This window comes from Sinorhizobium arboris LMG 14919 (assembly GCF_000427465.1).
Taxonomy (GTDB): domain Bacteria; phylum Pseudomonadota; class Alphaproteobacteria; order Rhizobiales; family Rhizobiaceae; genus Sinorhizobium; species Sinorhizobium arboris.
Genome location: NZ_ATYB01000009.1, coordinates 398,590 through 454,907 on the forward strand (window position 1 = coordinate 398,590; position 56,318 = coordinate 454,907).

At 62.6% G+C, this 56,318-nt stretch carries 50 protein-coding genes and 3 pseudogenes (1 of these 53 running past the window's edge); 30 read left to right on the plus strand and 23 right to left on the minus strand.

Going from position 1 to position 56,318, the window contains the following annotated elements:
* Window positions 1–77: 77 nt before the first annotated feature.
* Together SINAR_RS0109680 and rhtA are read right to left on the minus strand one after the other, a co-directional pair.
* On the minus strand, window positions 78–1,046 hold the full coding sequence (locus SINAR_RS0109680; RefSeq protein ID WP_234710589.1) for a GNAT family N-acetyltransferase: 969 nt from the start codon (window positions 1,044–1,046) through the stop codon (window positions 78–80).
* Window positions 1,047–1,192: 146 nt separating this feature from the next.
* Window positions 1,193–3,433, minus strand: a complete 2,241-nt coding sequence (gene rhtA, locus SINAR_RS0109685) for a TonB-dependent siderophore receptor RhtA (protein ID WP_027998916.1) — start codon at window positions 3,431–3,433, stop codon at window positions 1,193–1,195.
* Window positions 3,434–3,598: 165 nt separating this feature from the next.
* On the opposite strand from rhtA, the gene rhrA reads away from it, so the two are divergent.
* Entirely contained in the window at window positions 3,599–4,543 is a 945-nt protein-coding gene (gene rhrA, locus SINAR_RS0109690) for a rhizobactin biosynthesis transcriptional regulator RhrA (protein ID WP_027998917.1), read from the plus strand.
* Window positions 4,544–4,616: 73 nt separating this feature from the next.
* Here rhrA and SINAR_RS0109695 read toward each other — a convergent pair.
* From SINAR_RS0109695 to SINAR_RS01000000133305, 3 genes and pseudogenes are all read right to left on the minus strand, one after another.
* Window positions 4,617–5,258: pseudogene (locus SINAR_RS0109695) on the minus strand (IucA/IucC family C-terminal-domain containing protein); the annotation flags it as partial.
* Window positions 5,259–5,272: 14 nt separating this feature from the next.
* Window positions 5,273–5,624 (minus strand): annotated as a pseudogene (locus tag SINAR_RS1000000135185) (aminotransferase class III-fold pyridoxal phosphate-dependent enzyme); the annotation flags it as partial.
* A gap of 154 nt (window positions 5,625–5,778) precedes the next feature.
* Window positions 5,779–7,071: a RhtX/FptX family siderophore transporter gene (locus SINAR_RS01000000133305; protein ID WP_050577482.1), complete on the minus strand. Its 1,293-nt coding sequence runs from the start codon at window positions 7,069–7,071 to the stop codon at window positions 5,779–5,781.
* A 484-nt stretch (window positions 7,072–7,555) separates the two neighbouring features.
* Here SINAR_RS01000000133305 and kdpF point away from each other — a divergent pair, with 484 nt between their 5' ends.
* From kdpF to SINAR_RS0109740, 6 genes are all read left to right on the plus strand, one after another.
* Window positions 7,556–7,642: a K(+)-transporting ATPase subunit F gene (gene kdpF, locus SINAR_RS1000000135190; protein WP_080636573.1), complete on the plus strand. Its 87-nt coding sequence runs from the start codon at window positions 7,556–7,558 to the stop codon at window positions 7,640–7,642.
* Window positions 7,643–7,752: 110 nt separating this feature from the next.
* A complete protein-coding gene (gene kdpA, locus SINAR_RS0109720) occupies window positions 7,753–9,462 on the plus strand; it encodes a potassium-transporting ATPase subunit KdpA (RefSeq protein WP_027998920.1) in 1,710 nt (569 codons plus the stop codon).
* A gap of 11 nt (window positions 9,463–9,473) precedes the next feature.
* Window positions 9,474–11,516, plus strand: coding sequence for a potassium-transporting ATPase subunit KdpB (gene kdpB / locus SINAR_RS0109725; protein WP_027998921.1), 2,043 nt, complete (start codon window positions 9,474–9,476; stop codon window positions 11,514–11,516).
* A 2-nt stretch (window positions 11,517–11,518) separates the two neighbouring features.
* Window positions 11,519–12,088: a potassium-transporting ATPase subunit KdpC gene (gene kdpC / locus SINAR_RS0109730; protein WP_027998922.1), complete on the plus strand. Its 570-nt coding sequence runs from the start codon at window positions 11,519–11,521 to the stop codon at window positions 12,086–12,088.
* Between the two features lie 18 nt (window positions 12,089–12,106).
* The gene (locus tag SINAR_RS0109735) at window positions 12,107–14,803 is read left to right on the plus strand and encodes a DUF4118 domain-containing protein (protein ID WP_027998923.1); all 2,697 of its coding nucleotides are present in this window, start codon (window positions 12,107–12,109) and stop codon (window positions 14,801–14,803) included.
* Window positions 14,800–15,492: a response regulator gene (locus SINAR_RS0109740; RefSeq protein ID WP_027998924.1), complete on the plus strand. Its 693-nt coding sequence runs from the start codon at window positions 14,800–14,802 to the stop codon at window positions 15,490–15,492. Before SINAR_RS0109735 ends, SINAR_RS0109740 begins: the two co-directional genes overlap by 4 nt.
* A 20-nt stretch (window positions 15,493–15,512) precedes the next feature.
* Here the strand turns inward: SINAR_RS0109740 and SINAR_RS0109745 are convergent, their stop codons facing one another.
* The 3 genes from SINAR_RS0109745 to SINAR_RS0109755 form a co-directional block, all read right to left on the minus strand.
* Window positions 15,513–16,184, minus strand: coding sequence for a potassium channel family protein (locus SINAR_RS0109745; RefSeq protein WP_027998925.1), 672 nt, complete (start codon window positions 16,182–16,184; stop codon window positions 15,513–15,515).
* The gene (locus SINAR_RS0109750) at window positions 16,177–17,508 is read right to left on the minus strand and encodes a TrkH family potassium uptake protein (RefSeq protein ID WP_209439301.1); all 1,332 of its coding nucleotides are present in this window, start codon (window positions 17,506–17,508) and stop codon (window positions 16,177–16,179) included. The genes SINAR_RS0109745 and SINAR_RS0109750 overlap by 8 nt, the downstream gene beginning before the upstream one ends.
* Before the next feature lie 247 nt (window positions 17,509–17,755).
* Window positions 17,756–18,196, minus strand: a complete 441-nt coding sequence (locus tag SINAR_RS0109755) for a potassium channel family protein (protein WP_027998927.1) — start codon at window positions 18,194–18,196, stop codon at window positions 17,756–17,758.
* 435 nt (window positions 18,197–18,631) lie between these two features.
* Here SINAR_RS0109755 and SINAR_RS0109760 point away from each other — a divergent pair, with 435 nt between their 5' ends.
* Window positions 18,632–19,099 carry a group III truncated hemoglobin gene (locus SINAR_RS0109760; protein ID WP_027998928.1) on the plus strand — a complete coding sequence of 156 codons (468 nt, stop codon included), beginning with the start codon at window positions 18,632–18,634 and terminating at the stop codon, window positions 19,097–19,099.
* A gap of 107 nt (window positions 19,100–19,206) precedes the next feature.
* A complete protein-coding gene (locus SINAR_RS0109765; RefSeq protein ID WP_027998929.1) occupies window positions 19,207–19,881 on the plus strand; it encodes a DUF2161 domain-containing phosphodiesterase in 675 nt (224 codons plus the stop codon).
* A 154-nt stretch (window positions 19,882–20,035) separates the two neighbouring features.
* Here the strand turns inward: SINAR_RS0109765 and SINAR_RS0109770 are convergent, their stop codons facing one another.
* A complete protein-coding gene (locus SINAR_RS0109770) occupies window positions 20,036–20,434 on the minus strand; it encodes a rhodanese-like domain-containing protein (protein WP_027998930.1) in 399 nt (132 codons plus the stop codon).
* Window positions 20,435–20,546: 112 nt separating this feature from the next.
* Between SINAR_RS0109770 and ftrA the strand changes: the two genes are divergently transcribed.
* On the plus strand, window positions 20,547–21,530 hold the full coding sequence (gene ftrA / locus SINAR_RS0109775) for a transcriptional regulator FtrA (RefSeq protein WP_027998931.1): 984 nt from the start codon (window positions 20,547–20,549) through the stop codon (window positions 21,528–21,530).
* A 167-nt stretch (window positions 21,531–21,697) separates the two neighbouring features.
* Here the strand turns inward: ftrA and SINAR_RS01000000133315 are convergent, their stop codons facing one another.
* Window positions 21,698–22,459, minus strand: a complete 762-nt coding sequence (locus SINAR_RS01000000133315; protein ID WP_033057226.1) for a Stf0 family sulfotransferase — start codon at window positions 22,457–22,459, stop codon at window positions 21,698–21,700.
* 115 nt (window positions 22,460–22,574) lie between these two features.
* Window positions 22,575–23,135: an Lrp/AsnC family transcriptional regulator gene (locus SINAR_RS0109785; protein WP_027998932.1), complete on the minus strand. Its 561-nt coding sequence runs from the start codon at window positions 23,133–23,135 to the stop codon at window positions 22,575–22,577.
* 48 nt (window positions 23,136–23,183) lie between these two features.
* Between SINAR_RS0109785 and SINAR_RS0109790 the strand changes: the two genes are divergently transcribed.
* Window positions 23,184–24,356, plus strand: coding sequence for an MFS transporter (locus SINAR_RS0109790; RefSeq protein ID WP_027998933.1), 1,173 nt, complete (start codon window positions 23,184–23,186; stop codon window positions 24,354–24,356).
* A 31-nt stretch (window positions 24,357–24,387) separates the two neighbouring features.
* On the opposite strand, the gene SINAR_RS0109795 is transcribed toward SINAR_RS0109790, so the two are convergent.
* The 3 genes and pseudogenes from SINAR_RS0109795 to SINAR_RS01000000133320 all read right to left on the minus strand — a co-directional run bounded on the left by SINAR_RS0109795 (window position 24,388) and on the right by SINAR_RS01000000133320 (window position 27,137).
* Entirely contained in the window at window positions 24,388–25,035 is a 648-nt protein-coding gene (locus SINAR_RS0109795; RefSeq protein ID WP_027998934.1) for a glutathione S-transferase family protein, read from the minus strand.
* A gap of 142 nt (window positions 25,036–25,177) precedes the next feature.
* Window positions 25,178–25,957, minus strand: a complete 780-nt coding sequence (locus tag SINAR_RS0109800; RefSeq protein WP_027998935.1) for an aminoglycoside nucleotidyltransferase ANT9 — start codon at window positions 25,955–25,957, stop codon at window positions 25,178–25,180.
* Between the two features lie 235 nt (window positions 25,958–26,192).
* Window positions 26,193–27,137 (minus strand): annotated as a pseudogene (locus SINAR_RS01000000133320) (threonine/serine dehydratase).
* A gap of 51 nt (window positions 27,138–27,188) precedes the next feature.
* Between SINAR_RS01000000133320 and SINAR_RS0109810 the strand changes: the two are divergent.
* Complete coding sequence (locus tag SINAR_RS0109810) at window positions 27,189–27,488, plus strand: ArsR/SmtB family transcription factor (RefSeq protein WP_027998936.1); 300 nt, start codon at window positions 27,189–27,191, stop codon at window positions 27,486–27,488.
* Window positions 27,489–27,656: 168 nt separating this feature from the next.
* Here SINAR_RS0109810 and SINAR_RS0109815 read toward each other — a convergent pair whose 3' ends face one another.
* Window positions 27,657–28,271, minus strand: coding sequence for a TetR/AcrR family transcriptional regulator (locus tag SINAR_RS0109815; RefSeq protein ID WP_027998937.1), 615 nt, complete (start codon window positions 28,269–28,271; stop codon window positions 27,657–27,659).
* 129 nt (window positions 28,272–28,400) lie between these two features.
* Between SINAR_RS0109815 and SINAR_RS0109820 the strand changes: the two genes are divergently transcribed.
* Together SINAR_RS0109820 and SINAR_RS0109825 are read left to right on the plus strand one after the other, a co-directional pair.
* Complete coding sequence (locus SINAR_RS0109820) at window positions 28,401–29,867, plus strand: MFS transporter (protein WP_027998938.1); 1,467 nt, start codon at window positions 28,401–28,403, stop codon at window positions 29,865–29,867.
* A gap of 187 nt (window positions 29,868–30,054) precedes the next feature.
* Window positions 30,055–31,335 carry a GGDEF domain-containing protein gene (locus tag SINAR_RS0109825; RefSeq protein ID WP_027998939.1) on the plus strand — a complete coding sequence of 427 codons (1,281 nt, stop codon included), beginning with the start codon at window positions 30,055–30,057 and terminating at the stop codon, window positions 31,333–31,335.
* A 198-nt stretch (window positions 31,336–31,533) separates the two neighbouring features.
* Here the strand turns inward: SINAR_RS0109825 and recX are convergent, their stop codons facing one another.
* Window positions 31,534–32,076, minus strand: a complete 543-nt coding sequence (gene recX / locus SINAR_RS0109830; RefSeq protein ID WP_027998940.1) for a recombination regulator RecX — start codon at window positions 32,074–32,076, stop codon at window positions 31,534–31,536.
* 159 nt (window positions 32,077–32,235) lie between these two features.
* Window positions 32,236–33,135, minus strand: a complete 900-nt coding sequence (locus SINAR_RS0109835; RefSeq protein WP_027998941.1) for a LysR family transcriptional regulator — start codon at window positions 33,133–33,135, stop codon at window positions 32,236–32,238.
* Window positions 33,136–33,236: 101 nt separating this feature from the next.
* Here SINAR_RS0109835 and SINAR_RS0109840 point away from each other — a divergent pair, with 101 nt between their 5' ends.
* Window positions 33,237–34,226, plus strand: a complete 990-nt coding sequence (locus SINAR_RS0109840; RefSeq protein WP_027998942.1) for a zinc-dependent alcohol dehydrogenase family protein — start codon at window positions 33,237–33,239, stop codon at window positions 34,224–34,226.
* A 24-nt stretch (window positions 34,227–34,250) separates the two neighbouring features.
* Here the strand turns inward: SINAR_RS0109840 and SINAR_RS0109845 are convergent, their stop codons facing one another.
* Together SINAR_RS0109845 and SINAR_RS0109850 are read right to left on the minus strand one after the other, a co-directional pair.
* Window positions 34,251–34,517 carry a DUF2277 domain-containing protein gene (locus tag SINAR_RS0109845; protein ID WP_027998943.1) on the minus strand — a complete coding sequence of 89 codons (267 nt, stop codon included), beginning with the start codon at window positions 34,515–34,517 and terminating at the stop codon, window positions 34,251–34,253.
* Between the two features lie 151 nt (window positions 34,518–34,668).
* On the minus strand, window positions 34,669–35,418 hold the full coding sequence (locus tag SINAR_RS0109850; protein WP_027998944.1) for a carbonic anhydrase: 750 nt from the start codon (window positions 35,416–35,418) through the stop codon (window positions 34,669–34,671).
* Between the two features lie 379 nt (window positions 35,419–35,797).
* Here SINAR_RS0109850 and SINAR_RS0109860 point away from each other — a divergent pair, with 379 nt between their 5' ends.
* Genes SINAR_RS0109860 through SINAR_RS0109890 form a run of 7 tightly spaced genes read left to right on the plus strand, consistent with a single transcriptional unit; the run spans window position 35,798 to window position 44,534 of the window.
* The gene (locus SINAR_RS0109860) at window positions 35,798–36,916 is read left to right on the plus strand and encodes a sugar ABC transporter substrate-binding protein (RefSeq protein WP_027998945.1); all 1,119 of its coding nucleotides are present in this window, start codon (window positions 35,798–35,800) and stop codon (window positions 36,914–36,916) included.
* 54 nt (window positions 36,917–36,970) lie between these two features.
* Window positions 36,971–38,524, plus strand: coding sequence for a sugar ABC transporter ATP-binding protein (locus SINAR_RS0109865; protein ID WP_027998946.1), 1,554 nt, complete (start codon window positions 36,971–36,973; stop codon window positions 38,522–38,524).
* A gap of 3 nt (window positions 38,525–38,527) precedes the next feature.
* Window positions 38,528–39,499 carry an ABC transporter permease gene (locus SINAR_RS0109870; RefSeq protein WP_027998947.1) on the plus strand — a complete coding sequence of 324 codons (972 nt, stop codon included), beginning with the start codon at window positions 38,528–38,530 and terminating at the stop codon, window positions 39,497–39,499.
* A 10-nt stretch (window positions 39,500–39,509) separates the two neighbouring features.
* Window positions 39,510–41,045: an FGGY-family carbohydrate kinase gene (locus SINAR_RS0109875; protein WP_027998948.1), complete on the plus strand. Its 1,536-nt coding sequence runs from the start codon at window positions 39,510–39,512 to the stop codon at window positions 41,043–41,045.
* Window positions 41,042–41,818 (plus strand): DeoR/GlpR family DNA-binding transcription regulator, encoded by a 777-nt coding sequence (locus SINAR_RS0109880; RefSeq protein WP_027998949.1) that lies wholly within the window; start codon window positions 41,042–41,044, stop codon window positions 41,816–41,818. Before SINAR_RS0109875 ends, SINAR_RS0109880 begins: the two co-directional genes overlap by 4 nt.
* Before the next feature lie 38 nt (window positions 41,819–41,856).
* Entirely contained in the window at window positions 41,857–43,545 is a 1,689-nt protein-coding gene (locus tag SINAR_RS01000000133325) for a glycerol-3-phosphate dehydrogenase/oxidase (protein ID WP_050577483.1), read from the plus strand.
* A complete protein-coding gene (locus SINAR_RS0109890; protein WP_027998950.1) occupies window positions 43,542–44,534 on the plus strand; it encodes a hypothetical protein in 993 nt (330 codons plus the stop codon). Before SINAR_RS01000000133325 ends, SINAR_RS0109890 begins: the two co-directional genes overlap by 4 nt.
* A 24-nt stretch (window positions 44,535–44,558) precedes the next feature.
* Here the strand turns inward: SINAR_RS0109890 and SINAR_RS0109895 are convergent, their stop codons facing one another.
* The 4 genes from SINAR_RS0109895 to SINAR_RS0109910 form a co-directional block, all read right to left on the minus strand.
* The gene (locus SINAR_RS0109895) at window positions 44,559–45,806 is read right to left on the minus strand and encodes an enolase C-terminal domain-like protein (protein WP_027998951.1); all 1,248 of its coding nucleotides are present in this window, start codon (window positions 45,804–45,806) and stop codon (window positions 44,559–44,561) included.
* Between the two features lie 101 nt (window positions 45,807–45,907).
* Window positions 45,908–47,104 carry an AGE family epimerase/isomerase gene (locus tag SINAR_RS0109900; RefSeq protein ID WP_027998952.1) on the minus strand — a complete coding sequence of 399 codons (1,197 nt, stop codon included), beginning with the start codon at window positions 47,102–47,104 and terminating at the stop codon, window positions 45,908–45,910.
* 13 nt (window positions 47,105–47,117) lie between these two features.
* On the minus strand, window positions 47,118–47,903 hold the full coding sequence (locus SINAR_RS0109905) for an SDR family NAD(P)-dependent oxidoreductase (protein ID WP_027998953.1): 786 nt from the start codon (window positions 47,901–47,903) through the stop codon (window positions 47,118–47,120).
* A gap of 29 nt (window positions 47,904–47,932) precedes the next feature.
* Entirely contained in the window at window positions 47,933–48,838 is a 906-nt protein-coding gene (locus SINAR_RS0109910) for an SMP-30/gluconolactonase/LRE family protein (protein ID WP_027998954.1), read from the minus strand.
* A gap of 248 nt (window positions 48,839–49,086) precedes the next feature.
* Here SINAR_RS0109910 and SINAR_RS0109920 point away from each other — a divergent pair, with 248 nt between their 5' ends.
* From SINAR_RS0109920 to SINAR_RS0109955, 8 genes are all read left to right on the plus strand, one after another.
* Complete coding sequence (locus SINAR_RS0109920; protein WP_027998955.1) at window positions 49,087–49,770, plus strand: GntR family transcriptional regulator; 684 nt, start codon at window positions 49,087–49,089, stop codon at window positions 49,768–49,770.
* Between the two features lie 290 nt (window positions 49,771–50,060).
* Window positions 50,061–50,753 carry a FadR/GntR family transcriptional regulator gene (locus tag SINAR_RS0109925; RefSeq protein ID WP_033057229.1) on the plus strand — a complete coding sequence of 231 codons (693 nt, stop codon included), beginning with the start codon at window positions 50,061–50,063 and terminating at the stop codon, window positions 50,751–50,753.
* Between the two features lie 2 nt (window positions 50,754–50,755).
* Entirely contained in the window at window positions 50,756–51,958 is a 1,203-nt protein-coding gene (locus SINAR_RS0109930) for a mandelate racemase/muconate lactonizing enzyme family protein (protein WP_027998957.1), read from the plus strand.
* 57 nt (window positions 51,959–52,015) lie between these two features.
* A complete protein-coding gene (locus SINAR_RS0109935; RefSeq protein WP_027998958.1) occupies window positions 52,016–52,708 on the plus strand; it encodes a GntR family transcriptional regulator in 693 nt (230 codons plus the stop codon).
* Between the two features lie 46 nt (window positions 52,709–52,754).
* Window positions 52,755–53,729: a sugar ABC transporter substrate-binding protein gene (locus tag SINAR_RS0109940; RefSeq protein ID WP_027998959.1), complete on the plus strand. Its 975-nt coding sequence runs from the start codon at window positions 52,755–52,757 to the stop codon at window positions 53,727–53,729.
* Between the two features lie 146 nt (window positions 53,730–53,875).
* A complete protein-coding gene (locus tag SINAR_RS0109945) occupies window positions 53,876–54,859 on the plus strand; it encodes an ABC transporter permease (RefSeq protein ID WP_027998960.1) in 984 nt (327 codons plus the stop codon).
* On the plus strand, window positions 54,856–55,587 hold the full coding sequence (locus tag SINAR_RS0109950; protein WP_027998961.1) for an ATP-binding cassette domain-containing protein: 732 nt from the start codon (window positions 54,856–54,858) through the stop codon (window positions 55,585–55,587). Before SINAR_RS0109945 ends, SINAR_RS0109950 begins: the two co-directional genes overlap by 4 nt.
* 7 nt (window positions 55,588–55,594) lie before the next feature.
* Window positions 55,595–56,318, plus strand: partial view of an SDR family oxidoreductase gene (locus SINAR_RS0109955; protein WP_027998962.1) — the 5' portion only. The gene runs 32 nt beyond the window's last position; the window shows 724 of its 756 coding nt (coding positions 1–724); it begins with the start codon at window positions 55,595–55,597; the stop codon falls past the right edge of the window.

Here is a 56,318-nt window from a genome sequence, read left to right on the forward strand (position 1 = left end):
CGGTCTGGTAGAGAGATTCCAGGAGGGCGTGGAGTCCTCTGCCAGGATTGTTGCCTGCAGTGGGCAGGGCCGGCCGTTCATGAGTTGCTCTTGTCGGAACCCGCGGCCGGATGCCACAGCCGATTCGGAAAGAAATGCTGCCTGGAGATCGACATGATTGCGGCCCTTTTTGTCGGAAGCTCCACGGTTCTTGTGTGAGAGAAGCCCGAGCGCTGCAGATTGCCGAGCTGGCGGTGGTGCGCCGCGTTCGGTTCCTGCACGATCCGTTCGGTCCGGGGATCGTCGAGAAACATCAGATGCAGAAGGGAGGGCAGCCAGGCTGTGAACCAGGGCTTTCCGCGACAGGACTCCTCTCCGACTATGACGTGGCAGCCGCGGTCGTAGTCGCCGGCGCCTGAAAAAGGTCCGATCACGTCCTCCTTCGCCCAGTAGATCTCGAAATAGGAGAAGGCCCGCCCATTGAAGCGGCCGATTAGCGGTATCGTATGCGGATCGGCGAACATGCGCTGCAAATAACGCCGATGGGCGGCTTCACTCCCCGCCTCGTTCCAGAATTCGTCGACCCGCGGGTCGTTCATCCAGCGATGAACGTCGGGGAGGTCGTCGAGTGTCGCAACGTGAAACGACAGCGTTCCCGAAAGCCACGGTATGAAACGGGCATAAACGCATCCGGCCGGCTTCGGCGGCCGTAGAGGATGCTCGGTCTTCCCATCGAAGATATCGCGCCGCGGAAATGCGATTGCGGGTGAGGCTTTCCAGATCTCCGGCAACTGCCAGAACATCTCGGCAAGGACCGATGGCTGCGCCAGAACCTCGGTGATATCGCCTATAAGGCCATGCCGCTGCAACTCCGGAAAAAGGGTATTCCAGCCCTCTCCTGCAAGTACGATCGACGCCAGGCCTGGTCGCGTCGCGAAAAGATATTCGAGGGCGGTGCAAGCAAGCCGGAAGGCTTCGGTGCCATCCGGCCGGAGATCGACAATGCGGAGTCCCGTATCGGCAAACTTGAAGTGCGCACGGCGTTCCCCGGTAATCGACACTGACATGGTCGAACCGGTCTCGTACAGGTCTACGGGTCCTCGAGGATGAAGCTGAAAGGAGCGAAAGACGCGGCCATCTTGAACGCCGGACCCACGGTACCCGCCGCCCCCTCCCGGGGTGGAACCCCACTGTCCTCGATGACCTCGGTCCATCAGAAGACCTTCGTCAGCGAGATTGCGAATGTGCGGCCGCGACCCTTGTAGTCGAACGCTGCTTCGTCGGCCAAAGCGCCGTAAAGAGCTTTGGCACGCGAGCCCCAGACTGTCGTGTACTCTGTGTCGAAGAGGTTGTGGATGCCGAAATTCAAAGTGGTGTCCGTGTTTTCGAAAGTATAGCCGCCGGTGAGGTCGAACAGGGTGTAGTCGTCTATGGAGTGGCCATCGGCGCCGGTGAGCTCGAAAATGCGCTGGCCGGAGAATTTCAGGCTGAGCGCATCATTGGTCCAGCCGACATAGCCGCCAAGCTTGGAGACGCTCGCGCTTCCAATGGAGTCCTTTTCCCAGCCATCGTCGCCCTTGACTTCGGTTCTCACCAAATGGCCCAGAACACCCACATCGAAGCCATGGTCGAGCTTCACGCCCGCCTTGCCTTCGATGCCGTAGACGCGTCTCTCCTGATCGACCACCTCGACCGCGACAGTCGTGCGATTGAGATTGATGGAACGGTCGGAAAGGGAGTAATAGGCCGCGGTCTCAAGATTGTAGGTGCCGTCATCGAGACGATAGCCGATTTCGAATGAGTTTGTCTTGATCGCCTCGAGCGCGGAATCGCCGACGTTGACGCTATTGAGAAGCGTGTAGTGTCCGCCGGAGAAGGAGTAGTTGCCAATCCCGTAGTACCTGGCCGGATCCGGCAGTTCGAAGCCCTGGCTGAAATTGGCATAGACCTGCTGCGTATTCGTCAGCTGATAGGTCGCCCCTGCACTGAACAAAGCAGCGTCGTAACTGACTTCGCCGCCAGGTATGGTGTCGGCAGAAGTTGCTCTGCCCTGCAGGATGGCGACCTGCTGCGCCGATCCGATGAAGTCGGATACCTCAGTGTTGACGAACTGATACCGCATCCCGCCGCTCAGAGTAAGCCTGTCGGTCGCCTCGTAGGCAGCCTCGGCAAAGCCGGCGATGGTTGAGACATCGATCGATGGATAAAGACCGGTCTTGCCGATCGTATCGAAATCGAGCCCTCCGGATTGCGCGGCTGTCAGCGTGTCGAAGATATTCTGACGCGACTTGAAGGAATCCCGATCGGCATCGACGCCATAGGTGATCTTCAGTGCGTCGGTGGGTTCCGCTACCAAGGCGGCCCTGACGCTGTAATAATCTGTATCCTGCGAACTGCCGTAAATGTAAAGACCGGTCTCAGTATTGCCCGAAGCTGGGAAGGGATGGAACTTTATTCGCTCAGTCCGGTAAGATCCTTGAAGCAATAGCTGCTGGCCGAAAACGTCATCATCGGTGTAGGTGATGTTGAACATCGAGCGGCGCGTTTGCGGATTGAAGTCGGAGTCGTATCCGGAACGGGTTTCGAACAGACTCGGATCGCGGAGCGCTGCAAAGAAGGGCCCATAATAAAGCCCGTAATCGGAGTCCTGCTTGCTGTCGAAATATTGCCCGGAGAATTCGAGGCGGCGGCCGTCGTCGATCTGGTAGCCGACAGACCCCATCAGGTCGATACGTTTGTTGAAGGCGGTGGACGTCTGCGTGACGTCTGGGATGACCATCGTGCCGCTACCGTCGTAAAAGGCGCCGGTCCTGTTGCCGGCGATCGAAAGGCGGGCATCCCAGTTTTCGCTGTTGTAGGTGACTGCGCCCGCCGCATTGCGGTCGAAGTCCTGGCTGCCGGCAAAGCCGCTGCCCATGCCGCCGGTCACTTCCGCATGCAGGCCCGGCTCCGCGTCCTTACCCTTCTTCGTGATGATGTTGATGATGCCGCCGGTTGCGTTTCCCCCGTAGATTGCAGTCGCCCCGGACAGAACCTCCACCCGTTCGATGTTGAACGGATCGATGGCATCGAATTGTCGGCTCACCGAGCGTGCCGAGTTCATAGAGACGCCGTCGATGAGGATGAGCGGTGGCCGGCCCCGAAGGTTCTGGCCGACGGATGTGCGCGCTCCGTCGCTTGCGGGATCGAAGCTCGGGATGGATTCCCCCAGGATCTGCTGCAGCGTCTTGCCCGACCGGGCCTCCGCCTGGATCTGATCCGAATCGACGATGTAAATGGTGCGGGCGATTTCCGAAATTTGCTGAGGCGATCGGCCGCCGGTGACGACGATCTCTTCCAGGCTCGTCGCAGCTTCCGACTGATTCGCGGCCTCCTGGGCCACAGCACCCGTGCCGAACGCCATTGCCGCGGCGAAAACGCAAATGCCTATGCCGCCATTCTCGTTGGTACCCATAACGCCCCCTGCGCCCAGAAAAATTGCCGCTGCCGGTGAGCGGGCAAGCTGTTAATACAAGACTATTTAAGTCATGTTTTATGAGCTAAAGGTGTTGGCCGCTTGGATAATGGCGAACCTCATTTGGACGGATGCGAACGTCAACAGGAAAGGCTGGCTTACGACATGGAGACAATCCGACCGCTGAAATTCGGGACGCTGTCCCTGCCTGATCGCGAAAGCAGACTCGTTTGCAGAAGCATTCTTGTGGACATGCTCGGAGAGGCGACCATAGTGGCGGACGAGGGCGATCTGACCGGTGTGACCGGCCTCTTCTGGAAATACGTTTCCCTGTCGCTTGCAACGGTCTATTTCCCCAGGACAATGCTTCGCCTCGACACCAGCGGGCTGGGGGATGCCGGTATCGTCATCCTGCGTGCGATGGACGGTCCGCTCGTCGTCCGTCACCGGCGGAAAAAAGTGGAGTCGGCACGCGCAGGCGTCATATTTCTTCCCGCGGATGCGTCATCCGAGATCACGCTCCCGGAAGGTGGGCGCTTCGACTGCGCCCATCTTCCGGCCTATGCGCTGGCCTCGAGGCGCGATCTTCTAAAGCCGATTATGATGCAACCGCTTGCGGCGGAATGCCTGCCTTTGCAGCTCCTGACGAACTATGCAGGCTATCTTCTGAGGCAGGAGTACCAGTGCGAGGAGCATGCGGGCATGATGGTCACGCATTTCTACGATCTTTTGCCGGTGCTTGCACAAGATGTCGGCAATGTAGGTCCGCGAGAAACGCCCCAGAGCCGAATGGCGTCCATCAAGATGCGCATAGAACAGAACCTTGCGAACGGTTCCTTCTCGATTACCGACGTGGCCGAGGCCGAGCGTATCACCCCGAGGGCAATCCAGAAATTCTTCAGCCGCGAGGGAACGACATTCTCGCGCTATGTGCTCGGACGGCGGCTCTCACTCGCCAAGGGGCTCATACTGACCGAAGGCGATGTCACCTCCATCAGCCAGATCGCCTACAATGTCGGGTTCAACGATCTTTCCTACTTCAATCGAACCTTCAGGAACCGCTACGGCGTGCGTCCCTCCGACTTGCGCCGGCTCGCGGCGGCCGCCTGACGAGCTGGCAGAAAATAGGGCGCTCCCGGTTGAGGGAGCCGCCGTTGTCTCGCTGCAGCCGCTTTGAAGCCGGTTACGCTGCGGTGCTGCACTTCTCGAAAGCAACCAGTGGATTGTCCACCATGCCCTGGAAGTCCGGCACCGGACGCTCGTCGTCGTCGGCATAGCCGTGCGTGAACAGCCGAACACGGTTCAGGCAAAGACGCGGATATTCATCGCCGAAGAGATCGAATGTCGCGAAGCGGGAGGCCATGTCGGGGAAGCGCTTCTGATAAGTGAGTATGCTGTTGCGTGCCAACCCCCAGAAGACCTCTTCGGAAAGGCCGGAACGCTGGTCGAGCAGGACCGACATATAGCGGAAGACGCATATGAAGAGCGTCGTCTGGATGAAATGGATCAGGAAGTCGGCAGGCAGGCACAGGAGAACCGCCCGGACCTCTTCCGGAAGGGTGGCGCTTTCGGGAAACTCCTGATCGCAGACGATGACGTCGTCGATGAAATCGCGCAGTGCCAGACGCTCCGGTCGGCCGTCCTTGAGAATGAGTGTCGCATTCTGCCCGTGCGCCGAAAAGGCAAGGCCGTGTTTTGCGAGCAGATGGCAGACCGGAGGGATAACAATGTCCAAGAACCGCGCCACCCATTCCGAGACCGACATGCCCGATTTCTCGGCAAGTGCCTGAACCACCGGCTTGCCGTCGGTTCCGGCATGGATCGGAATAGCCGAGGCCGCGTCGTCAGATCCAGTGTGTGGAGCGGCAGGCCCGACCCGAGGACCTGCTGCAGCGTCTCGATCACCTCCGGGTGGTTATGACCGAGTGCCAGCGTTCCAGCGCCTGCGAGGCAATCGAGATAGGTTCCGCCGTCGACGTCGGTCACAGTGCAGCCGAGGGCCGATTTCAACGCGACGGGAAAGCGGCGCGGATAGCTGCGGGCGTTCGATTCGCGTTTTTCCTGTCGGTCGAGATAAAAGGCGTTGTCGGCGCGTGCAGAAGCATCCATGAGATCAACTCCGTTCAAGATTTTTCGATGACGTCAGGGTGGCGAGCTCAGGCGCCTGCCCCAGAGCGTCCCAGTGTGTCATCGAAGCACCGAGATGCTCTAAGTCGTTGAAACAACACGCTTCCGGATGAAGAGCCGCTAGACCCTTTGCCTGGAAGTGCTCCGGGAACGGGATCAGGAAAAATGCGCGCGGTTTGCTGGCGCATCCCGATCCGATCCTCAGAAACGATCACGCTTTACGATTTCAGTTCGATCCGACTGAAATGATGGTGATCTGGAGGTGAGGGACGCGCTTTGATCCTTTCCAGCATCCAGACGGACAGTCCGATGCCGAGCACGGAAATGACCGTCGCCGAGGAGAAGAGCGCCGCATAGCCGAACCGGTCGGCAAGGTAGCCTGCGATCGAGGTCCCGATCAGATACACGACCAGCTCGGCGCAGCTCAGGATGGTGAAATCCGTCCCCGGCTGATCGTCGGATGAGGACGCCATAAAGAAGGAATAGATCGCGACCAATTCCATGTAGCGGATCAGGGTCTGGAAGGCGGAGGCGGACATGGCGACGGCTATACCGGGCCATATGCCGAAAGCATTGAGTGCGAAGGCAAGGAAGCAGAGACTGCGAAGCCCGCCGAGCAGGATGAGCGTCGCCGTCAAGCCCGCCTTGCGGATGATCAACGCGGCGATCAGTGCGCCGAGAAGCCCCGCCGTCGCGGCGGCCGCCCCGGACATGTAGCCGATCCACTCGGTCGGCACTTTGTTGTCGACGAGGTAAGGTCCTTCCATCCCGCGCACAAGGCCTTCGCTCGCTCGATAAGTGAGGGCGAAGGCAAGGACCATCCAGGCATTCCGCCGCCGAAAGAAACCGAAAAGGCTTGCTCGCCTGCGCGGGGGCGATTCCGGCGTAGCTATGGCGCTATCTTTCATCCAGATGGCCGCGACCAGCGGCAGCAGGGAGAGGCACGCGACAAGCAGGATCGTCGGTCGCCAGCCGATCTTGTGGAAGAGGACCAGCGTCAGCGTGCCGCCGATGATGACGCCAAGCGCGACCGCTCCGGCCTGGACGGCATTGCCGATCGGCCGCGTCCTGCCGGTGAGGTGGCGCACCGCATAGCCGTCGGTGGCGATATCTTGCACCGAGGAAAGCAGCGTGATGCAGATGCCGATCGCGAAGAGCATGCCGGCCTGATCGGGCTCGACCAGCGCCATCGACGCTATGCCTGCACTGACGAGAAGCTGCGTCGGTACGACCCAGCCGCGCCGGTGGCCAAGTCCTGGCCAGGGCGCCCAACGATCGACAAGAGGCGCAACCGCGAATTTCAGCACAAGCGGCAGCATCAGAAGCGAGAACAGACCGATCGCGGTGCGCGATGCACCGCTTTCGCGCATCAGGGGCGGTAGTGCCACGAGCAGGAGATAGGTTGGGATCCCTTGCGCCAGATAGAGTCCGCCCAAGACGGCGCAAAGCCTTCCTGCACCTGCCGCCGTCGACCCTTCCCGGACCGCTGGAGAAGTCTGCACCATTGTCATGATAGGATCCGATCCTTGGACCGCACCGGCGAACACTGAAGACTGCCACTGCGCGGCAAAATTGGCCTGACGATAAACATGAGTATTGTTATCATCTTTAAATGGACGGACGGCGTAAGACTTGGATGTGAGCGAACCTGATTAAGACAATAGCGAACGCGCTTTCGAGAGGGGCGGCAGGAAGTCTCAAGGGCGCTTAGGCTGCCGGATCGATCTTACTGGGGTAGAGAAAAGGTCGGTTGGCGGTTCGGGTGTCGCGTCGAGAAAATCGTGTTAGCGCTCGGTCCGAACTCCTTATCTTTTCTTTATGTGGCCGCCAAACCATCCCAATCGATAATTGACGCGGCACGGGCGCATGATCCGGATCCTGGATAGAACTGGAGAATGCCGATGTCCGATTTTCTTTTCCTTGCCGCCGGCTTTGGCGGCCTTGCCGCGCTCGCGTTTTACGCGCGCGCCCTGAGCCGGCTTTAGGGAGAATGCGATGGTCGAGGCTTTGATCGGGCTCGTCGTTGCCGTCGCGCTCGCGGCTTATCTGATTGTGACGCTCGTCCGGCCGGAACGCTTCTAGAGCGTTTCACGGGCTCATTCTAACCCTTTGAAACGATGCGCTTCCGCATGGAAATCCGTTCCACGCGTTTCGCGGAAGTGCTCTAGCTCCTTCACCCACGGAGACCTCTCATGTCTGTCACCGGATGGCTGCAGATCAGCCTCCTTTTTTTCGCCGTCCTTGTCGTGGTCAAGCCGCTGGGGCTTTACATGGCCAGGGTAAATTCAGGCGAACGCAATGTGCTTTCGCCAATTCTCGGGCCGGTGGAGCGTGGCCTTTATGGTGCCGCCGGCGTCGATCCGGCACGGGAGCAGGGCTGGCTCTCCTACACGCTCTCCATGCTCGCTTTCAGCCTCGCGAGCTTTGCGCTGCTCTACGCGATCCTGAGACTTCAGGCATGGCTGCCGTTGAACCCGCAGGGCTTCGGCAACGTGCCGCCGGATCTCGCCTTCAACACTGCCGTCAGTTTCGTCACGAACACCAATTGGCAGAATTACGGCGGCGAGACCACGCTCAGTCATTTCAGCCAGATGATGGGGCTGACCGTGCAGAACTTCGTCTCGGCCGCCACCGGAATTTCGATCGCCCTTGCCGTTACGCGGTCCTTCGCCCGCTCCGCGGTACCGACGATCGGCAACTTCTGGGTCGATCTCACCCGTTCGACACTGTACGTCCTCTTGCCGCTCGCCGTCCTGGTGGCGGTCGCCTTCGTGGCAATGGGGCTGCCGCAGACGTTCCGTGCTTCGGTAGAAGCCACGACCCTCGAAGGGGTGAAACAGACCATCGCCTTGGGGCCGGTTGCCAGCCAGGAAGCGATCAAGCAGCTCGGCACCAATGGTGGCGGCTTTTTCAACGTCAATGCCGCACATCCTTTCGAAAACCCGACAGCGCTTTCCAACTATCTCAATATCTTCGCGATGCTGTCGATTTCGGCGGCGCTGCTCTACACGTTCGGGCAACTCGTCGGCAACAGACGGCAGGGCTGGGCCTTTATCGCTGTCACGTTCACATTCCTGGTCATAGGTGCCGGGGTGGTCTATTGGGCGGAGGCGCAGGGAAATCCGATCCTGTCGCAGATCGGCCTCGATCCGGCTCTCGGCAACATGGAAGGAAAGGAAATCCGCTTCGGCCAGGCCATGACCGCGCTCTACGCGACGGTCACGACGGGCCTTTCCGATGGCGGCGTCAACGGCATGCACGGCTCGTTCACGGGTCTTGGCGGTCTCGTTCCGATGTTCCTCATACAACTCGGCGAGGTCCTGCCCGGCGGTGTCGGCTCGGGTCTCTATGGCATGATCGTCTTCGCCATCCTCGCGGTTTTTGTCGCGGGCCTTATGGTCGGCCGCACCCCGGAACTGCTCGGCAAGAAGATCGAAGCGCGCGAGATGAAATACGCGATGCTCGCGGTGCTTATTCTGCCGCTCTCGATCCTCGGCTTCACGGCGGCTTCCGCCGTCATGCCCTCGGCCGTCGCCAGCATCGGCACCGCAGGACCGCACGGACTATCGGAAATCCTCTATGCCTATACGTCGGCCAGCGGCAACAACGGATCGGCCTTCGGCGGGCTTTCGGGAAACACGCTCTGGTACAATACGACGCTGGGCCTTGCGATGCTGCTCGGCCGCTTCGCCTATGCCGTTCCCGTGCTCGCCATTGCCGGCTCCATCGCCGCCAAGACGCGCGCCTCGGCATCCAAGGGCACATTCCCGACCGACACGCCGCTCTTCGTCGGCCTGCTGATCGGCATCATCCTCATTCTCGGCGGGCTGCAGTTCCTGCCGGCGCTCGCGCTCGGCCCGATCGTCGAGCATTTCGCCATGCTCTCCGGGCAGACCTTTTGAAGGGATCAGGCATGTCAAAGAAACCCGTCACCCCAAGCCTCTTCGACCCGAAGATACTCCTCCCGGCAGTCAAGGCCGCCTTCGTCAAGCTTGATCCGCGCCAGCTGGTCCGCAATCCGGTGATCTTCGTCACCGAAGCCGTGGCGGCGTTGGTCACTTTCTTCTTCGTTCTCGATATTGCAACCGGCGGGGCCAGTCCGCTCTTCTCGGGGCAGATTGCCGCCTGGTTGTGGTTCACCGTGCTCTTCGCCACTTTCGCTGAAGCCGTTGCCGAGGGTCGCGGCAAGGCGCAGGCCGACTTCCTCCGCCGGACCAAGTCGGAGTTGAGCGCCCGCAAGCTTGTTGCGCCCGAGGGTCGCGAGACCGAGGAAATTCCTGCGACCATGTTGAAGGTCGGAGATCTCGTCCTGGTCCAGGCCGGCGAACTGATCCCGGGCGATGGCGAGGTCGTGGAAGGCGTCGCCTCGGTCAACGAGAGCGCCATAACTGGCGAATCGGCGCCGGTCATCCGCGAAGCGGGCGGCGATCGCTCCGCTGTCACCGGTGGTACCGAGGTGCTTTCGGACTGGGTCAAAGTCCGCATCAGGACCGCCCCGGGTTCAACCTTCGTCGACCGCATGATCGCCCTCATCGAGGGGGCGCAGCGGCAGAAGACGCCGAACGAGATCGCGCTGTCGATCCTGCTTTCCGGTCTGACGCTGATCTTCCTGATCGCAGTGGTGACGCTCTGGGGCCTTGCTTCCTATTCGGCGACCGTGCTTTCGGTGACCGTGCTGTCCGCGCTTCTCGTCACGCTGATCCCGACGACCATCGGCGGGCTGCTTTCGGCCATCGGCATTGCCGGCATGGACCGGCTGGTGCGCTTCAACGTCATCGCCACCTCCGGCCGCGCCGTCGAGGCCGCAGGCGACGTGGACACGCTGCTCCTCGACAAGACCGGCACGATCACCTTCGGCAACCGCATGGCAAGCGATTTCCTGCCCGTGCCGGGTGTGACCGTGGAGGAACTCGCCGATGCGGCGCTTCTCGCAAGCCTGGCCGATGAGACCCCGGAGGGCCGCTCCATCGTGGCGCTCGCCACTGGCGATCTCGGGCGCCGGGCCCCAGAAACCGGCATCGATGCGGTCGTGCCCTTCGCCGCCGAAACCCGGTTGTCCGGCGTCGACCATGGCGGCCGCCGGCTGCGCAAGGGTGCGGTCGATTCGATTTTGAAGTTTGCCGGCCTGTCCGACAGCAAGATCCCTCACGAATTCCGGCAGGCGGTCGACAGGGTCGCCCGAACCGGGGGCACGCCGCTCGCCGTGGCTGACGGGAGCCGACTGCTCGGCGTGATCCACCTGAAGGATATCGTCAAGCCCGGGATCAAGGAGCGCTTCTCCGAATTGCGCGCCATGGGCATCCGCACGGTAATGGTGACCGGTGATAACCCGATCACTGCCGCGGCAATCGCCTCGGAGGCCGGCGTCGACGATTTCCTCGCCGAAGCGACACCGGAAGACAAGCTCGCCTATATCCGCAGGGAGCAGAAGGGCGGCCGGCTGATTGCCATGTGCGGCGACGGCACCAACGATGCGCCGGCACTCGCGCAGGCCGATGTCGGCGTCGCCATGCAGACCGGCACGCAAGCCGCCCGCGAAGCGGCCAACATGGTGGACCTCGATTCCAGCCCGACGAAGCTGATCGAGATCGTCGAGATCGGCAAGCAATTGCTGATGACGCGCGGCTCTCTCACGACCTTCTCGATCGCCAACGACGTTGCGAAATACTTTGCCATCATCCCGGCCCTCTTCGTCACCACCTATCCGGCGCTCGGCGTGCTCAACGTGATGGGCCTTGCGTCACCGCAGTCGGCTATTCTGTCGGCCGTGATTTTCAACGCGCTGATTATCGTCGCGCTCATTCCGCTGGCGTTGAAGGGCGTCAGGTACCGCGCCGTCGGCGCGGCAGCCCTGCTCCGCGGCAATCTCCTCGTCTACGGCCTCGGCGGCCTGGTCCTGCCCTTCGCTGCGATCAAGCTGATCGACCTTGCCGTCTCGAACCTCAATCTGGTGTGATCATGCTCAATCAACTCCGACCTGCACTCGTCCTGACATTCGCATTCACCCTCCTTACCGGGCTTGGCTATCCGTTGATGATCACCGGCGTTGCGCAGGCCCTGATGCCGGCAGAGGCCAATGGCAGCCTTGTCCGCAAAGACGGCGTCCTCATCGGTTCGCAACTCATCGGCCAGAACTTCGTTTCGGAGAAATATTTCTGGCCGCGACCTTCCGCGACCGGTCCGGAGCCTTACAATGCCGCCGCTTCGAGCGGCTCCAATCTCGGGACGACCTCTGACACGCTGAAGGCGCGTGTCTTCGCCGACATCGCAAGGCTTCGCGCAGCGGGCATGGCGGGCCCCATTCCCGCCGACGCAGGCATGGCCTCGGGGTCGGGGCTCGACCCGCATATCTCGCCCGAGTTCGCCCGTGTCCAGATCGCCCGGGTCGCGAAAGCGCGCGGGCTTCCGGAAGCTGATGTGGAAGCGCTCGTCGCCGGGGCAACGCGGGGCCGCCTGTTTGGGATCGTAGGCGAGCCGCGCGTCAATGTGCTAGAACTGAATCTTGCCTTGGATGCGCCGAGGAGCTGACCGAGTTCGAGACGTTGCATGCCCGACAATGACCGCGACCTGAAGAGCCGCCCCGACCCGGACGCCCTGCTGGCGCTCGCCGGGAAGGGCAGCAGAGGCAAACTCACCGTCTTTCTTGGTGCGGCGCCTGGAGTCGGCAAGACCTATGCCATGCTGACACGTGCGCGGCGGCTCAAGGAAGAAGGAGGCGATATCGTCATCGGGCTCGTCGAAACGCATGGACGTGGCGAGACCGCAGCACTGCTCGAGGGGCAGGAAGTCTTGCCGCGCCGTCAGGTGCTCCACAACGGACGGACACTTCTCGAATTCGACCTCGACGCGGCGTTGGCGCGCCGCCCGCGCGTCATCGTGGTCGACGAGCTCGCCCATACCAATTTCGGTGAAAGCCGCCATCCCAAGCGCTACCAGGATGTCGAGGAACTGGTCGATGCCGGCATAGACGTCTGGACGGCACTCAATATTCAGCACCTGGAAAGCCTCTCGGACGTCGTTGCGCAGATTGCCGGCGTGCCGGTGCGCGAACGCGTCCCCGATACGGTTCTCAATCGCGCTGACGATGTCCTGCTGGTGGACCTGCCGCCGGCCGAACTGATCGAACGGCTGAAGGAGGGCAAGGTCTACCTGCCCGACAGCGCCAAGCGCGCTGCCGATCGCTTCTTCCGCCTCGGCAATCTGACGGCGCTGCGCGAACTGGCGCTCCGCCGGACGGCGGACCGGGTCGACGATCAGATGGTCGACTATCTCAGGCAGAATGCGATCGAGGGACCCTGGGGGGCCGCCGAACGGCTCCTCGTCTGCATCGGTCCCGACGCCCTGTCCGAAAAGGTGGTGAGGACGGCAAGCCGGCTCGCGTCGGGCCTGAACGCCGACTGGTTCGTCGTATCCGTCGAACGTGCGGATGGTGAGGCGGAGAGCGGTGGAGCGATGCGGCAGCTGGACGAGACTTTTCGGCTCGCCGAGCAGCTGGGCGCCGAGACGCGGCGTGTCATCGGCAACGACTTCGTCGAAGAAATTCTGAAGCTCGCAAGGCGGGAACACGCGACGCAAATCGTCATCGGCACGCGCCGCCACCGATTTCCGCTCCGGCTCTTCCGTCGCTCCTTGCCGGATGCACTTGCCGCCAAGGCGGCCGGTATCGCCATCCACCTCGTCACTGACGGGGCCGTACCGGCTGTCAAACCGGCGATCGGACGCAGAAGCACGCTTCCGGAAGGGGCGGGGCGGGCGGTTGCCATCGCCGCCGGCACGGCTGCAGCCGCGACGGCAATCGGCCTGCTGATCGAGCAGTTCGTCGTCCTGCCGAATATCTCGCTTCTCTACCTTCTGGCCGTGCTCGCCTCGGCGACCTATGCGGGCTATGTCGCCGCGATCGCGGCCGCGCTCATCTCCGTTCTTGCCTATAATTTCTGCTTCATCGAACCGGTCGGCACTTTTACAGTTGCCGAACCGCACGAAGTTTTTGCTCTCTTCGCGTTCCTTGCGGCGGCGATGCTTGCCGGGGGGCTCGCCTCCCGCGTTCGCGAGCAGGCGACGACCGCGAGGCGGCGGGCCGCGGCGACGCAGGCGCTTTACGATTTTTCGCGCAAGCTTTCCGGTACCGCCAATGCCGAGGACGTGCTGTGGGCCGCAGTCACCCAGATCCAGGCGACGCTCCGGCGCAACGCGGCGCTTCTTCTGCCGGAAGACGGAGAGGTCAGCTTGATGGCGGCCTGGCCGCCGGATACGGAGCTCGGCCTTACCGATACGATGGCGGCGCGCTGGGCCTTCGAGAAAAAGGAGGCTGCCGGCAACGGTACCGGCACGCTGCCGAACAGCCCCTTCCAGTTCAGGCCGCTTATGAGTCCGCATGGAGTCGTTGGCGTCTTCGGCTTCCTGCAGGAAGACAGGCCGCTGGAAATAAACGAGGAACGGGGGCTCGCCGCGATACTCGATCAGACCGCGATCGCGGTCGACAGGGCGCGTCTCTCGCGCGAGAGCCTCGACCAGGCAGCGCGGCTCGAGGGCGAGAAGTTTCTCGCGGCGCTGCTTTCCTCCATATCCCACGATCTTAGAACGCCGCTCGCAACAATCACCGGAGCGGTGACCAGTCTGCGCCAGCTCGGCGAGCGGATGCCCGCGGAAAGCCGGGACGACCTCCTGAAGTCGATCGAGGAGGAGAGCGGCAGGCTCACGCGCTTCGTTGCCAACCTGCTCGATATGACCCGCATCGAAGCCGGAACGGTAAATGCCAAGCGCGACTGGGTCGATGTCGCCGATGTGGTTCATTCGGCTGTGGAGCGTGCGCGTAAATACTTTCCCGGCCGCGTCTTCGAAACGAGCATCGCTCCCGACTTGCCGCTGATCCGCGGCGATAGCGTGCTGCTTGGGCAGGTGATCTTCAATCTGCTCGACAACGCCAATAGGTTCGGCGGTGACGAGCCCGTCAGCATCTATGCGCGGCAGGATGGAGATGAGATCGTGCTTTCGGTAACCGACCTCGGCAAGGGCATCGCCCCGGCCGATCTCGACACCGTGTTCGACAAATTCTTCCGTAAAGGTAAGCCGGATGGCCGTTCGCTCGGCACGGGGCTCGGCCTTTCCATCAGCAAGGGTTTCGTGGAGGCGATGGGCGGACAAATCAAGGCGGAGAGCCCCGCGATGAAGCGCCGCGGTACGCGCATTTCCATGCGGTTCCCCGCGGCGGAAACCGACATCGCAGAGAGGGAGCGCGGATGACCGCCGAGCGCATCCTCGTCGTGGACGACGAGCCGCAGATCCAGCGTTTCCTGCGCCCGGCGCTGTCAGCCGCCGGTTACGAGGTGATCGAGGCGGCAAACGGCGCGCAGGCGCTGAAGGCGGCTGTGACGGCAGCGCCGGACGTCGTAATCCTCGATCTCGGCCTCCCCGACATGGACGGCAAGGATGTCGTGGCCAATATCCGCGCCTGGTCGCAGGTTCCGATCATCATCCTTTCGGCGCGTGATCGTGAAAGCGAGAAGATCGCTGCCCTCGATCTCGGCGCCGACGACTACATCGAGAAGCCGTTCGGGATCGGCGAACTGACGGCGCGAATCCGTGCGGCGCTGCGCCATCGCATCCAGATGGCGGGAGGGCAGGCGCAGCTGTCGGCAGATGGGCTTTCGATCGACATGGTCAAGCGTGTCGTGACGCGTGACGGCGAGGCGCTCCGGCTGACGCCGAAGGAATATGACCTTCTCGTCATGCTGGCGCATCACGCAGGCCGGGTGGTCACCCACAGGACGCTGCTCACCTCCGTCTGGGGTGCCGCCCACGGTGAGGACCTGCATTATCTGAGAGTCTTCATCGGTCAGCTGCGTGGCAAGATCGAGCGCGATCCCGGCAATCCGAAGATCGTCCGCACCGAGCCAGGCGTCGGTTACCGCTTCGTCGGCGACGAGGACTGAGGCGCTCGTCCAGTCGGGCCTCAGGTAAGGGCCGCGAACTTCTCCACCAGTTTCGTCGGCCCTGACACGATCAGCAGATCACCTCTCTCGACCGTTGTTTCCGGTGTGGCATAGGTAAAGTCCAACTTTCGCCGTTTGACGCCGACGATGGTAACCCCGTACTTGCTGCGAAGACCGGATTCCGCCAACGTCTTTCCGACGGCTTCGTTCGGCGCCGGTGTTTTGACAATGGCAAAGCCGTCATCGAATTCGATGAAGTCGATCATCTTGCCGGTGACGAGATGGGCGACGCGCTCGCCCATGGCCGCCTCGGGATAGACGACATGGTGCGCGCCGGTCCGCTCCAGAATGCGGCCGTGATTGGGGTTGATGGCTTTTGCCCAGATGTCGGGCACCCCGAGCTCGGAAAGTGCCAGAACCGTAAGCACGCTGGCTTCGATATCCGTACCAATTCCGACGACGGCGTGAGGAAAGTCCTGAACGCCGAGGCGACGCAGAGAATCGGCATTGCTGCTGTCTGCCTCCACTACGTGGGTCAGCCGCGTCGCCCAGTTCTGAACGAGCTCCGCGTTTTCATCGATGGCCAGAACGTCGTAGCCAAGATGAATCAAGGATTGGGCAACGGCGCTGCCGAAGCGGCCGAGACCTATAACGACGACGCCGTCGCTGCGGACGATGCTGTTCTTAGCCAACGATTGGGCGCTCCTCTGGATATCGGAAGAGTACATTGCGTTCTTGCAGCGCGAGTGCGCTTGCAATTGTGATCGTGCCGACGCGCCCGATGAACATCAAGGCGATGATGACCAGTTGTGCGGCGGGAGGCAGGCCCCCGGTGATCCCCGTGGACAGGCCAACGGTTCCGAATGCCGAAATGACCTCAAACATGACATCCTCAAGCGGGAGGCTCGTGACGCTGAGGAGCATGAGCACGCCTCCTGCGACAGCCCCGACGGACAGCAATACGATTGCCAGTGCCTGGCGCTGGGCGTGAGTGCCGATACGGCGCCGAAACGCGGTGGAATCGCGCTGGCCCCGGATTTCCGCCCAGACGACGAATCCAAGAAGGAAGAATGTCGTGACCTTTATGCCGCCGGCGGTGCCGGCACTGCCACCGCCGATGAACATCAGAGCATAAGTGACCGCCAGGGTTTCGATGCGCATCTCTCCAATGTCGATGCTGTTAAAGCCGGCAGTGCGCGCCATGACCGAATGGCTCGCGGCGTTCAGCAGCTTCCCCGGCCATTCGAACGCGCCCAATGTCTTCGGATTGTTCCATTCGTAGGCGGCCGTCGCCGCGAGTCCGGCAACGAGCAGAAGAGCTGTCCCAAGAAGGGTAATCTTGGTGTGAACGGACCAGCGTGCCGGATGCCGCACCGTCTGGCGAAGTTCGAAGAGTACCGGGAAACCGAGACCGCCGATAACGACGGCAGCCATGATCGGAGCGAGAATAAGCGGATCGAGTGCAAAACCGATCAAGCTGTCCGAATATGTTGAAAAGCCTGCATTGTTGAACGCCGAGACCGCATGAAAAAAGCCCTGCCACAAGGCGTCGCTCCAGACATAGTCATGGCCGTAGCGCAGACGCCAGGCGAGCGCGGCTGTCGTGACCAGTTCGACTGCTATGGTTACGAGAAAGATGAGGCGAAGGACACCCGCGACATCGCCCAGACTGAGGCTCTTGGTTTCCGCTTGCGCGATGAGGCGGCTGCTCAGTTTCAGTCTGCGGGTAACGAGGAGGCCAAGAAGCGTTGCCCCGGTCATGATGCCGAAACCACCGACCTGGAACAGCACGAGGATCACGCCCTGGCCGAAGCCCGACCAATAGGTCGGCGTGTCCTGAACGATAAGCCCGGTAACGCAGACTGCAGAGGTGGCTGTAAACAATGCGGCAAGCAGCGGAGCTCCCCCTGGCCCCGCGCGCGAGATCGGCAGCATGAGCAGTGTTGTGCCTACGAGGATGGCAACAAGGAACGCCGTCGGCACGAGCCGTGCAGGGTGTTGGATCGATTGTGGCAAATCCCACCTTTTCATTAGATCGGCAGATCAAAGCCGTCTGCCGTAAACGACCGGCCGCGCAGTTGGCACAACCCTGACGAAGTCGCCGCCCTTCGTCAATTCGCGGCAACACAACGAACTGAGTTCTGCGCAGCCTGGAACAGGTCCAGGAAAAAATACGCGGCACTTCCCCTCCGGAATTGCGGACCGGCCGCACAGCACAGAGGTCCCCAGGGTAAAACGCCATTATTCGTTGTGCCTGTGGTTTCTACTTGTGGTCGTCGCGCCAGATGCGCTCTACGGCAATGAAGGTAAAGGACGCCGACCAGGCAATCAGGACGAGCCCATTCAGCCCCTCCAGACCGGCGAGAATTCGCATGTCGCCTGTCGCGTAGACGTCGCCGAATCCCATCGTACTGTAACAGGTCAGCGAGAAATAGAAGAAGTCTGCGGCGCTTGTTCCTGCCAGTCCTTCCAGGGAGCCGAATTCGGGATGATAATGCATCCAGGCGAATGCGAGAGCGTAAAGGCCGACGCCGAAGAGATGGGCCATAAAGGCTGACCCGAGAAAGACCACCATTTCGGGTCGTTTTGAAAGCACCTTGCGCCGACGCAGGATCGCGACGCCGGTCATGATTTCAAAATGAATGGCGCTTGTCACGACGATGAGTGCGGCGGAGAGCAGGCAGACCAAAACAATTCCTGGCAATTCTCGACCTCGCCTGTGCTTGCCGCAGTATGACCGGCGTTCAACTGCACGCACCAACTCTACTGGAGGAAGCCGGTTCAAGCACCATAGCAAGACATGTTGCGGATTGGGAGCGTCGGATACTCCGGACGCGCTGGCGGTCCGACGATGTTGAATGGGCGACGTTCCGGCCGGCGCCATCGTGCTGATGACCCAATGCAGCCGCGCGAAGAGGCCGGCAGAAACCCCGGCGACCCGGCGAGTGATCGAAGCCTCCGCATTTCAAGCCACGCGAGTCCGCAAGGCTCGTCCTCTACTCCCTGCAGGCGCGAGGCTACGCCGGCGGGAGCCTGCCCTACCGGACAGATTGCCGCATACCGCGGTTGCGCATTTGGCGCCTGCCTTCGCAACGCCTATGTAACGTGGGGCCGCAGATGCGGCCGAATTGGGTGAGGCATGAACGACGAACTGCAGGGTCAAGCCGCGCAAACCGCCGCTATGCGCGAACGGGCAGAAGCGGAGATGAAAGCGATGGGAATCGATGAAGCGTTCATCGGTGCGTTGGTCGATACATTTTATGCGCGTGTGCTGGCGCATCCGGAGCTTGGGCCCGTATTCGACGCAAGGCTTTCGGGCCGCTGGCCGGAGCACATGGAGAGGATGAAAAGTTTCTGGTCCGCCGTTGCCTTCCGCAACGGCGCCTACGGCGGAAAGCCGGTGCAGGCACATCTCGGCGTCGCCAACATGTCTCCGGAGCTTTTCCCAAAATGGCTGGCGCTCTTTGCTGCGACGCTTGACGACATTGCACCGAATACAGAAGCGAAAGCCTGGTTCATGGCAACGGCCGAGCGCATCGCGCGAAGCCTGACACTCTCGCTCTTCTACAATCCGGCCCTCGACGACCCGGCGCTGAAGCGTTCCTGAGTTGTCGCAAAGCGGATCTTTCGCACAGCCGATATATTCCCGTTCTGTGCTTTACGGATAGGGTGATGTATCCCTTGGAACGATTCGTCGCTTAAACCTGCAGGCATATGGAAACTGCGCTTTATCTGCCCATCAAAGGCTTTCTCGAAAAGGCAGGTTATGTCGTCAAGGGCGAAGTCGGCGGCTGCGATCTCGTCGGCTTGAGCGATGACGATCCGCCTGTGGTCGTCATCTGCGAGCTGAAACTCAGCTTCAATCTGGAGCTCATACTGCAGGCCGTCGATCGCGCAGCTGTCGCAGACGAGGTCTGGATCGCGGCGCGAGTCTCGGCCAAGGGCAAAGGTCGCGAGGCCGACAAACGCTACCGCGATCTCTGTCGCAGGCTTGGGGTCGGGATGCTGGGCGTTTCCGATGCCGGCGACGTCAGCGTTATCGTCGGTTCCGTATCGCCCATGCCGCGAACCAATCCGAAACGGCGCTCGAGGCTCACGCGTGAACACCGGAGCCGACGCGGCGATCCGGCAGTAGGCGGCAGCACACGCGCGCCTGTCATGACCGCGTACCGCCAGCAGGCGCTCGGCTGTGCCGCAGCGCTGGCATCAGGCCCGCTGCGCGTGCGTGAAATCAGATCCAGCATACCGGATGCCGGCAAGATTTTGCTTGCGAATGTCTATGGCTGGTTTGAACGGCTCGACAGAGGCGTCTACGGCTTGACGGAAGCTGGACGCGAAGCACTTCAGCGATGGCCGCAGCAGGACATGCAGGCAAACATAGCCGTCTGAGCAGCGCCCTGAAGCCTCGGTACAGGTCACAACGATCCACGCGTTCCCGCGGGCGAGATGAATGGACGAGTATTGGCCTTGCTCGTCAGTTCGTTTCGCACGGCCGATCCCCCTATGGCGGTGCGCGGCGTCGACCCGCAACGGGTGCCCCTGCTCAGACCCCGTCCACAGCAAGCTCAAAACCTTCGTCCAGCCAGCCGGTGATGCCGCCGGCCATGATTTTCACCGGGCGGCCAAGTTCCGCAAGACGCAGCGCACCACGAGCCGCTCCGTTGCAATGCGGCCCCGCGCAATATGTGACGAACAGCGTATCATCGGGCCAGGCTGCCAACTTCGAACGAACCATCTTTCCATGCGGCAGGTTGATGGCCCCGGGAACATGCCCTCTAGCGAACATCTGGGGACTGCGGACGTCCAGGAGGACGAAATCTGCGCCCTTGGACAGGGCGTCATGGACGTCCCAGCAGTCGGTCTCAAAGGTGAATTCGGCAGCAAAGTGCTGACGGGCGACGTCGCTCGGGGCGGCGGAAGTCTCAGTGACGGCGGATTTCATTTTCGGCTCCAGTTGCAAGGTCACGCCGGGATATGGCCGCCCCGACCGCCGTGTTGCAATTGGCGTAAATGACAATATACGTAAATATCATGCCAACTGCGTCGGAACCTCCATGTCAAGTCAAACCACCGGACCCCTGGCCGTAGCGCTGCTCTATGATGGGCTGTGCACCTTTGAGTTCGGCATCGTGGCGGAGGTTTTCGGCCTTCACCGGCCGGAGATGGGGCCGGGTTGGTATCGCTTCGCCAGTTGCGCGGTCGAAGAGGGTCCCCTGCGCGCCCATGGCGGCTTTGTGCTTCAGCCCGACCATGGGCCGGAACTGATCGCCGAGGCGGATATCGTCGTTGTGCCGGGCTGGAAGGGAGTTCAAGTTCCCGTGCCGGAGACGCTTTGCGATCAGCTTCGCGCCGCCTATGCGCGCGGCGCGCGGCTCCTGTCGATCTGCTCGGGGGCATTCGTGTTGGCGGCAACCGGGCTACTCGACGGCGGCACCGCCGCCACTCACTGGCGCTACGCAGGAGCATTGCAAGCCCGTTTTCCGAAGGTGCGGGTCGATGCGACCTCGCTCTACCGCAGCCATGACCGGGTATTCACCTCTGCGGGCAGCGCCGCCGGGATCGATCTGCTGATCGATATCGTGCGGCGGGATTTCGGTCCCGAGGCGGCGAATGCGGTTGCACGGCGGCTGGTGGTGCCCGCGCATCGCACGGGCGGGCAGGCGCAGTTTCTGGAACGTCCCGTTCCCGTTCAGCCGGGCGGAGAGATCGCACCGCTGCTGGACCGGATGCGCGAGAATCTCGAGCGGAACTGGACGACAGATGTCATGGCCCGTGAATGCAAAATGAGCTTGCGAACTTTCTTGCGCCGCTTCCACGAGGCAACCGGCCGCAGTCCAGGGGACTGGCTGATCGAAGAGCGGATCGAGGCCGCCAAGGACCTTTTGTGCGAACGTCTCCTTAGCATCGAGACCATTTCCGCAGCCGTAGGCTTCGGCTCGGCCCATGCGCTCCGCCATCATTTCCGCCGGAAGGCCGGCCTTACTCCGACCGAATATAGGTCCCGCTTCATGCCCGTCGGTGTCTCGGAACTGGCATAACCCGCAGTCGCCCAGCGACAAGGACGAGATGCGAAAAGTGGACGACGAACTGGAAGCGGACCATCGGACGACACTTTACTGGCCGTCCGGAACGCGCGGACACTCCGTTGCAAGCTTCCTGATTTCTGCGAAAAGACCGCCGGTGCCGCCATCCAAAGAGGGAGCGGTCAAGCGAAACCGTGGTCCGAACGGAAACGTGCCACCCAGTCTCGACTCGTCTCATCGGCCAGCTTTGCGACACCGGGCTCCACGTCATTTGCGGCATCGCGATTCAAGCCGAGGTGGCCCAGTATCTCCCGCAGCGTTTCGATGGGATCGGAAGAGAGCGTCTCATAAGTGATCTGAAGCGGCTCAATTCCCTGCGAAGCAAACCAATGTCTCCACTCACGATCGTATGCGGTAAATCTATCGTAGTGGGTTCGAATTTCGTTCGCATCGTAGCCGGGTTCGAGTGACGGTGCGAGGCGTTCCAGCACTGTTCCGTCCGGTGCCAAGTGCCACAGTCCGGTTTGCTCCGCCTTAACAATCGAAACCGCCTGTTGAACCTTGTCGAGCCGGGTCAGATGAATGAAGAGCGTTCGACCGAAGGCGGTTTCGAAACGCTCCAGGTCACTCGCCGGCTCTGGGTGCAGCACCGCTAGCTTCTGGGCAAAGAATTCAAAGCTATGTCTTTGTAACCGCAGGCCAAATATACCGGTATCGAGACTTCCCTTCGCGATAGCCGCCCGAAATATCGCAGCCAGAGTATTGCGTTCCGATGTCGAGCCGTCTGAGGTCAGGGCAAAGTAGTCCAGCCATTCTGAGACCGAGGCACGGTGAAAGTAAGATCCCGGATTTCCGGAGACGCCGGTCGCGGCCAAGAGTTTGCACAACAGTGTGCCGCCGCTACGCGGGGACGTGCAGATGACATAGGTGTCGAATTCAGACATGGCTGTTCCAGAGAACGACTAGAGGGTTCAGGGCTTTACCAGCTCCACGTTGCAGCGGCGTGACCGCTTCGGGATCGTCTATGGCCGAATGAGCCCGACAAGGTGCTCCCGCCCGTCAGTTCCGGTTCTTGAACGCGTCGCTCCCCTCGCGGGCATTCTTACCCGGAGTCGGCCATTCGCTTGTGGTGGCCGGTTGCACCGGTCGCTCCAGATAGGTTGAAAGGACGACGTAGCTGCGCGTCGCCTTGACGCCAGGCGTGTCGTAGAGGCGCGCCAGCAATCCTTCCAGCGCATGGGTGCTTTCGGTCCGGACCTTGAGCAGCATGCAGGTGTCGCCGGCGACCGAGTGTATCTCCTCGACTTCCGGATGCTGCTCGATCGCAAGCAGTGCCGGCGTCTTGCCCCAGCCGGTGGTGTCGACATGCACGAAGGCTAGCAGCGTCTTTCCGACCGCTTCCGGGTCGATCAGCGCCGCCACACGACGGATTGCGCCGGAGCGCCTCAACCGCTTTACGCGCTCATGCGCGGCCGGCGGCGAAAGTCCGACGCGGTCGCCGAGTTCGGCATAGCTTGTCGTCGCGTCCTCGACCAGGACGCCTAATAGCTTTCGGTCCATGGCGTCGAGGTCACGCTCGGGCTGCCGCTTCCGCCGAACTTCATCTGTATTTTGGTCCATTCCAATATTTCCCCTTGTTGCCGAACAACGTTCTGCAAGTATGGAGAAATGACGAACATCAATCAATCCATTTCCAGCCTATCCGTCGAGAGGGCACGCATTCCCCCTGTGGCCTTTGTGCTTACCGCCTGTATCGGCGTCATCGGCTCGAACTCGCTGGCGCTCGGCCCGATTGCACCCGAAGTGGCGCGCAGCCTCGGCGTCGATGCTCCGGCCGCGATGACGGCATCGGCTGCCTTCGGTCTGGGCACGGCAGCGAGTGCTGTCTTTCTCGGACGTCTCATCGACCGTTATGGCGCGGGGCGCATGCTTGCGGCTGCGCTGCTGGTCCTTGCCATCGGGCTCGGCGGGAGCGCTGCCGCGCCGGCGCTGCCGTTCCTGGTCTCCGCTCAACTCCTCGTCGGCATCGCCGCGGGCATCGCGCTTCCGGCCATCTACACCCTTGCCGCGACCGTCGCCCCGGCGGGACGCGAGAGCGAGACGATCGGTCTGGTGCTGACCGGCTGGACCCTGAGCATGGTTGCTGGGGTTCCGCTCTCGGCGGCGATCGCCGATTTCGCCGGCTGGCGGATGGTTTACGCGGTTGTCGCAGCCGCAACGTTGATCGCCTGCGCTGCAGTCAGGTTCGCGGCAGTGCAGGAAGTATCGAAGGGCAAGGCGACTTCGCCGTTTGCGGTACTCGGCGTAGGTGGGGTCGTGCCCCTTCTGGCCGCATGCGCGGCCTTCATGGCGGCATTCTATGGCGTCTACGGCTATATCGGCGACCACCTCCATGCAGCGCTTGGGCTGCCGGTAAGTGCCAACGGCCTTGTTGCAGCCTCCTACGGTCTCGGCTTCGGCGCCGCGGCCTTCCTCGACCGCCTGATCGACCGCTTCGGCGCGAGCAGACTGTTGCCGGTGATATTCCTCGCCGTCGCCGGCGTTTATGTCTCCATGTCGGCAGCGAGCGGCTCCTACACGGCCATGCTGGGCGTCGTTTTCCTCTGGGGCCTCGCCAACCATTTTGGGCTGAACGTGCTGATCATGCGGCTCACTGCGCTCGACCCTGCCAGACGCGGGGCCATCATGGGGCTGAACAGCGGTGTCACCTATCTCGCCCTCTTCGCGGGCACGATCGGCTTTGGCGAAGTCTATGCCGCGGCGGGTTTCTCCGCGCTGCCGGTTGCCGCGGCCGGATTGATGCTCACGGCAGTTTTCTCCGCGGCGCTCGCGCCCCGCTAGAAGGGCTTGGTCCGCACCAAGGCGACCATCGTCACCCTGCCGATGCGGTGAACACCGCCAGCTGAGCGTCGAAAGCACGCTTGTAAGCCGGCCGCGCTTCGCCGCGCCCGACATAGGCGGAGAGGTTCGGATATTCGTCCAGTATACCCGATCCCCTCGACCTGAGCAGTACCGACACCATCAGAAGATCACCGGCGCTGAACTCCCCGTCCAGCCAATCGGCATCGCCGAGACGGCCAGAAAGTACGCTCAACCGTTTGCGGATGCGCTCGTCGACTAAGGGCAGGCGCTGCTCGTACCAGGTCTCCTCGCCCTCCTGGTACCTGGCGATTTCGCGATCAACGATCGGTGGCTCGATCGTGTTGAGCGCGGCGAACATCCATGCGATCGCGCGCGCCCGGGCATTCGCGTCGTCTGGCAGAAGGCCCGCATGGCGCTCCGCGATATGGAGCACGATCGCGCCGGACTCGAACAGGGCGAGATCGCCTTCTTCATAGGTCGGAATCTGCCCGAAAGGCTGAAGCGCGAGATGCGCGGGTTCCTTCATCGCTTTGAACGAAAGAAGACGAACGTCGTAGCTCTGGCCCACTTCTTCGAGCGCCCAGCGAAGACGCATGTCGCGCGCCAGACCCTTGCCGGCATCGGGCGATCGTTCAAAGGCGGTGATCGTGATAGTCATCGTTTTTCTCCATGGCTTGTCCGTCTTGAAGACGACCGGCCCAATGGGATTCCGACACCCATGCCCGGGATGGGCTCAACTGCAGCTTCGCGCCGCTGCCGCAAAGCGGAAGAGGCTTCCGGGCAGCTGCCGATCAACAGCGTCATAGGAGCTCTGACACCCGTTGGCGCAGGAAGGCTGCCGTTTGCGCCGAGGCATTGCGCCGATTTTCCCAGTCGTCATTTACCTTGCCCATATACGCCTCACGCGCGTAGATCAGCGTGTCGGCTTGCTCGCGCGGCATCCGGGTCGCTGCCCAGCTCGCTGCAGCATCCTTGGTGATGAAGTCCCCGGTTGCCGATGTACGCCACATCCGCGCCAGAGTCAGCAGGACGTTCCGCTCGTCCCCATGCAGACTGTCGATCAATGAAGGGAGCGCATCGCGCATGGCGCGGCGGATCTGTTGCGGCGGAACAGAAGGCAGAAGCTCCCTTGCATCGGGGCCGAACAGTGAAACGGCTTCTTGTCGGGCCTGGGCCAGCACCAGCGTGTTTTCCGGCTCGATGACAGGTGCCGGGAGTTCTCCGGATTCATAGGCGTCCCGCAACCATTCGCCGTAGATGAATTCGGCCCGAACCGGAAAACACGGTGCGGCGATGTCCGCCCGCCGAAACACCATGAGCTCTATGCATCGGGGAGCGCCAGCCGGGCGGGGGTGGCGACCGGATATCCGCAGCAAAGCCGCCAGAAGATCTCGACGTTCGTCGTCGGAAATGGGGACGTCGACAATGGCGAGGAGATCGACGTCGCTCTGCGGTCGCAAACCACCTGAAACGGCCGATCCATGCAGATAAACGGCAAGGAGTGCATCCTGAAGGATGCTGCGGATGGTCTCCGCTGCTGCCAGCGCCTGGCCGATCTGCTTTGGTCCGTCTGTCCGCATTGCACCGCTCGGCTGTGTCGCGAATATGGCGTGGAAGGTATCAAGCTGTTGAACTGATGCAAGGCAGCATGGGTGCAATGCAGACTTTCAAGCGGTAGAGAATGCCGATGGACGGCGGGGGTGCGAACATGGTGGTCATTGAATGGCGAAGTGATCTTCACGCCATCTTGAACTTCGGGGGCAACAGCCTTCCGGTGGTCATCCGGGCGTCAGCCGCACGATCGGGCGCTGGTCCTCAGCCGAACCGTACCGCCGACGTATTGGCGCCGCAGACGAGCACCGCAACACGCTCGCCCGACGCAGGCACATATCTTCCGGCCTAAAATGCAGCCAACGCCGCCGCACCGCCCGGTTCCACGGCAATCCGCGCCGCTTCCCACAGCGACGCCTGCGCCAGCTTTATTTCCTCGTCGGTCACGAGGAGCGAGTGCTCGATAAAGGCCTGCGCGATAGGAAACATCAGTCCGCCGACCTGTCGCGGAGCCAGCGAGTCAGCCGCGATCCCTTCGGCGGGCGCATCGACCGGGTGCCCCGCCTCGAGCGCCATATGAAGCGTCGGCGATCCTTCGGGCTCGACGGCGACAATTCTTGTCCGGCCGGCAAACCAGCCGGCGATGCCGCCGATCAGGCCGCCGCCGCCCACTGCAACCAGCACCGTATCGATATCGGGCAGGTCTTGCTCTATTTCGAGCCCGAGCGTGCCCTGGCCGATCAGTGTTTCGATCTGGTCATAGGCATGGATTGCCAGCGCTCCTTTCTCGGTGGAGAACGCCTCGCTCGCCGCCAGCGCATCAGCATAGCGATCTCCCGCAATCATCAGCTTTGCTCCGTAGCTGCGGATACGCTCTGCCTTGGCCGGCGAGGTGACCGTCGGCACGAAAATCGTGGCGGGAATTCCCAGGCGTTTTGCGGCATAGGCGACCGCAGCGCCGTGATTGCCGCCCGAAGCGGCCACCACGCCAGCCTCCGGAACAGCTCTGTTAATGAGATTGGCGAAGGCGCCACGCACCTTGAACGATCCGGTATACTGGAAACATTCGAGCTTGAGCGCGACCGGCAAAGACGTGCGACCAAAGTCCATCATGTCGACGTGAAGGACCGGTGTATGCCGGATATGAGGGCGGATCAGCGCTTCCGTGTCACGGATGCGCTCGGCGGTGATCGGCATCTCTACCTTCATCGGTTGCTCCTCCGGCATTGACTTTAATTAGTTACTTTGCAAACTAACGAAATGCAAGAGATCGACACTATCAAGGCACTCGCAAACGAGAAGCGGCTCCAGATTCTCGACTGGCTCAAGGACCCGCGGGCTCACTTTCCACCCCAGACCGACGGCGATCTTGTCGAGGATGGCGTCTGCGCGGTTCTGATCGCTGAGAAACTCGGCCTTTCCCCGCCCACTCTCAGCGAACATATGCGCGTCCTTTCTCAGGCCGGGCTGGTGCGCCCAAAGCGGATTAAGCAATGGATATTCTACAAGCGGGATGAAGAGCGGATCATCGCGCTTAAGAGGCTGCTGCAGGAACTATAGCCGTTGCGGGATCCTGATCCGTGCCGCACTGTCGCTGCGCTGCTATATCCGCAACCGATCGTGGCGTGAACTTGAACTTGAGGGGGTGGAGACAACCCTCTCAGAGCGTTGAACGCCCTGGCCGACGAGTGACTGGTGAGGCTCGGGCTTCCGCTGTCGGGGGGATGATCAACGATGGCTTCGGTTGATCATCGCGACGATCGTCTCAAACAGCTCGTCTTGCGCCTGTTCAGCCGTGATTTCTCCCGTAGCGGCGGCATCTGACAGGGCGTTGGCGGCGCCGAGCATAGCCCAAAAGCCGGCCGGTCCGATGCCGCGCCGTCCCACAAAAGCCGCCAGTGCCTTCCGGCACTTCTCGATGAAAGCCAGTTGATAATCTCTCTTTACCGCCTCGAGCTCAGGGGAGCCCGCAAGGGCTGCGAGCACGCCGGGCATTTCCCGGCCCTGCGCGAGCACACAGTCGACGTAGGAGGTTGCGATGACCCCGGCTTTGCCTTCGAGCGTTGGACTGCTTCCCTCAAGTGCGGCGTCGATCATTGCCGTCTGCCGCGCGTCAAAATCCCGATAGAGAGCTATTAGCAGGCCATTGCGTGTGCCGAAATGGTCGTAAACGACCGGCTTGGCGACGGCAGCCTCTTCCGAGAGTCTCGGCAGCGTCAGGGCATCCGAGCCTTCCTCCCGCACAAGCCGCCACGCTACGTCAAGGAGCTGCTGCCGCCGCTGCTCACGACTGAGACGGATGCGTTTCGTGGGGGGCTGCCATTTCTCCGGCGTACTTGACATCGCTATATACCAAAAGTAACTTACCTAAAGTATATAGCAGCAGCCCTTCAATCGCAACCATCCGCCGGCACTCTTGCCAGCGGCCGAAACGGCATGCCCTCGCCTGCCGTTCGCAGAGGATTTGTGCCCATGACCGATACATCACTTCCACGCTCCGTCGACCGAACTGCATGGCTGGGGCTAATGGCCATTTTGCCCCTGGTCCTGCTCGTCGCCATGGACGGATCGATCCTTTACCTGGCCATGCCGCGCGTGACCTCAGCCCTCATGCCGACCGCCGATCAGGCGCTCTGGATCCTGGACATCTACGGTTTCGTGGTCGGATCGCTGCTGATTGTCTTCGGCAATATCGGCGACCGCTACGGCCGGCTGAAACTTATCATGGCCGGTGCGCTGGTCTTCGGCGCAGGATCGCTCGGCGCGGCCTATTCGCAAACGCCCGAGCACCTGATCGCCTCGCGCGCCCTGATGGGCTTGGGTGGCGCGACATTATTGCCTTCCGGCTTGGCGATCGTCAGCGCTCTGTTCCCCGATTCGCGGCTGCGCGCTCAGGCGATCGGTCTCTTTGCGGCCACTTTTGCAGCCGGGTTTGCGATCGGGCCCCTCATCGGCGGCATGCTGCTGCGGCAGTTCGTGTGGGGCGTGGTGTTTCTGATCAATATCCCCGTCGTGATCGCCTTCGTGATTGCCGCACCGATCCTTTTGCGGGAGGTGCGCTCCACCCTCCATGGCAGTATCGACATAGCGAGCCTCGTGCTGTCTTTTGTCGGCATCCTGTTGGTCACTTACGCACTCAAGAATGCGGCCGCCTACGGGTTTACTCCAATGCAAATTACTGCAGGGGCCGCCGGCACCTTGGCGCTGGCGTTGTTCCTTCGCCGGCAGACAGGGCTTGAGCATCCGCTGCTTGACCTGCGCCTCTTCCGCGACCGCATCTTCTCAATCGCAATCCTGACCGGTCTTCTGTCGCTGGTCGTATGGTCTGCTGCCGGATATTTGTCAGGCATCTATCTGCAATCGGTGCTGGGCATCGATGTCTTCACTGCCGCGCTGCTGACGCTACCGGGCGCGATCGTGCTGACGGCGACCTGCGTGGCCACCGCCCGCATAGTGGAACGGATCGGTCGCAAGACCGCACTCGTGGCGACGCATCTGCTGATCGGCGCCGGCGTCTTCCTGCTGTTGTTCACGACGCCCGAGACAGGCATTGCGGCCTTCATCGCCTCGACCATGATCGCCGGCATCGGATATGGGCTGTCCTTCAGCCTCGTAGCCGATATCGCGGTGTCTGCGGTTCCTGCGAACCGGGCGGGCGCGGCGGGTTCGATAGCAGAGACCAGCAACGAACTGGGCAATGCGCTGGGTATTTCCGTGCTCGGATCGTTGGCCACGTTGAACTTCCGGCTATTTGGTCCCGGTGTAGCGGGGACGCTCGACGAAACGCTGGATCAGCCCGGGCTTGCATCTCACGTTTTAATTCAGGCGCAGGAAGCGTTCCTCACGGGCATGCATGTCGCGTTAGGCACCGGCGGTCTGCTGACGCTCGCCGTCGGTGTCATCGCCTGGGTCTGGCTGCCGAGCAAGTTGCCGGAATAACTTCTCCCCATATGGCGCATGCAGGTGCGGCCTGCGCTTCAGACGGCTCCTCCCTTCCACTGGCTCGCCATGCGCCAGCATTGGATCTGCCTGGAAGGAGGTGCCTGAGTGGCATGATGAAATACAACTCGCGAGTTCATGCACCGATGATCTTGCCAGCGGGAGGTGCTCCCCTAGATGGGCAAGGATGGAGCTTCAGGAAAGCGCAGTTGCTGCCAGTCGCGCGGGCGCCTCCCCGGAGGCCCGGTTTCAGCCGCGCAACCCGGCTGTCATGGCCGAAGTCGAGCGTCTTCTCGCGGGCCGCACGCGTGACATCCGTCTCCGTGGGGAGCTTGGTCGCCTGTTCCGGGAGCGTTCGTGGTCACGGACGGCCAAGATCATTCGCGCGTGGATGGTATGGGTGACCTTGCTGGACGTCCTGACGCTGGGTCTCAATGCGATCCTGCTTCCGAAAGCCGTAACGCTGTCGATGATTCCGCCGGCCTGCATTCTCCCGCCCGCAGCCCTGGCTACCGCCTTCGTCTGGCGAAAACCGCGCGGCGTCTGGCTTCAAAGGATGTCACTGCTTGCGGGCCTGTTCCTCATTCTTTTGTCGGTCGCGCTGGTGGGCGTGAGCGCGGGCGGCGAGTTCTATGAGCGGCACCTGAACATCATGCTGTTCGTCGCCATCACCGCTATCATTATCTTCGCCGTGCCTCTGGCTTGGACGGTGACGATCGCCTCTTTCGCGCTTGCCCTTTATCTGCTTTTTCAGTTGCAGAATCCGATCCTGAACAGGGGCAGCGCCGTGGCCGGAACGCTGTTCTTTGCCGGCGGCATTATCGCAACTGTCGTTGCCCGGCGCACGATCACGATCCTGGCTCAAAAGACCTTCCTTCTTGAGCTTCGCGACATGCGGAGGGTCGCGCAGCTTGCCGACGCCAATGCCCGCCTCGAGCGCCTCGCGAAGACCGATCCTCTGACCGGTATCGCCAACAGACGCTGGATGATGGAAACCCTTAACCGTCTCTGGAGCACAGGCGCCGAGCGCCGGCCCGGCACCGCCATGCTGATGTGTGACATCGACGATTTCAAGAACCTGAACGATCGCCTTGGGCACGCCGAGGGCGATCGTTGCCTCGTGAAAGTTGCCGGCATCATTCAGAGCAGCGTCAGGCGAAATCGCGACCATGTCGCCCGCTACGGCGGTGAGGAGTTCCTCGTCGTGCTTCCCGGCGCAGATGAAGGAGCAGCGCTGGCTACGGCGGAACGAATTAGGGCGAGTGTCGAAGCCGCCTCCCTTCCGAATCCCGCATCGCGTGTAGCGCCTTACGTTACCCTCAGCATTGGCGTGGCGGCGCAGGCGCAAGGTGAAGAGATCCTGGCGCCGGAGACGCTTCAGAACCGGGCTGATGCGGCACTGTACCTGGCCAAGCAAGCCGGCCGCAACCGCGTGGCACTCTATCAGCCGGACCTGTCGACCTCATAGCTCTGGCCTTGCGACTGGCCTCTGTTGCGCGTTGTTGATCCTGCCCGGCTCCGGCTTCGAGGTCGCCCGATCGGGGCCGGCGGCCCGCTTTGACGGCTTGAGCGTTCGTTATAGAAACAGCGAGCTCACCGAAACCCTCCGACTTTCCGACACGACGCGTTCTCCAGAGACGAAAAACCGTTACAGACTGGAAGTGCTCTAGAGATAGCGACCCGCGGCCAACGCTTCTTCGGCATCGTCGATCGACATCTCGAAAACCTTTTTGCCGATGTCGAAGCCAAAGCCGGCCCTTGCAAAGGCGGAAAGCTCCTTTGCCTTCCGTTTGTCGTCGAGTTCACCCTTGCGAAAGGGCCCGAAAGCACGCTTCCGGGCAAGGACGAGTGCGGCGTACAGATCGTCTGCCGCGGCAACGGCGGTCCTGACCGTGCTTCTGGCAACGCCCCGCCGCGAGAGCTTCTGCGCGATTGCCCGCTTGGACTTGCCGGCGCGCATGCCCGAACGGGTGTTGATTTCCGCATAGGCCGTGTCGTCGAGCGCCTTGTTGTCGTAGGCGAACTTCACGGCGGAGTCGGCCAGCGCCTTGACCTGCTCTTCGCTGATCGTGCCGAATTTCTGGCGGGCCCCTCGCGATATGGCGTCGAAGAGCTGCTTCTCGGTGTGCATCCGTCGCTCGAGGCGATAGATTGCCGAATTGCGCGCCCAGGAGAGCATGCGCGGTGTCGGCGTGCCGGATTGCTCCATCTCTTCGTCGAAGTCCAACCTACACCTCCAGTTCGTTCACTGGATGTGAACCTTCCGTTGTGCAACGGTTCTCCGTCATTTCAATCGTTTTCCATGCGATGTTCAGCGCCTTGAAGTCTGTATTTTGGAATCCCCGGATAACTGCCCCTCCATTGCAGATCATGACATGAAACCCGGCAGTTGAGTCGCCAAGGCGTCGACGGCTACACGAACTTTGAGGGGCAGGTGCGGCGTCTGCAGCCACAATGCATGGCAATCATATAGAAACGGCGGTTGCTCCGGCAGAAGCCGGACGAGCGTGCCCGCCTCGATCCGCCCCCGCACCAGCCAGTACGGAAGCCATGCAACGCCCATCCCTCGTACGGCGGCATCCGCGATCGCATCCAAATCGTCCAAACGGAACCGATGGAGCGGCATCACCTCCACCGGGGACTGTCCCCGCCTTGGGAAAAGCCAGGGCGGAACCGGCCCGGACCGGCGATAGACGACTGCCGAGTGCTGCGCCAGATCCTCCGGGGTCTCGGGGCAGCCATGCAATTCCAGATAGGCGGGTGAGGCGCATACAATCATCGGCTGGCGTGCGACGCGTCGGGCTATCAATTCGGCTCTGTCCTGCAATACGCCCGTGCGGATGGAGAGATCATAGCCATCTTCGGCAAGGTCGATGATGCGATCGTTGAACGAGAGGTCCAGTTCCAGCGTGGGATGCTTTCGGGCGAGTTCCAGCAACACGGGAGTGACGCAATGGCGGCCGAAATGGACCGGCATCGTGACACGCAGCTTTCCGCGCGGCTCGGAAAGCTGATCGGCTGCAAGCGCATCCGCCGCTTGCGCTTCCGCGAGGACCACCCGGCACCGCTCGTAATAGACGCAACCGAACTCCGTGAGGCTCTGTCGTCGGGTGGTGCGGTTGATAAGCTGCACGCCAAGTCGGTCCTCTAAGGACCGAACATGCTTGCCGACCATCGGTCCGGAAAGACCAAGCGTCGCCGCCGCGGCGGCGAAGGAGCCGAGATCGACCGCTTTGACGAATACAGCCATGCTGGTCAGACGATCCATATTAAAAACTCACCGTTTCGACTGTGCTGCCTGTCTGACTATTTATCGAGTTCGGAGCTGCTGTCATAGGTCATTCAAAGCATTTGTTTTGGAGTGTTGCTATGGCGCGCGTTGTTCGCTTTCACGAGTTGGGTGGTCCGGAGGTGCTGCGGATCGAGGATGTGAGTGTCCCGGAGCCCGGCCCCGAGGAGGTTCGTATCCGCGTCAAGGCGCTGGGCCTCAACCGGGCCGAGGCTTTGCTGCGCTCCGGTGTCTATATCGAGACGGCAACATTTCCTTCGGGCCTTGGCCTCGAGGCAGCAGGTCTTGTCGAAGCGGTCGGCCCGGGCGTTCGAGGGTTCGCGCCCGGCGATCCGGTCAGCGTGCTGCCGCCGAAATCGATGATCCGGTGGCCCGCCTATGGAGAACTTGCGAGATTTCCTGCTGCGCTCCTCGTCAGGCACCCGCCGTCGCTAAGCTGGGAAGAAGCGGCTGCTGTATGGATGCAGTATCTCACCGCTTATGGCGGGCTGGTTGATATCGGAGGGCTCCGCAGGGGAGATTTTGTCGCCATCACCGCCGCATCGAGCAGTGTCGGGCTTGCCGCGATCCAGATTGCCAATACGGTCGGCGCCATTCCGATAGCGGTGACCCGGACCTCCGCCAAGCGGCAACGGCTGCTGGAGGCCGGTGCGGCGCATGTCATCGCCTCCATGGAGGGGGACCTAGAGGCGCAGCTGAATAAAGTTGCCGGGCAGCAGGGAATTCGCGTCGTGTTTGATCCCGTAGGCGGCCCGATCTTCGAGCCACTGGCTGCCGCGATGGCCTCGGGCGGCATACTTGTCGAGTATGGCGGGCTGAGCCCGGAGAAGACTCCGTTCCCGCTGTTTGCCGTGCTGAGCAAGGGGCTGACGCTGCGCGGCTATCTGGTCCATGAGCTGCTCGCCGATCCGGAGCGCCTTGAGCCTGCCAAGGCATTCATCCTGGAAGGTCTGGAGTCGGGCGCCTTGAGGCCCATCATCGCCAGGACGTTCCCGTTCGACCAGATCGTCGAGGCTCACCGTTTTCTGGAGTCCAACGAACAGTTCGGCAAAATTGTCGTCACTGTCTGACGGGTAATGCGAACTCCGTCCCGATCAAGCGAACCGCATCGCCGATCTCTCTCGCGCCTTCGCCGCCACTTCCTCGCGATTGCGTGGAGGCTGTGAGGTCTCCAGCGAATCCAGAAGGTCGCGCGCGCATGCCGCGATCGAGTCGACGGCGCGTTCGAACGCGGCCTCATTGCGTTTCGACGGTTTGGTCGTTCCGCTCAGCTTGCGCACGAACTGCAGCGCCGCGTCGCGGATTTCCTCGTCCGTCGCCGGCGGATCGAAATTGAACAGAGGTTTTATGTTTCGGCACATGACTTGCTCCCGGTCATCTCTCCCAAGGGAGGTGGCTCCGATGAAGGTAGTCGCGTGACCGCTATTTGCAACCGGTCAAGCCGGGCACGGCGACAAACCGCGCCCGGGATCCCCCACAACGGCGAGATACTTGGCTGCCCGTGACCGTTGATCAACTGGAACTGAGGACGTAACGGCGATTGCCGGCAAGCGCAGGACGCGCGTTCATCGAGTACAGTGCGGTGAATTTCTTGATGTCTGCCGGATCCACCTCGACCGGTTCCATGACCACCATCCAATCAACGATCTCGCTGCACGGAGGGGTGGTCAGTGATCCCTCATAGGTCCAATACCTGAGCGAGGATGGCAAGAGGCCATTCGGATCAACAGCGGCGAGCGGCAGTTCTTCGCCGGGCTTGCGTGGGAACTTCGCTGCGAGGTTTGCGAAGGTTGAGTTGGCCGCACCGGGCACCAGGAAGACGCCGAGCACGCCGAGCGTGCCAGTCTCCGCGCTCTTGTGAACGAAATGCGCTTCCATGGGAAAGTTGCCGCCGTCGACGGAATGCTCGCTCGGGGCGTGGAAATGGTACTGCACCAGATCATAGGTCTTGTCGCCGCGACGAAGCGTACCGCCCGCAGCCTTCACCTGGATCGTATGGCCATTGTTGAGAATCGTGCCACCGCTTTTCCAGTCCGCCGCAAGGTCCGGAATATCGGCCTTGATCGCGCCGCGGATATCAATCGGCGATTGCTGCGATCCGGCCGAACAGGCGCTGTTCTCCGCCGCCAAAGAGCCCCAATGCTCGGGCCCCTCTTCGCCATCGTAGCCCCAATGCACGCCCTCTGCGGCGTAGGCGGTTTTGACGCAAAGCGGGCAGGCGGCAAGCAGGGCCAAACCTTTGAGGAAATTACGCCTTTCCATTCATATACCTTTCGAAATGAGCACGAGTGGACGCACTCGCGGGGACTCGATGCGGCTCCTTACCTGTCCATTCGCTGTCAGGACGAGGAATTTCAGGATCTTCTCGGCGGCCATTTTTTCGCTTCTGACGGGACGTGGCTCCTCAGAACCGCTTTCCTTCGTGCAACCTGAAAAGCACGACCAGCAGCCGCACTCCGCCTTAGCCGCTGAATTGCTCCACGCCGCATAGCCGCGCCTCATCGCATCTCAAATGCAGGAAGCGTATGCCGCGAGGCATTCGAGCGTTCACTTTCGCGGTTTGTAACATCTATTGACGATATGATAACATCAATATACGTTACAAACGCGCCGACCCAAGTGGCGCTTTCGGAGGAGAACCATGAAAAACAAGACTTTGCTGACAGCTCTGTCAGCGATGACGCTCGCCCTTTCCCTTTCGACCGCCGCTATCGCGAAGGACAGCTACCGCGTCGCCGTGATCCGCTGGGATCCCAACGACATCTATTTCAACGGCGTGCAGCTCGGTCAGGAAATCGAGAAGAAGCGCATCGAGGAAAAGGACGGCGTGAAGATCGAGTTCACGGTCTTCGGAGCCAATGACGTGAGTGCGCAGCGCAACGCGCTCGACGCCCAGATCGCCCGCGGCGTCGACGGCGTACTTCTTGTGCCCTGGCGCGGCGAGGCGATGATCAGGACCGTAGAGGAGCTGGCCGCCAAGAACATCCCGGTCGTCGTGTCGAATGCATTCGTTCCGAAATCGAAATCGACCTTCGTGGCCTTCGACAACGAGACGGCCGGCCGCAAGGGCGGCGAGGCGATCGTCAGCTGGCTCGACAAGAACCGCGGTGAGGACTGGCGCAAGCAGGACGGCGTGATCATCGAACTGCGCTGCATCATCACCGCTTCTTTCGACATCGGCCGTAGTGCCGGCTATCATTCGGCCTTCGATCCGATCGTGAAGGACAATCCGGGCATCAAGATCGAATCGCACGAGGCGGGATGCGACGGCTCCAAGGCACGCAAGGTCGTGGACGACATGATCTCGCGCTACGGCAAGGACAAGATCCTCGCGGTCGCCAGCATCGACGGCACCATGGGCATCGGCGGCGCCATCCCGGCCTTCGCCGCGCAGGGAATTCTGAAGAAGTCGGACGATCCGGCCCATATTCCGGTCGCGACGATCGACGGGACGCAGCCGGAGCTTGCCGCCGTCGAGAAGGGAGACCTGACCCATGTTTCGGTCCAGCCGGCGACGGGTGAGGGCATCGTCTCCATGCGCCTGCTCTACGACATGATGAAGAACGGCAAGCTGCTCGAAAGATCGGCTTCCGCCGGCACCTATCCGATCGAGGGCGAGGAACTCTGGGCGCCGGTCGAGATCGTGCCGTCCGACGCCTTCGACGGCGACTGGTACAAGATCCGGGCCTATTCCGTACCTGAGGACGTTCCCGCGAAGGACGAACGCAACTGGGCCAACCAGATGAAGGCCGCCGATTGATCGACCGGCGGCGGCGTCATCGCCGCCGCCCTTCCCCTTTCAGTGAGCAACTCCATGATCCATTCCGCCGCCTCCGCGCCGGCAGACGCAGCGCCGTCATACCGCCTTGCGGGCCTGACCAAGAACTTTCCGGGACTGACCGCAGTTGCGGATGTCGATCTCTCCGTCCGCCGTGGCGAGATCCACGGTATCATCGGCCGCAACGGCGCCGGCAAGTCCGTGCTGATGAGCCTCATATCCGGTGCGCAGCAGGCGACCTCCGGTGCGATCGAGATCGGCGGGCAGGTCGTTGGCATCGCCGATTACAACCCTGTACGCGCCCATGGCCTCGGCGTCTCGCTCGTGCCGCAGGAGCCGAAATTCGCGCCGCGGCTCTCGGTTGTCGACAACATGTTCATGGGCCAGCCGCTGGCGCGGCGGTTCGGCTTTCTGCGTCGCGCCGACATGCGGCTGAAGGCGATCGAGGTGGCCGAGGCCGTCGGGCTTTCGATCGATCCCGAGGCGATGATGCTGACGCTGCCTATAGAGAGCCAGCAGCTTCTCGCCTTCGGCAAGGCGCAGTTCATCGACGAGGCGAGCGTCATTCTTCTCGACGAGATCACGGCGTCTCTGTCGCGCGAGCGCAAGACCATGCTGCTTTCGCTTCTGCGCGATCTGGTACGCCGTCACCCGGATCGTTCCTATACGCTGATCTCGCATCACGTCTCGGAGATCATGGAGTTCTGCGACCGCGTGACGGTAATGCGCGATGCGCGCGCCGTCGCCACCCTCGACGTCGCCGGCACGACCGGCGCGGAGCTCGCCAACTGGATCGTCGGCGATATTCCGGTGATGAGTCTCGACGGCGTCTCGCGTGCGGTGCCGGAAGACAAGTCGCGCCCGATCGCCCGAATTTCCGGCCTCACCCGCTTCGGCGTTTTCGAGGATGTCACACTTTCGCTCGGCACGGGGGACGTCGTCGGCTTTGCCGGCCTCGACGGGTCCGGCAAGGACGAAGCGGCCGAAGCCCTTTTCGGCCTCGGTGCGCTCGATGCCGGGACATTCGAGATGGAGGGCGAGACGCTTCACCTCACCTCGCCCGGCGAGGCGATGAAGCATGGCATCGCGTTGCTTCCCAAGCATCGCGAACGCCAGGCCGTCATCCAGGGCCGGTCGATCGCCGAAAACACGCTTATCTCGAGCTATCACCAGTTTTCCACCGCGCTGGGTCTCATCGACAGCCGCCGCGCGCACGACGTCACGGCGGGCAAGATCGCCGAGTTCAAGGTAAAGGCTCGGGGGCCGGAGGTCGGCATGAGCGGTCTTTCAGGGGGTAACAAACAGAAGATATTGATCGCGCGCCTGACGCTCAACGCGCCGCGTCTGCCGATCCTCAACGAGCCGACACGCGGCGTCGACCTCGCCACCAAGCCGGAGATCCTCAAGGCGATCCGCACCGACCTGTCGCGTGACAGCGCCGTGATCATGCTGACGGAGAGCGAGGAGGAAATGATCACCGTCTGCGACCGCATCTACGTCTTCTTCCGCGGGCGCGTCATCGCCGTCCTGAAACGCGGGGAGGACAATTTCACCGTCCCCGCTCTCTACAAGACCATCCAAGGAGTTTGAACGATGTCCGCCAGCACAGTCCGGCTGTTCTCCCGTCTGATGGAGCGCCACCTCATCTGGGTGCTGCTCGCCGTTCTCGTCGCCGTCGGGCTCACCGTTCCCGGCTTCGCCTCCGCGCAGAACATCTTGAATGTTCTCTGGGCGGCCGCGCCGCTCGGCTGCATGGTGCTCGGGCTTTTCCTGGTCCTTCTGATAAAGGAAGTCGACCTGTCGCTCGAATCGACATTCGCCTTCGCGCCCGCGGTCGCCATCGTCGCGATGACCGTCTGGGCGCCGGATCTCATTCATCCCGTTCTCGCCGTGATCCTGACGCCGGTCGTCGGCCTTCTCGTCGGCCTTGCCGCGGGTGCCTTCGCGGTGAACCTCAGGGTTAACGCCTTCCTGGTGACGCTCGCGACGCTGCTCGTCATGCGCGGTGCGGTGGTCTATCTGATCCCCGAAGGGATCTACTACCTGCCGGCCGATTATACCTATCTCGGGGAAGCGCGCTGGTTCGGCATTCCCGTCGCGATCTTCGTCTGGCTCGTCCTCTACGGCATCGCCTATGTCCTGATGGAGCGCCACCGCATCGGCAAGGAAATCTACGCGATCGGCAACAACGAGGAAGCGGCCTTCCTCGCCGGCGTGAAGGTGCGCCGCACCAAGATCCTCTGCTTCGGCATTGCCGGCCTTGCGGCCGCCATCGGCGGCCTGCTGGAAGTCGGCCGTTTGCAATCGGTCGTCGCCGACCTCGGCGAAGGCGACATCCTGATGGTCTTCGCCGGGACCATTCTCGGGGGAACGAGCCTCAGCGGCGGCATCGGGCGCCTCTCCGGAGTCTTCGGCGCGGTCATCGTGATCGCCATCATCGAGAACCTCATGAACCTGACCGGTATCGCGCCTTCCATCCGACAGATGGTGTTCGGTTGCGTGCTGCTCGTCGCCATCTATCTTGCCAGCCTGCAGGACCGGTTCGCGCTGCGTGCGAGCCGCTGACGGAGGGAACATGGCACTGCTCCTGGGCATCGATAGCGGATTGACCGTCACCAAGGCGGTCATCTTCGAGGAGGACGGCGCGCCGCTCGCCGTGGCGCGGCGGCGGGTTCCGCAGTCCTTTCCCCAACCGCGCCATGTGGAACGCGACATGGACGAGCTATGGTCGGCGACCGCCGAGGCGATCCGCGAGGCGATCGCCTCAAGCGGTCGACCGGCCGGCGACATCAAGGCGGTCGCCGCGACGGCCCATGGCGACGGTCTCTATCTGCTCGACAGCGCAAAGCGGCCGCTCGGCGCGGGCATTCTCTCGCTCGACAGCCGCGCCGGCGCGGTCGTCGAGGCGTGGGAGGGCGACGGGATCGCACGCAAGGCGCTTGAACTGACCGGACAGACGGCGCATGCCTCCGCACCGTCGGCTTTGCTTGCGCACATCAAGCGGCACGAGCCGGAGCGCTACCGCGCCATCGCCCATGTCTTCACCTGCAAGGATTGGCTTCGCTGCTGCCTTACGGATAGGGTTGGCACCGATCTGACCGAGGCGAGCACCAGTTTTACCGACGTGCGTACGCAGGACTACGATCCGGCAGCGCTCGCGGTCTTCGGGCTCGAGGAATTGTGGCCCGCGCTGGCGCCGGTTTCCCGGCCGGACGAGATCGTGGGCCTGGTCACGCGCCGGGCAGCGGAAGCAACGGGGCTTGTCGAGGGCACGCCGGTAGCAGCCGGCCTGCACGACGTGACGGCCTCGGCGCTTGGCATCGGCGCTCACGCGCCGGGGGAGCTCGCCGTCGTCGCCGGCACCTACTCGATCAACGAGCTGGTGACCGAAGCACCTATGCCCGATCCGCGCTGGTTCTGCCGCAACGGAATCCGCAAGGGCTGGTGGAACTGCATGGCGATCTCGCCGGCCTCGACGGCGAACTACGACTGGTTCCTCGACAATTTCTGCCGCGACCTTTCGGAAAAGGCCGCGCGCGAGGGTGGCGACGTGCATGCGCTGGTGCGGCCGGAACTCGAACGCGCGCTGGAAAAACCTTCGGACATCGTCTTCCACCCCTTCCTCTTCGGCTCGCCCTTCGGCAGTCAGGCGAGCGCCGGCTTTTTTGGCGTCCATGGCTGGCATGAGCGCGGCGACCTCCTGAAGGCGGTGCTGGAAGGCATCGTCTTCAACCATAAGCTCCATATCGACGATCTTCTCTCGGAGGTTCGCGTTGAACGCCTGCGCATCAGCGGCGGCGGTGCGAGGAGCCCGGTGCTTGCGCAGATGTTCGCCGACGCCACTGGGCTCGTAACCGACGTTTCCTCGGCGGATGAAGCCGCTGCCTGGGGCGCTGCGCTTGTGGCGGGCTCCGCCGTCGGCATCTATCCGGGTCCCGAAAAGGGGGCGGCCGCAACGACGCGCATCCTCCGATCGCATCAGCCCGACCAGGCGCGCGGTACACGTCTCTGCGAACGCTACGAACTCTTCAGGCAACTTGCGGACAGTATGGCAAAGCAGTGGCGAACCATCGAGGATCTCGCAAAGCGGTCAAGGGAGACGAACGGATGAAGGCGGAAGCACGGCGCGAGGAGATTGCGGACTACATCATGAGGGCCGGCCAAGCCCGCATCGAGGATCTCGTCGAGCACTTCGGCGTCTCGCGCATGACCATCCACCGGCATATCGATGCGCTCGCCCAGCAGGGCGTGCTGCGCAAGCTGCACGGCATGGTCACGGTCCAGCCCTCCGGCCTCTATGAAAGCACCTTCCGCTACCGCGAGACCGTGGGCAAGGCGGAGAAGGAAGCCCTGGCGCGGGCCGCCATGGCCTATGTCGAGGCGGGGCAGGCGGTCATGCTCGACGATTCCTCCACGGCATGCGCGCTGGCAGGCCTGCTGCCGGAAGCCCATCCGCTCACCGTTATCACCAACAGCCACGCTTCGGCCGCCAAGCTGATCGGTGCCGACGAGGTCGAACTGATCAGTCTCGGCGGCAAATATCACCGGAATTACAATGCCTATATCGGCATCACCTGCGAAAAGGCCGTGGCCAGCCTCAGGGCGAATGTCCTGTTCTGTTCCGCCTCGGCGATCGACGGCGTGACGGCCTTCATCCAGGATGCGCAGGTCACCAAGGTCAAGCAGGCGATGATGGCCTCGTCCATCCGCAGGATCCTGCTCGTCGACTCCTCCAAATTCGGCAAGGTCGCGCTCAATGTGCTTGGCGATCTTACCGCCTTCGACACGGTGCTGACGACGGATCGCGTCCGCGAGGAGGAGAGGGCGCATCTCAGGCAGGCGGGCGTGAATCTCGAAATCGTGAAAATGGGCAAGACTACATGAATGCGAGTGCATCAGGCGCCGGCGCCTTTCCCGGAGGTATGGGCGAACGGATGGCAGCGATGGAGGCGCGCGGCGAGATCGACGTGCTGATCGTGGGCGCCGGCGTGAACGGGGCGGGGCTCTTCCGCGACCTGACGGCCCAGGGTCTGGATTGCCTGCTCGTCGAAAAGAACGACTACGCGGCCGGAACGAGCGCGGCACCCTCGCGCCTCATCCATGGCGGGCTCAAATATCTCGAAACGGGGGAGTTCCGTCTCGTTGCCCAGTCGACGCTGGAACGGAATCTGCTGCTCGCCAACGCGCCTCACTACGTCAAGCCGCTGCCGACCCTGATCCCGATCTTTTCGTGGACGAAAGGCATCGGCGCCGCCTTGCGCACGCTCTTCGGCGCGAAAGGTGCACCGCGCAGCCGAGGCGCGCTTCTCGTCAAGATCGGGCTGATGCTCTACGATTTCTACGGTGCACGCCACCGCGTCATGCCGCGCCACTCCACCTCCGGCCGCGCCGCATCGCTGCGCGATCTGCCGGCGCTGACGCCTGAAATCGTGGCGACAAGCACCTATTACGACGCCACCGTGACCCATCCGGAGCGTCTGGTGCTCGAACTCGTGCGCGACGGGTTAGCAGACAGCCCGCGTTCGGCCGCGCTCAACCATGCCCGGCTGGAACGCGCCGCAGACGGCGCGCTTGCGGTTCACAGCCTGATCGCGGACGCGGTCGCGACCGTGCGGCCGAAGATCGTCGTCAATGCGGCCGGCCCCTGGATCGACGAGGTCAATGCCATCCTCGGCGAACCCTCTCGCATGATCGGCGGCACCAAGGGGTCGCACATCCTGCTCGACCATCCCGAACTCCTGAAGGAGCTGAAGGGGCGCATGATCTATTTCGAGGCGGATGACGGGCGCATCTGCCTCGTCTTCGACTATCTCGGCCGCGCGCTTGCCGGTTCCACCGATATCAAAGCCGCTAATCCGGACAGTGTCCGCTGCGAGCCGGACGAGGTGGAATACCTGCTCGAAAGCCTGCGCCGGCTGCTGCCGAAGCTCCGCTTCTCGCGCGACCAGATCGTCTACGTCTATAGCGGCATCAGGCCGCTGCCGGCCTCGGATGCGAAAGACCCCGGCCTCATCACCCGCGACCACGCGACGCCGGTCATGGAACCGGGTCCCGGCCGGCCCTATCCGGTCTATTCCCTGATCGGCGGCAAGTGGACGACCTTCCGCGGTTACGCGGAGGAGGTCGCGGACATGCTGCTGCCGCGCCTCTCCGCCAGCCGCAGGGTTTCCACGCGCCATCTCGCCATTGGCGGCGGGCGCGACTATCCGAAGAGCGAGGCCCTGCGGCGGGACTGGATCGCGAGCGTTGCCGGCGGCAGCGGTCTGCCGGAGGCCCGCATCGGCGAGCTGTTCGCCCGCTACGGCACGGGGGCGAAGACGGTTGCGGCTCATATCGCCGGCTTCCCGGGGGACGCGCCGCTTTCCGGAGCACCCGACTACAGTTCCGGTGAAGTGGATTTCCTCATATCCCGCGAGCAGGTGGGCACGCTCGCCGATCTCCTCTTTCGCCGCACGACGCTCGCCGTCACCGGCCGGCTGACGGCCGGGCTCGTCGAGGCGCTCGCCGATCAAACGGCGCAGAGACTCGGCTGGGATGCGCCGCGCCGCAGCGAGGAGATTGCGGCTGTCCGCGAGCGGCTGAAAATCTTTCATGGAGTTGAGCTGAAATGACCGCGAAGAGTTACGACGAGAAGATGGCGCGCATCCGCGCCGGCGCTTACCGGCCGGGCGACTTCATCCTTGTGGACGCGAAGGATGCCGATATCTCCGGCGGTATCCTGACGGCCGGCCCCCGGCGCGGGCGGAACGGCGTGATTGCCGGCAACCGCACGCGCAGGGAGTTTCTCGCGGAGATGGAGGCGCTCGTCGCCGAAAGGGCAATCGATGTGCTGCTCGCTTCGGCGGGCAATATCGAGCGGCTCGTCGAGCGCGGTGTCTTCGAAGGGAGCTCTGTGACGCCGGCCTTTCGCGCCAACGAGACGACCGACGTCTGGCTCAATCTGCGCGGGGGACGCTACCGCGAAACCCCGGCTCAGCCCTATCGCGGCGCCGACCTTTCGAGAGCCGGGGCCGATCTCTGCCTGTTTTCCGTGACTTTCAACAACGATGCCAAATGCGACGTCGCCATGCTGGAAGCCTATCGCGCTTTCCGGGCGGATGCGCGCGCCGCAGGCAAGCGGCACTTCCTCGAAGTGTTCAATCCCAATATCGAGACCGGCTTCGGCGTCGCGGAAACGGGCGCCTTCGTGAACGATTGCATCGTGCGCGCGCTGGCCAGTCTGACGCGGGCGGAGCGGCCGGAATTCCTCAAGATCGTCTATAACGGCCGCCGGGCGCTCGAAGAACTGGTCGAGCATGACGATACGGTCGTCGTCGGCGTGATGGGCGGGGCAAGCGGGACGCACCGTGACGCGCTGGAACTCGTCGCGCGCGCCGAGGCGAGCGGCGCGCGCCTCGGCATCTTCGGCCGCAAGATCAATCTGGCCGAGCACCAGCCCTCGCTGACGAAATGGATGCGGGCGGTCGCTGATGGCGACGCGAAGCCGGAAGAGGCGGTCAGGGGATACCACGGCGATCTGCAACGCCTGGGGCTGCGGCCGGATCGCGAGCTCGACGTCGACATCGAGGTCACCGATGCCGCGCTGCGGCAAGACGGGTAGCCGATAAGCGCTCGGCTATAACCCTCAGTACTCGACCAGACGATCGTCGTCGGGGTCCGCCCATCGGGTGTTCGGGACGACGGAAAACCATCCGGGGCGGGAGGGATCCCGGTCGTAGGGATAGCCGCCGAGCGTCTTATGGAAGTCGGCGTACTGTCCGAGCTTGTCACGATCGAGCTCGACCCCGAGACCCGGCGCCGTCGGCACCCTGATGGTGCCGTTCTCGTAGCGCATCGGGCCGCCGACGATGATATCGTCGGTTAGCTGGTGATAATGCGCGTCCGCGTGGAAGACGAGGTTCGGGAGAACCGCGCCGAGATGCAGCATCGTGGCGAGCTGAATGCCGAGTTCGCCCGACGAATGCACCGCAATGCCGAGCTGGAAGGTCTCGCAGACGCCCGCCGCCTTTACGCAAGGCCGGATGCCGCCCCAGAAGGTTGTGTCGAGCAGGATGACGTCGACTGCGGGATTGAGAATATTGGCGGCGAGCTGTTCGAAATTCACGACAACGGTATTGGTGGCCAGCGGCATGGTCGTGTTCTCGCGGACCCGCCGCATGCCGTTCAGCCCCCAGGTGGGATCTTCATAATAGTCGTTGTTGAGATCCTCGATGCCTTTGGCGAAGCGGATCGCCTCCTCGACGCTGAACGCCGCGTTCGGGTCGTAGCGGACGCTGTCGGGGCCGAGCGCCTTCGCCCATGCGCGAAAGACCTCCAGCTCGTAGTCCGGCGGGAAGACGCCGCTCTTCAGCTTGTGCGAGGTGAATCCGCACTTCTTTTTCAGCGCCAGCGTCTGCTCGATGAGCTGATCGGCCGTGCGCGTCTCGCCTTCGCCGGTGTCCTTGTTGGGAAGGCGGAAAAACATATAGCTGGCAAAAGGAACCGCATCCCGCATCTTGCCGCCCAGGAGATCGCAGACCGGTATGCCGAGAAATTTGCCCATGATGTCGAGGCAGGCGAACTCGACGGCCGCATGCATCTGGGTGCGGTTGTTGTAGAGGCTGGCGGTCGGGTTGCAGATCATGAAGCGGAGATTTTCCAGCTCGAAGGGGTCATGGCCGAGGAGGTATGGTTTCAAAGCCCGGAACGTCGCCTCGGCGCTCTCTCCGCCTCCGCCCATTTCACCGAGGCCGATGATGCCCACATCGGTTTCCACCTCGATGATTGTACGGACGAACCGCCCCCAATGTGCGCCGTTGGAATGACGCAGCGGCGCTTCCAGCGGAACGGTGACGGTGGTCGCGCGAATGTCGGTGATCCTGGGTCGCTTCATGGGAGGCTCCAATGCAGGCTTTCTGGTGCGAGGGCTAGGGCGGGCGTGGCAGGGCGCCCCCCCTGCCTGTCCGTCGGCGCGGGCCGGAACCGGTCCCCCTGCTATTGCGCCTCCCCCAGTACGCGCAGGATTTCGTAGCAGGCGCCGAATGGATGGTAGTCGGTTTTGCCCGAAGGGCTCTTGATGTTGCTCTGCTTCACGCCGCCGGGTGAGAGAATGCGGAACCAGCAACCGTATTCGTGATCGATCAGGTGCCGCCAGCTGTAGCGCCAGAGCCGGTCGTAATCCTGCCAGTAGCGCTCCAGGCCGGTACGTGCAGCCAGCGCGGCGGCGGCGGCCAGCGTTTCGCAATGGACCCAGTGATATTTGTCGAGGTCGTAAAGCCTGCCGTCCGGCCCGTAGCTGTAATGCATGCCTCCGAATTCGAGGTCGGCGCTTTTCGCCAAAGCCGTTTCATAGAGCAGGACCGCCTTCGGCAGGATCCAGTCTTGCGGACGGTACCGCTCGAGGATGAGGAGCAGCTTGGTCCATTCGGTCATGTGGCCCGGGAGGTATCCGTAAGGGCGGAACAGATGCTTCGGGTCGTCCTTGTTGTAGTCCCAGTCGATCGACCAGTCCTCGCGATAGTGCTCCCAGACCACGCCGTTGGCGCCTGCGGCAAGCTCGACGCAGATGCGCCGGGCGAGCGTTTCGGCGCGATCGAGGTAACGGGTCTCGCCCGTCGCCTCGTAGGCCGCCAGCATCGCTTCTGTCATGTGCATATTGGCGTTCTGACCGCGATAGGGCGAGATCTCCTGCCAGTCGCGGCTGATCTCGTCCTTGAAGAGCTCGCGTTCCGGCTCCCAGAAGCGACTCTCCAAGAGGTCCCAGGTTTCGGAGAGTCTGGCGTCCATGCCGGAAATTCCAGCCTTCAGCGCCGTCGCATAGGCGAGCAGGACAAAGGCGTGACCATAGCAGTGCTTGGTCGCATCCGCAGGCTTGCGGCCGTGCATCAGCCAGAAATAGCCGCCATGTTCCGGATCGCGGTGAGCCTCGTCGAGATAACGGACGCCGTGCGCGGCCGCCTCCGCGAAATCCGGACGCTGAAAAAGCACGGCGGCGGTCGCATAGTTGAAGATGAAGCGTGTGGTCGAGACGAGGTGCTGGGTCTTCCGCTCGGTGATGAAACCGTCGTCGCGGTATTCGTTGAAATAGCCTCCGTCTTCCGTGTTGAGGCAGATGGGATGGTAGAAATCCATGATCTCGCGCATATGGGCGAGCAGGAAGTCTTTCGAGCGGAAATCGGGCAACGGTTTCATGACGTGCTTCCGGTCAATCTGGAATGACGATGCCGAGCTTGGAAAGAACGCCGCCGTCGATCTTGATGTCGGCGCCCGTGATGAAGCGGGCCTTCTCGCCGGCGAGGAAGGCAACGAGTTCGGCGATCTCGGAGGGCTTTCCGACGCGGCCCAGCGGGTGCCCCTTGCCCCAGGCCTCGAGCGTCGCCTCGGCGGTGCCGTCGCCTTTCCACAGATCGGCGGCCCAGCGCAGCATCGGCGTATCGACGGAGGCGGGGCAGACGGCATTGACAGTGATATTGTCCCCGGCGTGGTCCAGCGCCATGGCGCGCACGAGGGCATTGATCGCGCCCTTGCTCGCTGTATAGGCGGCGACGCCCGCCTGGGAGGCAAAGGCCTGTACGGATGAGATGGCGACGATCGCGCCGCCGCCGCGCTTGCGCATTTCAGGAATGGCGAATTTAGATGCGAGAAAGATCCCCTTCAGATTGACGTCGAGGACGTCGTCCCAGACCTCCTCCTGCGTATCGACCACCGTGCCGTAGCGCTGGATTCCTGCACAGCACGCAAGAATGTCCACGCCGCCGTGGCGCGATGCGGCGGCTTCGACCGCCGCCGCCATGTCGTCCCTGGAGCGGACGTCGCCGAGGAATCCGGTTGCGTTGCTCCCGATCGTCGCCACGGCGTCCTCGACCGAAGCCTCGTCGTTCGCAACGATCGTCACCTTGCCGCCGCCGGCAGCAAAGCGGCGGGCGCAGGCGAGGCCCATGCCGAGGCTGCCGCCGGTGACGATGATGCTCTTGCCGTTGAAATCGCTCATCACGGAGTCTCCAATGCAAAGGAAGGGGATTAGCCGGGCATCCCGAATTTCGGCTCGGCGGTGCCGTGGCCCACGCCCGCGACGGCAAAGAGCCCGCCCTCCAGCGGATGCGCGTCGAGATGGGCGGCCGGCATCGTGAAGCGCGCCGAGGTCACATAGAGGGTGGAAAGATCCGCCCCGCCGAACGTGCAGCTCGTCGGCCAGCTTACCGGCAGTTCGATCAATTCGAGGAGACGGCCATCGCCGTCGAATCCCGCTACGGCGGCCCCGCCGGCCACGCGGCAGTTCCAGAGTCGGTCCTGCGCGTCGAGGCAGGAGCCGTCCGGCAGCCCGCGCGCAAAGCCCGCGACGATGGTGCGCCGGTTGCCGATCGCCCTGCCGGCCGGATCATGGTCGAACGCGTAGATCTCGTTTGCGAGCGTGTCGGCGAAGAAGAAGCGTTCGTCCCTGGTCCAGCCCATCGTATTGGTGATGCCGTATTCGTTCGGCGTGAGCCGCGAAACCTGCCCGGCCGGATCGATGCGGTAGATCGCGCCGGATTTGCGGTCCATGTCCCGCGGCGAACCGTCGGCGTTGAGATTGCTCTGCATCGTCGCGACCCAGAAGGAACCATCCGGTGCGACGCGTCCCTCGTTGAGGCGGTTCTCCGGCATGTCCGGTTCCGGCACGGCAAATTCTTCGAATGCCGCGCCGGGTGTCCACAGGCATACGGTGCGCGTGAGGCCGACGATGAAGCCGCCATCCCTCCGCATGCCGATCGATGTCACGAAGTCGGGCGTCGCCCACGTGTCGTGCCGGCCGCTATCCGGTTCGAGCCGGTGGATGCGTCTGCCGACGATATCGACCCAGAAGAGCGCCTTTTCTTCCGCCGACCAGAGGACGCTCTCGCCGACGACATCCTTCGCATCGAGGACCAGGGAGACCCGGGCATTCATGACAGCACCGCCGGGTCGGGGACGGCGCGCCCCGGCCGGCCGGCACCTTCTCCCATCTCGTTCCTGACAATGGACTGCATGACGATGGACAGCATGCCCGCACAATCCTCCCCGTCCTCTTGCATTCTTGTATGCAAGATTTCGATGCTGGTCAAGAAGGCCCGAAATGACAGCTGGAAATCGCGGGCTTCCCGGCGTAATCTCCGCCGGAATGTGTTTGCATGCAAAAATACATAAAGCAGGGTTTTATGGCGCGTGACACGAGGATATCGGCGGCGGAGCATTGCTACCGCACTCTTTCCCGGAAGATCATCGGGCTCGAACTGAAGCCGAACGAGCCGGTGGGAGAGCATGCGCTGGCCGAGCTTCTCGGCGTCAGCCGCACGCCTGTGCGCGAGGCGCTGTCGCGGTTGAGCGCGGAAGGACTTGTCGACCTGCGCTCGCGGGCGGGCGTCGTGGTTGCGCCGATCCGCATGGATGCGGTCCGGACGGCCCAGTTCGTTCGCGAACAGCTGGAGGTGGCAATCGTCGCCGAAGCGGCCGGGCAAACCAACCGCCGCATTCTGCTCGGCATCCGGCAGGCGATCGAGGAACAGGAACTCGCCATTGCCGAGGACAACCCGGATCTATTTTTCGAGTGCGACGAGCGCATGCACGCACTCTACTGCAGCCTGGCCGGCCGCGACGGCGTCTGGAGCTTCATTTCCGACGCCAAGAAGCACATGGACCGCGTTCGCCGGCTATCGATACAGGCCGGCCAGCTCGACCAGCTGGTCGAGGATCACCGGGGAGTTTTCGAGGCGGTGACCGAGGGGAATGCCGACAGGGCGCAGGAAATCATGCGCCTGCATCTACGCCGCGCCATGATCGACCTCAGCGAGCTTGCGCGGCGGTTCTCGGCCTATTTCGAGACCAGCAGTTTGCAGGCATGACGCGGCGGCGCCGCGGATTCTGCCGGCGCGCGAAAATCGCTTGAATAAACATGACAAAAGCCACTGCGCCACCACGTCGGCCGATGCGTAGGAGGCGACATCTGATTTCCCCGATCGCAGGCAGTGTAGACGTCCGTGAGGAACATTACCCCAGTCGGCGAAGCTTGCGCGAATTTGCGGTTGACATCTGCCAAGCGCAAAGCTACAGATAGGTAGAAAGATACCTATACGATAGGTCGGAGGAAAGCTTGGTGGAGATCGGGCCAGAGGAAGCGTCATCCATCTGCCGGATGGGCGGAGACGGGTTGCTCGGCGGCGTCATGGCTGCCGTCAAGACCCATATCCGCGAGAATGGCCTGCAGGTCGGCGACTCGCTGCCGAGCGAGGGGGCCCTTGCCGAAACGCTGGGCGTATCCCGCAGCGTCGTGCGCGAGGCCTACCGCTCGCTCGCCGCGCTCACGCTGATCGACATCGGCAATGGCCGGCGTCCGCGGGTGGCGGCGCCCAGGGCGGACGTGCTGGCGCTGGTGACCGACCATGCAGTCCATACCGATCAGGTAACGATCCAGCAGATTTTCGATGTCCGTAGGACCATCGAGCGCCGAACCGTCGTGCTGGCGGCCATGCGCCGCACCGACAGGGAAGCCGCCGAAATCGTTGCGCTTGCCGAAGCGATGCAGAGGGAATTGGACGAGCCGGCCAGGGTGATGGAACACGACATCGCCTTTCACGAAGCGATCGCCTCGGCGTCCCGCAACCCGATGTTCGCGCTGATCGTCGGCTCCTTCCATGTCGTGACGCGCCATACCTGGCCGATCGGCTGGGCAAGCCGGGGCAGTAATGAAACGCGGCAGGAAAGTATCGACGGCCACATGGCCATCGCACAGGCGATCGCGAACGGAGATGCGGCGAAGGCCGAACAGGCAATGGTCGAGCATTTCGACCTGACGGTAAAGGCGCTGCTGGCGGCGGGGGTATATTGAACATGAAGATAACGGCATTCGAAACGGTCCGCGTGCGCGACTTTCCCAATATTCTCTGGGTCCGCATCCACACGGACGAGGGGCTTGTCGGACTTGGCGAGACCTTCTTCATGGCGCAAACCGTGGAGACCTACATCCATGAGGTGGTGGCTCCGAAACTCGTCGGGCGCGACCCGCTGGAGATCGACCGCATCTCGAAGGATCTGACGGGCTATCTCGGTTTCCGCTCGACCGGGGCGGAGATGCGCGGCAATTCGGCGGTGGATATCGGTCTCTGGGACCTTTTCGGCAAGGCGACGAACCTGCCGATCGCCCAGCTTCTCGGCGGCTTCTCGCGCCGCGAGATCCGTACCTACAACACCTGCGCCGGCAACACCTATATGCGCGACGCAAAGGGCCAGCAGACGGCAAATTACGGCATCGGCGGTCCGCGGCGCGATTATGACGACCTGAATGGATTTCTGGAGCGGGCGGACGAACTTGCCGAGGACCTCCTGTCCGAAGGCATTACGGCCATGAAGATCTGGCCGTTCGATATCGCGGCGGAGAAGAGCGCCGGGCAGTATATTTCCGGACCGGACCTGCGCAAGGCGCTGGAACCCTTCGAGAAAATCCGCAAGCGCGTCGGCGACCGCATCGACATCATGGTCGAGTTCCACTCCATGTGGCAACTGACGCCCGCCATCCAGATCGCTCGGGCGCTGGAGCCCTATGCCACCTTCTGGCACGAAGACCCGATCAAGATGGACTCGCTGTCCAGTCTGAAGCGGTATGCGGCGGCAAGCCGCGCGCCGCTTTGCGCGTCGGAAACGCTTGCGACCCGCTGGGCCTTCCGCGATCTCATGGAAACGGATGCGGCCGGGGTCGTGATGCTCGATCTCTCCTGGTGCGGCGGGATTTCCGAAGCCAAGAAGATCGCCGCCATGGCCGAGGCCTGGCACCTTCCGGTCGCGCCGCACGATTGCACCGGCCCGGTGGTGCTCGCGGCTTCGACGCACCTTTCGCTGAACGCGCCGAACGCCCTCGTCCAGGAAAGCGTGCGTGCCTACTACAAGACCTGGTATGCGGACCTGACGACACAGCTGCCGACTGTAACGAACGGCATGATCACCGTCCCGCCGGGGGCGGGGCACGGAGTCGATCTTGCTCCCGATCTCGACCGGAAGTTCGAGGTGTCGCGGCGCAGCTCGTCAGTCGAAGGATAGAAGTTGACTTGTATGGTAGTAGGCCAATAGCTTGTGGGGAGCTTGGAGGGGGGCCGGATGCAGACCATCAGACCGCAGCGCGTTCTGTCCGCGATCGAGGCCGTCGGACCGCAGGTCTATCGCATCCTGCGCGAGCGGATCATTCAGGCCGAACTCGTACCCGGCGCGCGTATCTCGGAAGCGGAGATCGCAAGGGGCCTCTCGACCAGCCGCCAGCCGGTTCGCGAAGCTTTCATAAAGCTGGCGGAGGAGGGGCTGGTCCAGGTCCTGCCCCAACGCGGCACCTTTGTGACGCGGATCTCGACCGCATCCGTCATGGACGTGCGCTTCGTGCGCGAGGCGATCGAGGCCGATATCGTGCGTCAGGTCGCCGCCGAGCATACGGCGAACACGGTCGACCAACTGCGGGAGCAGATCGCCCGCCAGAGGCGTGTGCCGCATGACGATCGCGCCGCGTTCCTTCGGCTGGATGAATTGTTCCACCACACACTCGCGACGGCCGCCGGCCGTGCCTATGCATGGAGCGTGATCGAAAGCGTCAAGGCGCAGATGGACCGCGTCCGGTTCCTGAGTGTCGACGACCTGCAGATCGGCCGGCTGATCGAACAGCACGAGTGCATCGTCGAGGCGATCGCAGCCGGCGATGTCGGCGGGGCCGAGCAGGCGCTGCGTATGCATCTGCGCGAAATTCTGAAGTCATTGCCCGAGATCGCGCGATCACGGGCGGAGTTCTTCGACGGCACGGGGTAGCCGGCCGGCGCAACCATGAATGATGTTCAACGGGAGGTAACGCATCATGATCCGGAAATTGGTAGCAGGAACGGCCCTCGGGCTGACGCTGATCGCCTCTGGCGCCAGCGCGGAAGGTCTCAACATAGCTTTCATCAGCCATTCGTCGGCCTCGAACACATTCTGGCAGGCGGTCAAGAAGGGTTATGACGACGCCTGCGAAAAGGTCGGCGCCTCGTGCCAGTTGATCCTCACGCAGACCGAAGGCGCGGTCGAGCAGGCCGTCGCCAATCTGCAGGCGGCGATCGCCTCCAGGCCGGACGCGATCTTCGTCGCGATCGTCGACAACAATGCCTATGACAATGTGATCAAGGAAGCCGTGGACGCCGGCATTCTGGTGCTCGCCGTCAATGTCGACGACAGCGAGGGGGCCAAGGGCAATGCCCGTAAAGCCTTCATTGGCCAGGGCTTCACCGCGGCCGGTCACTCGCTCGCCAAAGCCCAGTCGGAAAACTTCCCGAAGGAGGGCCCGCTCAATCTGCTGGTCGGTGTCAATGCCCCGGGGCAGACTTGGTCGGAGCAGCGCGCCGGCGGCGTCACGAAGTTTCTGGAGGAGTACAAGGCCGAGCATTCCGACCGCGAGATCAATATCACCCGCATCGACTCGGCGACCGACCTCGCATTGACCGCCGACCGCATCGGTGCCTACCTCAATGCCAATCCGGATACGACCGCCTATTTCGATACCGGCTATTGGCATGCCGGCGTCGCCAAGGTCCTGAAGGATCGCGGCATCGAGCCGGGAAAGGTCCTGCTCGGCGGCTTTGACCTCGTGCCTGAGGTGCTGCAGCAGATGGAGGCGGGCTATGTTCAGGTGCAGGTCGATCAGCAGCCCTATATGCAGGGCTTCATCCCGGTCATGCAGGCATATCTCTGGAAAACCGCCGGCTTGACGCCCTCGGACGTCGATACGGGACAGGGCATCGTCACTCCGAAGGAGGTGCCGACGATTCTCGAACTGGCGAAGCAGGGCCTGCGCTGATCCGGCGCTCCCGATAAGCAACAGGCGTCTTGCCCGCGCGAGCTCGAGACTGGAGCGGTGTGAGGAGAACGGTGCGCCGTTCTCCGTCCGCATCCCGTCTCGACTCTCCAGAATCGATCACGACGCCGAACCACGAGTGGCAGCCCATGAAGCGGTTTCTGAAAATCTATCTCGACAAGCCGGAGCTTGCCGGCCTTGCCCTGCTGATCGTCCTCGTCCTTGTCTTCCAGGCGAAGTCGAACGGCATTCTTCTTTCCTTCGAGAACATGCGAGGCGTCATGGGTCTTCTGCCCGAAATGGCGCTCGTCGCCATCGGCGTGACGGTCCTGATGATCTGCGGCGAATTCGACCTGTCGGTCGGGTCCGTTTTTGCCCTGATGCCGATGTCGATGGCGGTGATACTGAATTCCGGCGTGCCCTTCGCCGGCGCAGTGCTGCTCGGCCTCTTGGTCTGCGCAGTGATCGGGTTCATCAATGGTTATGTGACGCTGCAATTCTCGATACCGAGCTTCATCACGACGCTCGGCATGCTCTTCATCGCACGCTCGCTGACCATCGTCATATCAGGCGGCTTCCCGCCGCTTCTGCCGCCCGACCTGCCGACCTGGCTTTTCACGGACTATATCTGGCAGGGCTCGGCTTTCCGCATGTCCTTCCTCTGGTTCGTCGTCATCGCCGCACTCGTGGCGGCGCTGCTGTCGCTCACCAATTTCGGCAACTGGATCCGGGCGACCGGCGGCTTCAACGAGGCCGCCGCCTCGATGGGTATTCCGGTCAAGCGCGTGAAGATCGTGTGCTTCATGCTCTGCTCGGTGCTGGCGGGTTTTGCGGGCCTGCTTCAGGTGCTGCGCCTCGGCTCGCCGCTGCCGTCGATCGGCGAGGGGCTGGAGTTGCAGGCCGTCGCTGCGGCCGTGATCGGCGGCACGGCGCTTGCCGGCGGGATCGGAACGGTCTTCGGGGCCATCATCGGCACGCTTCTGATCCGCACCATCGACAACGGCCTCGTCCTCTCCCGTGTCGACGCCAACTGGTTCAAGTTCGCGATCGGCGTTTTGACCATGCTCGCCGTCATCGCCAATGCCTGGATGGGCAAGATGTCCCGCAGGATCAAGGTGGAGGCGCACAAATGACCACGCCGATCATCGAATGCCGCAACCTTCAGAAGTGGTACAGCGGCGTGCATGCGCTGAAGAATGTCGACCTCACGATCCATCCCGGCGAGACCGTCGGCCTCGTCGGCGACAATGGCGCCGGCAAGTCGACGCTCATCAAGATTCTCTCGGGCGTCCACCATCAGGATTCCGGTGAAGTGCTGATCGAAGGCCGCAAGGTGGCCCTGCGCAGCCCCAAGGATGCGATGCGCCACGGGCTGGAGACGATCTATCAGTACAACTCCATGGTTCCGACCATGTCGATCGCCCGCAATCTCTTCATCGGCCGCGAGCCGATGAAATGGTCGGTCTTCGGCGTCGGCATCATGGACCAGAAGCGCATGCGCGCCGAAAGCATTCAGGCCATCGCCGACGTCGATCTGCACCTGCGCTCGCCGGATGCGCTGGTCGGAGAGCTCTCGGGCGGCCAGCGGCAGGGCGTAGCGATCGCGCGCGCCATGCATTTCAAGTCGAAGGTGCTGATCCTCGATGAGCCGACGAACCATCTTTCGGTCAAGGAGACCGATAAGGTGATCGGCTTCGTGCGCGGCTTGAAGGCGCAGGGCCTGACCGGAATCTTCATCTCGCACAACATGCAGCACGTCTTCCAATCCTGCGACCGCATCGTCGCCATGGCGCGCGGCGAGGTCGTGTTCGACAAGCCGACCGCCGCAACGTCGATCGACGAGGTTCACGCGCTTCTGTGAGGTAACGATGACAGAACTTTCTGGAAAGACCGTGCTCATCACCGGCGCGCTCGGTACGCTCGGCCGCGCACAGGCCGAACGGCTCGCGCGCACCGGCGCCGCCTTGCTGCTGCTCGATCGGCCCGGCGCCGAAGCCGGCGAGGGGTTCGCCGCGCGTATTGCCGCGGTTCACGGTGCCAGGGCAATCTATGTCGGCGAGGATCTGAATAGCCTGGCTTCGGCGGAACAACGGGCGGCAGCGCTTTGCCGCGAGCATGGCGGCATCGACATTCTCATCAACAATGCGGCGCTCATCATCAACAAGCCCTTCGAGGATTTTTCCCTGGAGGAATACGAGGATCAGGTCCGCGTCAATTCGTCGGCAGCCTTCGCGCTTGTCCGAGCCGTCGCGCCGGGAATGAAGGAGAAGCGCTACGGCAAGATCGTCAATTTCTGCTCCCTTACGCTGAACGGCCGCTGGGACGGCTACGTGCCCTATGTGGCATCCAAGGGCGCGATGCTGGGGCTGACGAAGGCGCTTGCTCGCGAACTCGGTCCTCACGGCGTGCGCGTCAACGCGGTGTCGCCGGGCGCCGTGGTTTCGGAGGCGGAGGAGCGGGTCTTTGCCGATCGCCTGCAGCAGTACAATGACTGGATTCTCGAAAATCAGTCGCTGAAGGCGCGTATCCAGCCCGCCGATGTCGCCGACCTGGTGCACTTCCTCGTCTCGCCGGCCTCCGACATGATTTCCG

Excerpts from the sequence above, each read along its gene's own strand:
- SINAR_RS0109680 (WP_234710589.1), bottom strand. The coding sequence starts at position 1,046 with ATGTCAGTGTCGATTACCGGGGAACGCCGTGCGCACTTCAAGTTTGCC.
- rhtA (WP_027998916.1), bottom strand. The coding sequence starts at position 3,433 with ATGGGTACCAACGAGAATGGCGGCATAGGCATTTGCGTTTTCGCCGCG.
- rhrA (WP_027998917.1), top strand. The coding sequence starts at position 3,599 with ATGGAGACAATCCGACCGCTGAAATTCGGGACGCTGTCCCTGCCTGAT.
- SINAR_RS01000000133305 (WP_050577482.1), bottom strand. The coding sequence starts at position 7,071 with ATGACAATGGTGCAGACTTCTCCAGCGGTCCGGGAAGGGTCGACGGCG.
- kdpF (WP_080636573.1), top strand. The coding sequence starts at position 7,556 with ATGGTCGAGGCTTTGATCGGGCTCGTCGTTGCCGTCGCGCTCGCGGCT.
- kdpA (WP_027998920.1), top strand. The coding sequence starts at position 7,753 with ATGTCTGTCACCGGATGGCTGCAGATCAGCCTCCTTTTTTTCGCCGTC.
- kdpB (WP_027998921.1), top strand. The coding sequence starts at position 9,474 with ATGTCAAAGAAACCCGTCACCCCAAGCCTCTTCGACCCGAAGATACTC.
- kdpC (WP_027998922.1), top strand. The coding sequence starts at position 11,519 with ATGCTCAATCAACTCCGACCTGCACTCGTCCTGACATTCGCATTCACC.
- SINAR_RS0109735 (WP_027998923.1), top strand. The coding sequence starts at position 12,107 with ATGCCCGACAATGACCGCGACCTGAAGAGCCGCCCCGACCCGGACGCC.
- SINAR_RS0109740 (WP_027998924.1), top strand. The coding sequence starts at position 14,800 with ATGACCGCCGAGCGCATCCTCGTCGTGGACGACGAGCCGCAGATCCAG.
- SINAR_RS0109760 (WP_027998928.1), top strand. The coding sequence starts at position 18,632 with ATGAACGACGAACTGCAGGGTCAAGCCGCGCAAACCGCCGCTATGCGC.
- SINAR_RS0109765 (WP_027998929.1), top strand. The coding sequence starts at position 19,207 with ATGGAAACTGCGCTTTATCTGCCCATCAAAGGCTTTCTCGAAAAGGCA.
- SINAR_RS0109770 (WP_027998930.1), bottom strand. The coding sequence starts at position 20,434 with ATGAAATCCGCCGTCACTGAGACTTCCGCCGCCCCGAGCGACGTCGCC.
- ftrA (WP_027998931.1), top strand. The coding sequence starts at position 20,547 with ATGTCAAGTCAAACCACCGGACCCCTGGCCGTAGCGCTGCTCTATGAT.
- SINAR_RS01000000133315 (WP_033057226.1), bottom strand. The coding sequence starts at position 22,459 with ATGTCTGAATTCGACACCTATGTCATCTGCACGTCCCCGCGTAGCGGC.
- SINAR_RS0109785 (WP_027998932.1), bottom strand. The coding sequence starts at position 23,135 with ATGGACCAAAATACAGATGAAGTTCGGCGGAAGCGGCAGCCCGAGCGT.
- SINAR_RS0109790 (WP_027998933.1), top strand. The coding sequence starts at position 23,184 with ATGACGAACATCAATCAATCCATTTCCAGCCTATCCGTCGAGAGGGCA.
- SINAR_RS0109795 (WP_027998934.1), bottom strand. The coding sequence starts at position 25,035 with ATGACTATCACGATCACCGCCTTTGAACGATCGCCCGATGCCGGCAAG.
- SINAR_RS0109800 (WP_027998935.1), bottom strand. The coding sequence starts at position 25,957 with ATGCGGACAGACGGACCAAAGCAGATCGGCCAGGCGCTGGCAGCAGCG.
- SINAR_RS0109810 (WP_027998936.1), top strand. The coding sequence starts at position 27,189 with ATGCAAGAGATCGACACTATCAAGGCACTCGCAAACGAGAAGCGGCTC.
- SINAR_RS0109815 (WP_027998937.1), bottom strand. The coding sequence starts at position 28,271 with ATGTCAAGTACGCCGGAGAAATGGCAGCCCCCCACGAAACGCATCCGT.
- SINAR_RS0109820 (WP_027998938.1), top strand. The coding sequence starts at position 28,401 with ATGACCGATACATCACTTCCACGCTCCGTCGACCGAACTGCATGGCTG.
- SINAR_RS0109825 (WP_027998939.1), top strand. The coding sequence starts at position 30,055 with ATGGAGCTTCAGGAAAGCGCAGTTGCTGCCAGTCGCGCGGGCGCCTCC.
- recX (WP_027998940.1), bottom strand. The coding sequence starts at position 32,076 with ATGGAGCAATCCGGCACGCCGACACCGCGCATGCTCTCCTGGGCGCGC.
- SINAR_RS0109835 (WP_027998941.1), bottom strand. The coding sequence starts at position 33,135 with ATGGATCGTCTGACCAGCATGGCTGTATTCGTCAAAGCGGTCGATCTC.
- SINAR_RS0109840 (WP_027998942.1), top strand. The coding sequence starts at position 33,237 with ATGGCGCGCGTTGTTCGCTTTCACGAGTTGGGTGGTCCGGAGGTGCTG.
- SINAR_RS0109845 (WP_027998943.1), bottom strand. The coding sequence starts at position 34,517 with ATGTGCCGAAACATAAAACCTCTGTTCAATTTCGATCCGCCGGCGACG.
- SINAR_RS0109850 (WP_027998944.1), bottom strand. The coding sequence starts at position 35,418 with ATGGAAAGGCGTAATTTCCTCAAAGGTTTGGCCCTGCTTGCCGCCTGC.
- SINAR_RS0109860 (WP_027998945.1), top strand. The coding sequence starts at position 35,798 with ATGAAAAACAAGACTTTGCTGACAGCTCTGTCAGCGATGACGCTCGCC.
- SINAR_RS0109865 (WP_027998946.1), top strand. The coding sequence starts at position 36,971 with ATGATCCATTCCGCCGCCTCCGCGCCGGCAGACGCAGCGCCGTCATAC.
- SINAR_RS0109870 (WP_027998947.1), top strand. The coding sequence starts at position 38,528 with ATGTCCGCCAGCACAGTCCGGCTGTTCTCCCGTCTGATGGAGCGCCAC.
- SINAR_RS0109875 (WP_027998948.1), top strand. The coding sequence starts at position 39,510 with ATGGCACTGCTCCTGGGCATCGATAGCGGATTGACCGTCACCAAGGCG.
- SINAR_RS0109880 (WP_027998949.1), top strand. The coding sequence starts at position 41,042 with ATGAAGGCGGAAGCACGGCGCGAGGAGATTGCGGACTACATCATGAGG.
- SINAR_RS01000000133325 (WP_050577483.1), top strand. The coding sequence starts at position 41,857 with ATGGGCGAACGGATGGCAGCGATGGAGGCGCGCGGCGAGATCGACGTG.
- SINAR_RS0109890 (WP_027998950.1), top strand. The coding sequence starts at position 43,542 with ATGACCGCGAAGAGTTACGACGAGAAGATGGCGCGCATCCGCGCCGGC.
- SINAR_RS0109895 (WP_027998951.1), bottom strand. The coding sequence starts at position 45,806 with ATGAAGCGACCCAGGATCACCGACATTCGCGCGACCACCGTCACCGTT.
- SINAR_RS0109900 (WP_027998952.1), bottom strand. The coding sequence starts at position 47,104 with ATGAAACCGTTGCCCGATTTCCGCTCGAAAGACTTCCTGCTCGCCCAT.
- SINAR_RS0109905 (WP_027998953.1), bottom strand. The coding sequence starts at position 47,903 with ATGAGCGATTTCAACGGCAAGAGCATCATCGTCACCGGCGGCAGCCTC.
- SINAR_RS0109910 (WP_027998954.1), bottom strand. The coding sequence starts at position 48,838 with ATGAATGCCCGGGTCTCCCTGGTCCTCGATGCGAAGGATGTCGTCGGC.
- SINAR_RS0109920 (WP_027998955.1), top strand. The coding sequence starts at position 49,087 with ATGGCGCGTGACACGAGGATATCGGCGGCGGAGCATTGCTACCGCACT.
- SINAR_RS0109925 (WP_033057229.1), top strand. The coding sequence starts at position 50,061 with ATGGGCGGAGACGGGTTGCTCGGCGGCGTCATGGCTGCCGTCAAGACC.
- SINAR_RS0109930 (WP_027998957.1), top strand. The coding sequence starts at position 50,756 with ATGAAGATAACGGCATTCGAAACGGTCCGCGTGCGCGACTTTCCCAAT.
- SINAR_RS0109935 (WP_027998958.1), top strand. The coding sequence starts at position 52,016 with ATGCAGACCATCAGACCGCAGCGCGTTCTGTCCGCGATCGAGGCCGTC.
- SINAR_RS0109940 (WP_027998959.1), top strand. The coding sequence starts at position 52,755 with ATGATCCGGAAATTGGTAGCAGGAACGGCCCTCGGGCTGACGCTGATC.
- SINAR_RS0109945 (WP_027998960.1), top strand. The coding sequence starts at position 53,876 with ATGAAGCGGTTTCTGAAAATCTATCTCGACAAGCCGGAGCTTGCCGGC.
- SINAR_RS0109950 (WP_027998961.1), top strand. The coding sequence starts at position 54,856 with ATGACCACGCCGATCATCGAATGCCGCAACCTTCAGAAGTGGTACAGC.